Origin of the sequence: Mucilaginibacter frigoritolerans, from assembly GCF_007830615.1 — a bacterium.
Classification (GTDB): Bacteria; Bacteroidota; Bacteroidia; order Sphingobacteriales; family Sphingobacteriaceae; genus Mucilaginibacter; species Mucilaginibacter frigoritolerans.
The window spans coordinates 230686-288356 of the sequence record NZ_VLLI01000004.1 but is presented as its reverse complement, the minus strand read 5'-3'; the positions used below and the strand labels follow the sequence as shown (position 1 = coordinate 288356).

Sequence of the window (57671 nt, the reverse complement as noted above, 5' to 3'; positions counted from 1 at the left end):
TGATGAAATTTGTTCAAACAGCGTTTTCTTTTTACACGAAAACAAGCCTAATACACAAAGAACAAAAACAATGTTATAAAGATTTTTCATTAAAGATTATGGTACAATTGAGAAACAATAATTGTTATTTCTATTGATTACGATTGATAAAACAGGACTTATAATATATTCAAGTTAATACTTAAAAGCGATTAAATGAGTCTGATTGGGTTATTTAAAGTATTAATGGCAAAAAAGGCCTTCTCAATAAAGAGAAAGCCTTACTTATAAATAAATCAACTAACAACTCGCATTTTATTTAACAGATTTTAATGTTTAATAACCCGGATTCTGCTTTAAGTTTGGATTTAGCCCGATTGCCGCTTGCGGAATAGGCAATATATCATGCCCTGTCGGAAGCGACGTAAACCAAACACCATGAAGCTGACCATCGGCTGTTGGGCCGTATGGATAAGGTTCAGGCAGCAATGAGTTATCTGTATTATAATTGGCATGGATAAACGCTGCGGCTACTCCAGGGCCTGCTCTGCGCAGGTTATAAAAAAGAGAGAAATCACCTGTAAGTTCATGCCTGTATTCGCTCAATACCATTTGTAATGGATCAGTTATTGGCTGGGTAGCTTTACCATCATAAGTAAGTCCATCCTGCACAATTGGATTTCCGGCACCATCAACCGGTGATGCTGAACCACCTGCCAATCCAAGTCCCCATGCTCTGTCTCTAACTATTTTCAAATCAGCCATGGCACCCGGTATATCACCGGTACGTACCTTACATTCGGCCCTGTCCAGTATAATTTCTGCATAACGCAACAATACCTGGTTTTGGGTACCGAAAATTGCTGATGTACCATTGGCACCGGTAAGGTTTGGATCGCGCCATTTTTTTGCACAATAATATCCTGAACGGGTAAGGTCATCACCATACCATGGGTGCTTAAGTGATCCGCAAGAGTTGATGATTTTACCATCATCGCCGGTATAAGTTTGGCTACCTGAAGCAAAACCTGCCTGTACTACCGCATAACCTTTTATGCCGCCCCATTTGGCAATAATACCTTTACTTTGAATGGTATCTCCAGGGCCAATTATGGTAAGTGTTTTACGTCTGTCGCCCGCAGCATAAGAATACCAAAGACCAGGGTTACCGTAATCATAGCCAAAGCCGCTAATTTCATGTGGCCAGCTAAAGTCATCAATCCAGGCTTCTTCACCACCATTTTGCCATCCGCCGTCCCAGCTTGCTGATGCACCTGCCACCAGATCAAATTGAATTTCAAAAAGTGATTCATCATTATTTTGATGATCAAATTCATTTACTTGTTCAAAGTCCTGCAATAAATGATAGTTACTGGTTAACTCCGTATTGTTAAAGGCAGCTAAAGCAGCAGTATAGTTTTTTAACCACATTTGCGCCGCACCTTCATAACCATAGGCTGCGCCTTTGGTGGCACGGCCCAAATCAGCTGCCGGTAAGGTTGATTTTGATAACAATAAGGTTTCTGCCTGTTTCATATCAGCAACAACCTGCGCAAATACCTGATCTTGGGTGCTGCGTGGAGTTAAACCGTTGTTTCCCGGTATTTCCTGTATTTCCAGAGGCACACCACCAAAAGTTCCTGCCAGGTAATAATAGCTCATCCCTCTCAAAAAATAAGCCTCGCCTGTTAAACGGTCTGCTAGAGCAGCTGTTACAACCCCGTTGGCCTTTGCTGTAGCAATAATACCAAAAGCAGCATTAGCACGGCCTATAGCGATGTATGCATTGTTCCAGAAAACAGAAAGGGCAGCAAAATTAGAATTGATGGTATAAGAGTTCCATGCAATATCGGCACCATCATTATACCAGTCATGACTTAAGAAGTTAGCATAATACCAAATTGATTTTTTCAGCAAATCGGCATTTTGGTAACTATCGTAAATACTATTTACCAGGGCCACAACATCCTGCGAGGTAGTGAAGGTAGCTTGTGACGTAGAGTTAAATGTATTTGTCTGCGTTAAAAAGTTCTTTTTGCAGCTAAGTGGGATCACCATTGCCGCGCAAAACACAGCTATAATTGTAAACTTTATCTTGTTGATTTTCATATCCTTAATATTTTATCTTCTCTTTTATTAAAAAGTTACGTTTAAACCAATAGTGAAATACCTTGATGAAGGATAGGTGCCATTATCCACACCGTTTTGTGTAGCATAACCTCCCTGCGCTCCGATTTCCGGATCCAGGCCCTTGTAACTAGTAATAGTGAACAGGTTTTGTGATGATACGTATACCCTTACCTTGGTTAAAGTAAGTTTTCTCGCTAAATCAGTAGGTAAAGTGTAGCCAACAGTTACGCTTTTCAATTTCAGGAAGCTACCGTTTTCAATCCATGCACTTGATGGAACAGAATCACCATAAGAGTTATCGTTATAATATATTTTGGCGTATGTATTGGAGTGATTAGCAGGAGTCCAGGCATTTTGATAATATTCCTGACTGATGTTTTCGATCCCTACGAAACCACGGTTCTGATAGGTTTCCAGGTTACTTTCTTCGTAGTTTAGTATTTTGTTTCCATAAACGCCGTAAAAGTATAAGTTGAAATCCCATGCTTTGTATGATCCGTCAAGGTTAAGTCCACCAAAAAACTTTGGTTGCGGGCTGCCCAAACTTGTTTCGTCACTTGCATCTACGTGGCCATCGCCGTTAATATCTGCAAAGTAGCGGTTACCCGGCCCTGTGGCGCCCATGTAGTAATATTGCACCGCACCACCACTTTTGGCTGCAGCGTTTGCATTTAATGCATTGATTTGAGCCTGTGTTTGAATAATACCCAATGATTTATAACCATAAAACTCACCAAGTGGTTGGCCTATGTTTGTTTCGCTATAAATTGGCCAGCCGTTACCGTTCAAATTAACAGCACCTGTTGGGCTCCCCTGTGGGTTGGTAATAAACGTTGTACCTGAAAGTAAAGAGGTAAGTTTGTTTTGAATTGCCGAAACGGTTAAACCAACCCCAAAATGAAAATCGTTAAAGGCATGGTTATAATTGGCTGCAAATTCCCAACCTTTGTTATCCATTGTACCCACGTTTTTGGTTTCGGATAGATAACCTGTTTGCGCCGGTACAGCAATATTTAACAAGAAATCTTTTGATTTTCTGTTGAACCAGTCAACTGTAAAGGTCAAATCGCCATGTAAAAATGAGAAGTCGGTACCAATGTCGGTTTGGTAATCTGTTTCCCATTTTAAATAAGGATTTGAAGGTTGAATAGCTGCAATACCACCCTGATAAACACCTCCAAAAGGATAACCTAAGTTACCTGAAGTAACAGCTGCTGATCCGTATGAATATAACTGCTGATATTGGTATAGCGGGATAGAACCCTGGTTACCAACTTCACCATAGCTACCTCTTAGTTTAAAGTCAGACAACCAATCGGCATTTTTCAAAAACGACTCTTGTTTAACTTTCCAGGCTACTGCACCACTGGGGAATACGCCATATTTATGACCTTCATCAAATTTTGAAGATCCGTCTCTTCTTACGGTACCCGTAATCAGGTATTTATCATCAAACTTATAAGTTAACCTTGCAAATTGTGATGCCAAAGAATAGATATTTTCGCCATTACCTGTATTTGTACCGGCAATATTAGGATCAAGTTTAACACCGGTATCCTGGCTCAAATCCATAACGGTGTTATTTGGAGGAACACCGCTTCCACCCATGCCCGACCATGTATTTTCCTGTTCAGAAACACCACCCACAAAACTGATGGCATGTTTACCAAAAGTTTTATCGTATGATATAGTGTTTTCCCACAACCACTCAAATGTACTGTTGATGTGTTGGGTGTATAATGCATTTTGTGTTGCACCTGCCAATGATCCGTATTGGTTAACCAAACGATCATCTTCGGGTTGGAAGAAATAGCCATTAAATCCACTAACATTTACACCGGCATTAGTTTTTATTTTAAGCCCATCAATTATGGTAGCTTCTAATGATGAATTGGCTAATAAATATTGATTTATATTCTTATAACGATTAGAATTAATAGTGAATAGCGGGTTGGTATATTTAGCAACATAAGTATAAACCGGGTTATAGAAACCGTAGTTACCCTTGCCATCGCTAATCTGACTGGTTACACTGTTACCACCATCAAGCGTTGGAGGAAGCTGGGCCAATTGCCCTAAAGATCCGGTACCAAAAGGATTATTAGAATTCTGATAATCGTATTTTACGCTTGTTGAAGATTTAAGCCATTTTTTAGGCTGATAATCCAGGTTTTGGCTCAAGCTGATCCTTTGAAAAAAGGAACCCTCTACAATGCCTTTCTGATCATAATAACCCAAAGACGTTGCTGATTGCAACTGCTGATTACCACCACGTATACCTAAGTTATAGCTTTGTGTTAAGCCACTGCGGTAAACAGCGTTTTGCCAATCGGCCTCGGTAAGTGATGATGGGTTGTTCCAGTTTGGTAATACGGTAAACTGTTTTGCCGGATCGCTGGCTTGCTGGGCAAGGGCCAGTGTTGCAAATTGCTGAGCATTAAGAACTTTATACTCTTTTGGTTTGCTTTGAAAAGCATCGTAAGCATCCAGGGTAACCTGCACGCCATCTTTTTTACCTTTTTTAGTGGTTACAATTACCACACCGTTAGCCGCACGGATACCATAAATGGCGGTAGCCGATGCATCTTTCAGTACATCGATAGAAGCAATATCATTCGGGTTAACATTGTTAATGCCTGTACTTACCGGGTATCCGTCAATAACATATAACGGTCCGTTGCCGTATGGCGCTAAACTACCGGTACCCCTTATTAATACCGAAACGCTACCGCCCGGCTGGGCATCGTTATTGGTAACCTGTACACCGGCCGCACGGCCCTGTAAAGATTGATCAACCGATATAACCGGAACCTTTGCTATGGTAGCAGCGCTGATGGAACTTACCGAACCGGTAAGGTCGGTACGTTTTGCTGTACCGTAACCAATTACCACCACTTCATTAAGTGTTTTATTATCTGCACCTAGTGATACATTTAAGGTGGTATTGTTACCTGCGGCAACTTCCTGCGTTGCGAGGCCGACAAAACTGAATACCAGTATGCTGTTTTGATCAGCTTTAATAGAATAGCCCCCGTTAGCATCAGTAACTACCGCAACTTTGGTTTGCTTTACCGTAACTGTTACGCCGGGTAAAGGCAATCCGTTTGAAGCTTCGGTAACGGTACCTTTAACTATCCGGTCTTGTGCATAAGCAGACACACTTATCAGCAAAAAAGATAAGCCCAGTCCAATTAAAGCCACAAAATTTTTAATTTGTAGTTTTTTTCCCATAAAATTTGGCTTGAAGAAGATTTAATAATTGTTGGTTGAACAGTAATTACTTTATGTAACTATTGTAGAATGTGAAATTATAAGAGTTACGATTAGCATTGTAACAAAAATGTTAACGTTTATAGAACAAATGTTAATCGGTACTTTTTTAACAATTAGTGGGCACTTTGAGCACTAATTGCATTTTAAACGCCGTCTTGCCTGTATCTGTAAGCGCTTTTTTTAACCAGGACTAATATTACCGGGTTATTAATCTTATTTAATAGATGCCAGTATTTTTTTCGCTTCCTGTGGGTATATGGCAATATGGTGGGTATGGACAAGAATATCAGGAGATGCAGTTTTATTAATGGTTGGGGCTATTATTGCCTTTGATGGCAAGGCAGGCATATGACATTTTATACAGTTAACTTTAATAAACTGTGCATTTAATGCATTGGCCATTTTACAATAATTATGATTAACCGTACTATGGCAACCAGCGCATTTTTGCGCATACAAAACAATATTTCCACGCTGATTTTGGTGCGTATCATGGCAGGTGGCACAATCCATTTTGCTGTAAATAAAACATTTGCTACTTGCCAGCAGTTGCAGCTGATTTCCGTGAACATCTAAATGGGTGGTATCAACAGCAGCCATATATTCCTGCAGTTTAAATTTTGAAAGCGTATCGCCGGGCCGGAAACCAAAAGTGGATGTAAGCATTGGACTTTTATTACCAGAATGGCACACCGCGCACATATCCAGTTTTTGCGACCGCGACAGGGAGCTATAACTCTTTATAAATTTTGCAGTTTTTATTTTCGGATTAGTTGTTTGAAATGATACATGCTGCGCACCGGGGCCATGGCACCTTTCGCAATCAATGCTGTAAACCAACGAGCTTTTTTCAAATTGTTCAGCAACATTTAACTGCTGGGTAGTATTGGGATCATCACTAATATAAGAAGCATGGCATTCCAGGCAACGCCGGGTAATGGACCGGTCATAATTAATATTTCCGGGAGCATATCCTGGACTTATGAGCCATTGGTTTTGTTTTGAATAATAGGAAACGGGTAACTGAGCCAGGCCATTACCTTTCCAATAAAGGTAGCTTTCTCCTTTTACTCCTCCTAAAACAATATCAAAACGGTGACGTTGTACTTCTTTTCCATTAATGTACAGCGTTTGGAATAAGCCACTGCCGCGCTTTTCCATTACTACTTTTTGTGTCGGACTCAGCGCAAATACGTTAGGGCCCGGGGTAAAACTGCCATGTACCGTATTTTCTGTTGCCTTGCCCGATGCAATGTAATGGGCGGTATGTAAATATGATTTATAAATACTGCTATGACACTTAATACATGCTGCAGACCCTACATACAAATTACCTCTGGGATCCTGATCGGTATGGTTATCCCTGAATTGTAAATAAACAATAGCCAGCAGGGCTGCGCAAATGAGTGTTACAATTATTATTATTTTCATAGAAAAGCTATCCGCAAATTAATCGGTGATTAAGGGATATATTATTCAAATTCACTAACCGGGTGCAGCGATTCTTTTCCCTTCTTACGGATTTCATTCAGATACTCAGAAGGCAGCGTTCCATATTCTTCTTTAAACACTTTTGAAAAATAGGTGGGGTTATTGAAGCCTACCTCATAAGCAACACTGGCTATGCTCAGCTTGCTTTTTTCCAGCAATTGAACTGCCTTTTTTAAACGGATGGTACGGATACAATCAACGGGCGTTTTGCCGGTTAGGGTTAGCAATCGTTTATAAAGCGAAACTCTGCTCAAGGCCATTTGGCGGCTTAATTCTTCTACAGAGAAATTAGGGTTGGTAATATTATTCTCAATGCAGGTAAGGGTATTTTTCAAAAACTTCTGATCTTCCGAAACAATGTCCATTTCCTGTACCTGTATATCAACCTGCTTTTGGTAGGTTTTTTTGAGCGTTTGCTGCATCTGCAACAGGCCGTTAATTTTCGACAGTAAAATTTCGAAGCTAAACGGCTTGGTCATATAATCATTGGCGCCACTTTCGGTACCGGCCAGCTGATCTTCCTGCTCGGTTAGGGCGGTTAGTAAAATTATGGGGATATGTGCCGTACGGTTATCCTGTCTTATTTTTTTACATAAATCCACCCCATTCATTTCGGGCATGTTAATATCGCTTACAATTAAATCAGGATGCAGTGCCAGTGTTTTTTGCCAGCCATCCTTCCCATTGGCGGCTTCAATAATGTTAAAGGTATGTTTCAAATTATCCTTTAAATAGAAGCGCATATCGTCATTATCCTCTATTAACAATATAGCAGGCTTTTTAGCTGCATCCAGCACATAGTCTGCTTTTTTTGAATTGGCATTAATTTCTTTATCCTGCAGAGGTATTGACACATCTTTAATATGTTCCATACTTACTGGCAGACGCAAGGTAAAGCAGCTACCATCGCCAGGTATACTTTCCACAGCAATATCGCCGCCATGCATTTTCACAAACTCTTTACTGATGGATAAACCGATACCGCTTCCCTGGTTTAACAAGCTTTCGGGCAAAGTATCCTGAAAAAAGCGTTCAAATATTTTCGCCTGCTTGTCTTTGGCAATACCGATACCTGTATCTATTATTTTTATCTCCAGTAACTGTTCGTTGCTATTGGTAGTATCACCACTATTAGCCAGACTTAAGAAAACGCTTATATGGCCGCCCGAAGGGGTGAATTTAAATGCGTTTGAAAGCAGATTAAATAATACACGTTCAATTTTATCATGATCAAAACTGGTGGTTATTGAATTTACTTCGCTATCAAATACATAATCAATATGATTTTGCTCGGCCATATCGGTAAACGAGGAGCAAACATCCTGTATAAACTGGATGATATCACCTTTTTTCAGATTCAGCTTCAGTTCATTGAACTCCATTTTTCTAAAATCGAGCAGTTGGTTAACCAGGTTTAATAAACGGGCCCCGTTTCTTTTTATCATTAAAAGTTGTTGCTGCTGCGCCGGTTTGTCGTTATTTTTAATGAGCGTATCAATTGGTGATATGATTAGTGATAAAGGGGTGCGGAACTCATGACTTACATTGGTAAAAAACTTAATTTTCATCAAATCCAGCTCGTGCATGCGGCGTGCTTCTTCGCGCTCCTTGGCTATTTTGCGTTCGGCCTCCAATTGAGCCTGTTTTAGCTCAAAGCTCTTTTTCAATTTAACTATCCCTCTATGACGGATGTAGAACAGCAGACCAATAATCATCATTGCATAAAATACATAGGCAATTGTTGATTTATAAAAGGGTGGTAATACTGTAATATTTAAGGTGGTTAAACTAAAATTGCCCGGGTCATTAGCGTTATTAGCTCTCACTTTAAAAACATAATCGCCGGCATCTAAATTGGTATAGGTGGCTTTGGGTGAGTTTTTTGGAGTTACCAGCCATTCTTTGTCAAAGCCTTCCAGTTTATATTGATAGGTTATTTTATTGGGATTAAAATAATCGCATGCTGCAAATTCCAGACTAAACACATTTTCATTGTGATTGAATACCAGTGACTGAGACCCGGTGATTGATTTTTGTAAAACCACATGCCCCGCAACAGTATCGCCCACCTTAACACTTTTATTAAACAGCTGTAAATCTGTAAATATCAGTTTAGGTTTCAGCGCATAGCTGTGTATACTTTCCGGATTGAATAGATTAAACCCGTGGGCGCCACCAAATATCATATTACCATTCCTGGTTTCTAAAGCAGCATTTGCATTGTACTCATTGCCCTGCAAACCATCAAACTCATCGTATTTTTTAATGGTATATTTAAAGCTTTTATCATCTTTTATCAGGTTGATATTAACCACACCGTTGGCTGTACTTAGCCAAATGTTTCCATTTTTATCTTCCAGAATATTCCATACGTTACTGCTGGGCAATCCTTTTTTGTCATCAATATTGATAAACTTTCCGTTTTGGACATTTAAAATACTTACCCCCTCTTTTGTCCCAATCCACATCAGACCCCTGTCATCCTGAAAAATTCTGTTTACATCATTATCAATTAAACTATTGGGGTTGCCGGGATTATTAATATAATGCTTAACCCTGCCGGTATTTGCCTCAATTACATCAATCCCCTTATCCCGTCCTATCCATATATTTTTTTTCTTATCGGTATATAAAACGGCTGTATAGTCGGATAGCATGTTATAGTGCGGGTGTTTAAAGCTGTTGGTTGCAGCATCATAAACATTAAGTCCACCAGCAAATGTGCCTACCCACAAAGCGCCCGATGCATCTTCTGTAAAACTATAAACCCTATCATCTGAGATACTTGAAGGCACATTATCTTTATGACGATAATGGGTAAACTCATTGCCATCCAAACGGTCCAATCCGCCAAAATAGGTACCGATCCATAATTTATGCTGATGATCAATGTAAAGGTTAACAATTACATCATTCGACAGGCTTTTTGAGTTACGCGGATCATGACTATATTGAGTATATTTTTTTGTGGTGATGTTGTAGAATATTAAGCCGCCGCCATTGGTGCCTATCCATAAATTACCTGCTGCATCTTCAACAAAGCAGTCAACATCTTCATAAGGCAGGCTTTCGCTATTGGAATCATAATGCCTGATGAGCGGAAACTGAATAATATCCTTATGAAAATAACTAATGCCCTGTTTATACGTTCCCGCCCAAATAATACCAGCATTGTCTTTATACAGCATTACGCAGTTGCCTCTTAATGATTTGGAGTCATCATCCCTGTTCAACAGGTAGCTAACCTTATGGGTAGATTCATTAATAAGGTTAATACCACCATGATCGGTACCGAGCCATATATTATTATTATCGCCCTGAACCACGTTATTAATTACGTTAGAATTGAGACGAATTTCGGGACTATCCTTATCATAATGTTTTAATGAATTATTTTGGGTGTTATAGGTATAAACCCCAAGAAGGCTGCCGGTAGCATAAATCCACAAATTATGGTCGGTTCCTAATATGGCTGCATATAACTCGGGCTTGTTGTTATTGGCTTTATTTAAAACATTGTCTGTAAGCAGGATTTTGTTGTTCCGGGTATCCAGCTTATCAATAACACCATCCTTATAAATTAACCATACTACATTATCAGTACCTCCAACTACCTCTGTAACGTAGTTAGAGTGTAATGCTATTTTTGAGTTGTTAGCAGCATTATAAAAAATGGTTGTTTTATTTTGAGGATTATAGCAATACACCCCATCATTTTGAGTTAAAAACCAAAAACGACCCTCGTTATCTTTTTTTATAGCGGTTAGCTTAGTGGTATTTACTTTATATTTTAAAAGTTCTTTGGATACATCATTGGAAAACGCTTCGGTATTTGAATTATAAACGCTGATGCCATTATGTGCATAAACCCACATTTCGTTGCCCGGGCCTTCATAAATATTGATGATAAAATTGCCGGTTAATGAATGGACATTATCCGGATCGTGTTTAAATATTTTAAACTTATAACCATCATAACGATCGAGGCCCGTATTTGTACCAAACCACATAAAGCCATTGGCATCTTTATAAGCACAATTAACCTGGTTATTTGATAAACCATTATTAATATCCAGATATGAAAATTGATAAGCACCACTTTGTGCATACAAACATTGGTGTATAGCAAAAAGTAAAACTACTGGTATAATAATTTTCAGGCGCATAATTATAATTGGTTCAACGTATTTTCAGGACGAAATACCGTTTACTAAGATAAAAATAAATGTTAAAACAACACTAATTGATAAAAAATAAAAAATGCCCCTGCAATCTTTAAAATCGATTGCAGGGGCACTAAAGGGTGTTATTTATAACTTAACTGACAGGGCTTTGCCAGCGTATTTTATGGTTTTATCAAAATTATTTACAGTGCCGGTACCTGATCCGTGGCTGCCTTTTACCAGTACCACATTAAGTGTACGTTGTTTAAGCATGCCCGGAAAACTACCCTTAGTATCTGAAATATTTAGCTGGTGCAGTTTATCATTCCAGGTTAAGGTAAAGGTTGCCGATTGTCCTTTTTCGTAGTTATAACTGTCATTCTCATCCTCATAAATAGTAAACTGTCCGTTTGCTCCCGGGTAAATACGTACTTCAATAACCTTGTTGGTTTTTTGGGTAGCGTATTCAACCTCAGGGCCCATTGGCACTATTGAGCCTGCTTTAACGTATAAAGGTATAATGCTGATAGGCGCTGCTGCCGCGATGGTTTGACCGCCCTGGTATAACTGCCCGGTATAAAAATCATACCATTGAGCCGATGCCGGCAGGTAAACGTTACGTGTGGTTTTGCCTTCGGCTGCCTTTGGCCCTGTATAAAGCTGCTCAGTTACCGGGTTAACCAAAATAGCCGGGCCAAACATATACTGATCCTTAATATTATACACACCCGGATCATTCCTGAAATCGAAAGTAAGGGCGCGCATTATGGTATAATTTTGGCTGGTTACACGGCCTGCAAGCGAATAAACGTAAGGCAGCAAGCGGTAACGCAGTTTATCATATTTTAACAGGATGGCTTTGGTGCTATCATCCCAGTTATTGGAGAACAAAGCTCTTTCGCCCTTGCCGTGGATGCGCATAATAGGACTAAAAGTACCGAACTGGAACCAGCGGGTAAATAGCTCGCGGTAGTCTGGTTTTGACCAATCGGGAATGCCATCAGGCGATACATGCGATATGTAACCACCAATATCTGATGTCCAGTATGGAATACCAGAAACACAAGCATTAATACCTTGCGGAACCTGGTTGCGTAAAGATGAGAAGGTAGTTGTAACATCAGAAGACCATAAAGTAGCGGCATTGCGCTGCTCGCCCGCAAACGACTGCCTGATTAAAAGGAAAGCTCGTTTACCCGGAATATCTTTGCGCCATCCCTCATAAAGGCCCTTTGAATGTTCTAAAGAGTAAGTATTAAAATAATCAATCCCCTTGCCTACCGAAAAATCGGCTTTGCGGCGTTCATCCAGTAATGAGCCGTTATCGGGCTCGCATTGGTCAACCCACCAGGCATCCCATCCATAACGGGCAATTATGCTGTCTTTTGCCTGTTTCCAGTATAATGCACGTGCTTTGGGGTTGTGCGCATCGTAATAAGTATCAAAAGTATGGGTAACAAAATTATCCCAGGTAATGCTTGTTAAATAACCTTTGCTTTTGAGGTCATCAAAGTTATTGGTGCCACTGCCAAATACGGGCCATATGGATATCATGGCATGCATGTTTGCTTTGTGCAGTTCATCAACCATTGCTTTAGGATCAGGATAGCGCTCATGGTTCATGATATGTGAACCAATGGGTAGCGGCGACCACCAGTACCAATCCTGCACAATGGCATCAACCGGGATATGGTTATTGCGGTAATTATTTTTAACCGACAAAATCTCCTCCTGCGTTTTATACCTATCCTGCGATTGGAACAATCCAAATGCCCATTTCGGAAACATAGGAGCCTTACCTGTTGCAATACGGTAAAGGTTAATTATCTGATCAAAATCTGGACCGTAAAAGAAGTAATAATCAACCTGCTTACCACTTTCAGATACATATTTAAATTTAGTGTTCCCGGCTTCGCCACCATAAAAATTGGAGGCAGCATAATTATCCCACAACAGGCCATAACCTTTGGTTGATAACAGTACCGGAATAGCGCCGGTCATGTACTTAATCAGCATTTCCTGATTACGGCCCTTGTAATTTATTGACAATGAATCTTCCGGATGGCAGCCCAGCCCATAAAGTGCCTCATCTGCCGGCGATTTAAATTGTGTGCTAACGTTATAGGTATTGATACCTGCAATGGTTGCAGCCTGCATGGTTTTATTTTCAGTATTATCTTCAGCGGTAATCACCTTCCCATTCTTATCAGCATAAGTTATGGCATTGGTGGCTTTGTTTACGATAAGCTTTAAGCGCGAAGTGGTGATAATAATACTACCATTGGCTTCAGTTACCGAAAAAGTGGTTTTATTGGTCCAGGGGTTATTAACTACAAGTGATTCCTTTTTCTCAAAAGCATCAAATATGGTGTACTTAACTTCAACAATGTCGCTGCTGCATATTTTTATCCTCATCAAACCTTTATCTAATGAAAAGGTTATCCCGGCTGCGTCCTTTTTGTATGATTTAATGGCTGCTTTGGCAGAAAAATTAACTGTAAGGCCAGATAACAGCATTAACAGTGCCCAAATTTTGTTTTTGGCGATCGCTCTTCTTTTTAACATAGTATTTATTAAGTGGTGGCTTTTTAGGTAATACAATTGGTTGTAAATGTATTGATAGCGCCAGTTATCAAATGCTACGAATGTTTAAATATTGTATATGAAATGTTAAATATCCGCAGTAAACAGCAATTATTATGATGAGGATACGGTTATTAGTTATTTAAACCGTTTTTCGTTGGGTTGATGACCGGATAAGCAGTTTAGGTTTAATGCTGATTATTTTAGGTACAACTTCCGTTTCATCTTTATTTTCCATTTCCTGAAAATACAGGTTGGCAACGGTTTTACCCATGTACACACTAAACTGATCAATGGTGGTAATGGATGGGCTGGTAATTTCTGTAAAGGCCTCGTTTGAGTAGCCACAGATGCCTAATTGTGAAGGCACTTTAATGCCCATTACTGATGCTACTTCCAGCACACCGAGTGCCGAAAAATCAGATGTGGAAGCGAAAATGGCATCAGGAGGTTCGGGTAAATTCAATAATTTGCGGGTAGCGTTTGCACCCAATTCTTTTGTCCAGGCATTTTCAATAATCAGCTCGTCCAAAATGGGCATATCGTATTTCTTCAACGCATTCAGGTAACCTACTTTCCGTTGTCTGAAAATTTGCAGGTTCTGTGGTCCTTCAAGCAAAGCTATACGCTTGTAGCCTTGTTCTATCATGTGCGATACCGCTTCAAATGAGGCCTGCTCATTATCGTTTATTACTTTCAATGTTTCCAGTTCATCTGCCACACGGTCAAACTGAATCAGCTCAATACCATTATCTATTACATTTTGCAGGTGCTGATGATCAGAGCTATCAACAGAAAGCGAGATCACAATACAATCAACATGCTGATTAATGAGTGTATTAACACATTTTATCTCTTTACTCTGCAACTCGTTGGACTGGCAGATGATCAGGTTATATCCTTTTTGGTAAGAAGCTTCCTCAATACCGGCAATTACATTGGAAAAAAAGTTTTGATTAATAAAGGGAACCACCACTCCAATTGTTTTTGACTTGCCCTTGCGCAGGTTTGATGCCAGGGTATTGCGCTTGTAGTTTAGTTCGGCTGCGGTTTTAAGGACTAATTTTTTGGTGGCTTCATTAACATGGTTGCTGTTGCTCAATGCTCTTGAAACCGACGAAGCAGCAATATTCAGCTTTTCGGCAATATCATATATGGTAGTTCTTTTTTTACTTTTCATGATTTTTGTAAAAATATGAAAATAAATTTCCGCAATCGATTGCGGATTAAAAAAATAATTTAATTTCGTTGCTGTAAATCATTACCAGTTTATAAACCGTCATTATTAAATAAATTTAAATCATCACCAAAAGTAATGTTACTATTAGGTATAGATATCGGGACCTCGTCCATTAAAGTTTCTGTTGTTGAGGCCGCAACACAAACGGTTGTTGCATCGGCACAATATCCCGATGAGGAGACACCTATTATAGCCGTTAAACCGGGCTGGGCCGAGCAATCGCCTGATATGTGGTGGGAAAATGTACAGCATGCTATTAATTTGTGCCATCATTCGGGCAAATATCAACCTGCTGATATATCGGCTATTGGTATTGCTTACCAGATGCATGGGCTGGTTTTAGTAGATAAGCAGCAACGGGTATTGCGCAACAGCATTATTTGGTGCGATAGCCGCGCTGTTGAAATTGGCGATAAAGCATTTGAAACCATTGGCGAAGAAAAATGCCTTTCGCATCTACTAAACTCTCCCGGAAATTTCACTGCTTCAAAACTGGCATGGGTAAAGAAAAACGAACCAAAAATTTATGAGCAGACAGACAAAATAATGCTGCCCGGCGATTTTATTGCCATGTGTTTAACCGGCGAAATTACCACCTCTGTATCGGCCCTTTCTGAAGGCGTTTTTTATGACTTTTCCGGCAATCGATTGTCTGAAGACGTGACTAACTATTTTGGATTTTCCCTTTCGCTTTTTCCGGAGATCCGTCCGGTGTTTTCTAATCATGGCGGTTTATTGCCCGAAATTGCAAAAGCACTACGCTTAAAAGCGGGTATCCCGGTAGCATATAAGGCAGGCGATCAGCCTAATAATGCGCTTTCACTAAATGTATTAAATCCGGGTGAAGTAGCGGCTACCGCAGGGACATCGGGCGTAATTTATGGCGTGAGCGATCAGCTTGCTTATGACAAACAATCACGGGTTAATACGTTTGCCCACGTTAACTATACTGAAGAACAAAAACGACTGGGCGTATTGCTATGTATTAACGGCACTGGCAGCCTTAATCGCTGGGTAAAAAGCTTATTCGGTACATCGGTAAGTTACCAGCAGATGAATGATGAGGCGGCAGGCGCACCTGTTGGCAGCGACGGACTCCGCATTTTACCTTTTGGCAATGGTGCCGAACGGATGCTGAACAATAAGCTGGTTGGCGTACACCTGCAAAACATCGATCTTAACTTACATACCCGTGCACACCTGTTTAGGGCGGTGCAGGAAGGCATTGCATTTTCATTCCGTTACGGATTGGATATTATGCGCAGCAACGGCATGAATCCATCTGTGATAAGGGCAGGCAAAGCCAACTTGTTTTTAAGCGGCCTTTTTGCAGAAACATTTGTAAATATAACCGGCGTACCTGTTGAGCTTTACAAAAACGATGGCAGTGTTGGTGCAGCATTAGGGGCAGGCATAGGATCACAAATATTTAAATCGCCGGCCGAAGCGTTTAGCAATATGCATCCATTACAATTAATTGAGCCAAAATCACAGCAGTTGGAAACAGCTTATCAGGAATGGAAAGTATTGCTTGAAAAACAGCTGGCAGAACTATAACGATGGGTTTTAAACACAGGGCCTTCGAAAGATGAAGAGGGTGTCAGGAGGCTAAAAAAGAGGGCTGACCCTCTTTTTTGCTGGCAAAAGAGAGGGTGAACGAGCGAAGCAATGTTCGGGTGAGTCAACTCTGCAAGCTGCATTAACGTAAATACATTAGCGGTGTCGACTCATCCCGACGACGCTACGCTGGTCGACCTTCTCTCCGCTTCGCGCAAAGAAGGTAATCATGGCAATTGGAAAACTAAACTATAGAAAGAAATAACAGAAATATAAAATCAATAATCAAATAATTAATTCATACACATATGTCGAACATTACAGTAGGTGAAAAAGAATTTTTCAAGGGAATTGGCCAGGTAAAATACGAAGGGCCACAATCAGATAATCCACTTGCATTCCGCTGGTACGATGCAGATAAAATAGTTGCCGGTAAAAGCATGAAAGATCATTTGCGCTTTGCCTGTGCTTACTGGCACTCCTTCTGCGGTAACGGCGCCGATCCGTTTGGCGAACCTACCCATTTATTTCCATGGGCCACCAAACAGGATGCTGTTGAACGTGCCAAAGATAAAATGGATGCAGCATTTGAGTTTATCACCAAAATGAACCTGCCTTATTATTGTTTTCATGATGTTGATGTGGTTGACTATACCAACGACGTGAACGACAATGAAAAACGCCTGCAGGCTTTGGTTGAATATGCCAAACAAAAACAAGCGGCAAGCGGTGTAAAATTATTATGGGGAACAGCCAACCTGTTTTCGAACAGAAGATACATGAATGGTGCAGCAACCAATCCTGATTTTCATGTACTGAGCCATGCAGGTGCACAGGTTAAGGCAGCTATGGATGCTACCATTGCTTTAGGCGGCGAAAACTATGTTTTCTGGGGTGGTCGCGAAGGCTATATGTCATTGCTGAATACCAATATGAAACGTGAGCAGGAACATCTGGCCAAATTTTTACATACCGCAAAAGATTATGCCCGCAAACAAGGCTTTAAAGGAACGTTCTTTATTGAGCCCAAACCTTGCGAGCCAACCAAACATCAGTATGATTATGATGCGGCTACTGTATTAGGCTTCTTACAGAAATACGATTTGATAAACGACTTTAAACTTAACCTTGAAGTTAACCACGCTACTTTGGCTGGGCATACTTTTCAGCATGAGTTACAGGTAGCTGCTGATGCCGGTTTATTGGGCTCGATGGATGCTAACCGTGGCGATTATCAAAATGGCTGGGATACCGATCAGTTTCCGAACAATATTAATGAAGTTGCCGAAACCATGCTGATTGTATTGGAAGCTGGCGGTTTTCAGGGAGGCGGTATCAACTTTGATGCTAAGATCCGCAGAAACTCAACTGACCCGGCCGACTTATTCTACGCACACATTGGCGGCATGGATATTTTTGCAAGGGCTTTAGTTATTGCTGATCAGATTCTGCAAAAATCAGATTACAAAAAAATCAGAGCAGACAGGTATGCCTCATTTGACAGTGGTAAAGGAAAAGCTTTTGAAGAAGGAAAACTTACTTTAGAAGATTTAAGAAACTTTGCTGCCGAAAATGGTGAACCTAAAACCATCAGCGGTAAACAAGAGTATTTGGAGAACCTGATAAATCGTTACATTTAGTTCGTAATTTTCAAACCAACCAATAAAACCTAAAAATAAATTATGAACAAACAATTAACAACTGCTGATATCCTGATATTTATTGTCTATTTTTTAATAGTATCTCTTTACGGATATTGGGTATACCGGCGTAAAAAAACCGGGGATGCAACATCCAAAGAGTACTTTTTAGCCGCAGGTTCCCTTACCTGGTGGGCAATTGGCTCATCACTCATCGCCTCTAACATTTCGGCCGAACAAATGGTAGGAATGAGCGGTAACGGATTTAAAATGGGCATAGCCATTGCTACTTATGAATGGATGGCCGCTGCTACACTGGTAATAGTTGCCATATTTTTCATCCCGGTATATCTTAAAAATAAGATTTATACCATGCCTCAATTCCTTAGTCAGCGGTACAACGGAACCGTGGCTATGATTATGGCGGTATTTTGGTTATTGCTGTATGTAATTGTTAATTTAACGTCCATATTATTTTTAGGTGCATTGGCGGTTCATACCATATCAGGCATTGATACCTGGATATGTATATTGGGCCTGGCCACATTTGCCGTTTTTATTACACTGGGCGGCATGAAGGTTATTGGCTATACCGATGTTATCCAGGTTTTCTTTTTAATACTGGGTGGTTTGGTTACTACCTATATTGCCATTAACCTGGTATCAACACATTATCATACTTCGGGTATTTTTAACGGCCTTAAGCTGATGGGTAGCCAGGCCAGCGATCACTTCCACATGATTTTGCATAGGGATAATCCTAATTATTCCTCATTGCCGGGCCTTACCGTATTAATTGGCGGTATGTGGATTGTGAACCTTAACTATTGGGGTTGCAACCAATACATTACCCAACGTGCTTTAGGTGCCGATTTAAAAACTGCCCGCAGCGGTATTCTCTTTGCAGCATTCTTAAAATTATTAATGCCGGTTATTGTGGTATTGCCTGGTATTGCTGCTTACATACTTTATAAAGAAAATGTATTTCATAGCGAGTTAATGCAAAACGGTGAGTTAAATCCCGACAGATCATACCCCGTTTTGCTTAACTTATTGCCTTCGGGATTAAAGGGCTTATCGTTTGCAGCGCTTACCGCAGCAGTTGTTGCCTCACTGGCAGGCAAGGCTAATAGTATTGCCACCATTTTTACCATGGACATCTACAAAAAATTCAACCCAGCCATGACCGATAAAAAAATGGTAGTAGTTGGTAAAATTACGGTAGTAGTAGCCATGATAGTTGGTGTTTTAATATGCACCCATTTAGGGATCGACAAAAAAGGTGGTTTTGATTTTATACAGGAATATACCGGGTTTGTATCGCCGGGTATTTTTGCCATGTTTATCCTTGGTTTCTTCTGGAAAAAGAGCACCTCAAACGCGGCACTTTTTTCAACCATTGGCGGGTTTCTACTTTCGGTGATCTTTAAATGGATGCCCCAATATATCAACCTGGAGTTTCTGAAAAACTACGGTTTCTCCACACTGGTAACTCAAAAAGATGGCGTAACTAAGTTATATGAAATCCCTTTTCTTGACCGTATGGGAATAGTATTTGTAATTTGTATAGTTGGCATGTACATTATTTCGATGATTGAAAATGCCAAAGGCACCAAAGTAAATGCACTCGAAGTGGATACCAAAATGTTTCGTACATCAACCGGCTTTGCCGTTGGTGCTACTCTTATAACAGGCATACTGGTAGCACTCTACACCATTTTCTGGTAAGCTATTTTACACATAGCCCTAAAACAAAAACAGCGATGAATTTAAAACTCATCGCTGTTTTTTTATGCTTTTTAAGCTGATTTTAAAACCCTATCGAATTCCCACCATCAACAGGAATAATAACACCGGTTACATATTTAGCCCCATCTGATGCAAGATAGAGTATCGCTTCGGCAATATCCTCCGGCTCACCGAGCTTTGCCATTGGGGTACGTGAAAGTACTTTTCTTTTACGCTCCGGATCGCTATCCAGTGCCTTTGCCGACATATTGGTAGCTATAAAACCCGGCGCCACACAATTTACCCTGATGCCCTGGGGCGATAATTCAACCGCCATAGCTTTAGTCATTCCTTCAATAGCACTTTTTGCTGCGGTATATGAAATTACATAAGGGATACCATATTGCGCCGCCATTGAGCTGATATTGATGATAGTACCTGATTTTTTGCTTAGCATTGCTTTAGCCACCTCCCGGCTCAATACAAATACCGAGGTTAAGTTAGTTTGGATAATTTGCTGAAAATCTTCATCAGTAACCTCGGTAAAAGCCTTTTTTTGGTTGATACCTGCATTGTTAACTAATATATCAATCTGTCCGTGTTCAGCTATTATTTCTGTTATTAATTGGGGAATCTCTTTTAAATTACCCAAATCAAAAACCTTATAGGTACAAAGTTCGCCAAGGCTACCGGCTACTTCGGCCAGGTTCTTTTCATTACGGCCAATAATAATGGTTTTAATATTGTTCTCAACAAATTTTTTAGTAGTGGCCAATCCCAATCCGGATGCGCCGCCGGTAACAATTGCCAGCTTTATTTTTTTATCCATTTAACTGTTAACAATAAATATTTTTATGTTTTGCTGCCTTTTTTTAATGATGATTCCCTGATAATCAATTCCGACCGTAGTATGAGGCTTTGTGTTTTTTGCAGATCATCATTATTTACCAAGTGATTAATCATAATACGGGCTGCAGTTTCGCCCATTTCATATCCTTTATAATCAATGGTAGTTAAGTTAGGTTCAATTACGCACGATGTTGGGTCGTTATTAAAACCTGCAAAAGCAATATCATCAGGTATTTTTATGTCTTGCTTTTTCATTGCCTGCATACAGCTAATGGCGCAAATATCATTTGCTACAAATACACCATCGGGCCTAACCGGTAAGTTCAGCAACTGATTTGCTGCTTCATTACCAGCCCTGGCGCTTAAATCATTAATAATTAAAAGCGTATCATCAAAAGGTACATGATTATCTTTTAGCGCCTGCTGGTAGCCACGCGTACGTTCGGCATATACATTGCGCAACTGGTTACCGCTTATATGCGCTATTCTTTTGCAGCCCTGCTCTATCAGGTGGCTGGTAATATCATAAGCCGCCTTATAATTATTAATGTAGATGCTTGGGCATTTTTCATGTTCATAAATACGGTCAAAAAACACCAATGGAATACCCCTGTTTATAAATGATTCGAAATGGGCAATATCGCTGGTATCATAAGCCAATGATACCATTAAACCATCCACCCGGTTATTGAACATTGCTTTGGCATTACTCACTTCCTTTTTCATTGACTCCAGCGACTGGCTGATGAAAAGGTTATAATTAGCTTCGTTCACTACCTTTTCAATACCGGCAATAACATCGCTCATAAAGCTGCTGTTGAGGCGCGGTACTATTACGCCTATAATGTGACTGCTTTTTTTCCGCAGGTTACTGGCAAAAGAGTTAGATCTGTAACCCATTTCGGCGGCGGCAGCCAGTATTTTCTTTTTTGTATTTTTATTAATAGCCGGGTGATCTTTTAATCCCCTGCTTACTGTTGCAGCTGATATGTTTAACTTATTGGCTATATCGTAAATGGTAACTTCTTTTTCCTGGTCACTCATAAATGGATTGATAATTTTATACGTAAATATACAATCGGTTATATCAAATTATCCGCAAAGCCTGTTTTAACAGCGGCTATTTAATTGTTCAATCTCATTAAATTAAGGGAGCAATAAGCATTTAGCCCCCTCTAAATCTCCCCCAGTAGGGGAGACTTTAGCTTCAACTACATTTATTTTAAGTCCTCCCTACCGGGGAGGATTTAGGAGGGGCTTAACTCCTCACCTTAATTGAGTGAAATAAAATTAAATAACATTTTGCAATCGATTGCAAAAATATAAATTTGTATCAATCTTAATACTTAATTAATTAAAAAATATTAGGCGTCAGGATTACAGATAACCGATAAACCAATTATTAAACCGATATGTATAAACTTAAACTATTGCTGGCAGCAGGTATTTGCTTGTTTTTAAATGCAGCAAATGCACAAAGCATTTTCCTCGATCCATCCAAACCCATAGATGACCGTGTAAAGGATTTGGTATCAAAACTTACTTTAGATGAAAAGGTGCACCAGATGATGAATGCTGCGCCGGCAATTCCCCGTTTAAATATTCCGGCTTATGATTGGTGGAACGAAGCATTGCATGGTGTGGCCCGTTCGGGTGTGGCTACCGTTTTTCCACAAGCTATTGGTTTGGCTGCTACTTTTGATGATCAACTGGCCGGGCAGGAATCATCAGCTATATCTGACGAAGCACGGGCCATGTATAATGCAGCTGAGGCCGATAATTATCACCTGCGTTTTGGAGGCTTAACTTTCTGGACACCCAATATCAATATTTTCCGCGACCCAAGGTGGGGCCGTGGGCAGGAAACCTACGGTGAAGATCCGTTTTTAACCTCAAAAATGGGTGTCGCCTTTATTACCGGCTTACAGGGTACTGATCCCGATCATTTAAAAGTAGCAGCATGTGCCAAGCATTTCGCGGTACACAGCGGACCGGAAAGATTGCGCCATACCTTTAATGCACAGGCATCACCAAAAGATTTGTACGAAACTTATTTACCCGCCTTTAAAGCCCTGGTAAATGCCAACGTGGAAGCGGTAATGTGCGCCTATAACCGTACCAATAACGAGGTTTGCTGTGGCAGCAACCTTTTGCTGGATACCGTATTGCATGATCAATGGCATTTTAAAGGCCATGTGGTATCTGATTGCGGCGCCATTGCCGATTTTTACATGGGCCACCACGTGGTACCAGGACAAGCGGAAGCCGTTGCCCTGGCCGTAAAACATGGTGTTGATTTAAATTGTGGTGATGAATACCCTGCATTGGTAGATGCCGTAAAACGCGGATTGATTACCGAAAAAGAAATTGATGCCGCATTAACCACCTTATTAAAAACCCGTTTTAAACTGGGTCTGTTTGATCCTAAAGGTAGCAGTCCTTATGATAATATACAAACCAGTGTGATCAATAGCGATGCGCACAGGCAATTGGCAAAACAAGTAGCGCTTGAATCTATCGTACTAACAAAAAATAACGGGGTTTTACCTTTAAGGAACGACTTACCAAAATATTATGTAACCGGCCCTAATGCATCAAGCGTTGACGTGTTGCTGGGCAATTATTATGGTGTTAACCCGCAAATGACCACCGTTTTGGAAGGTTTGGCATCCGGTATTTCGCCAGCCAGCCAGATGCAGTATAAAGCCGGTATTTTGCTGGACAGACCCAATGCTAACCCAATAGACTGGACCACCGACGATGCCAAAGCATCGGATGTTACTTTTTTGGTGATGGGCATTAGCGGCATGCTGGAGGGCGAAGAAGGCGAAGCCATTGCCTCACCCAACTTTGGCGACAGGCTGGATTATAACCTGCCACAAAACCAGATAGATTTCCTGAAGAAACTTCGTGCAGGCAATAAACATAAAATTGTGGCCATTGTGACCGGTGGCAGTCCCATGAATTTAGCCGAGGTACAGGATTTGGCCGATGCAGTATTGTTGGTTTGGTATCCGGGTGAAGAAGGTGGACATGCCATTGCAGATATTGTTTTTGGTAAAACATCACCATCGGGCCGTATCCCGGTTACTTTCCCAAAATCGTTGGATCAGTTGCCACCATATGAAGATTACTCCATGAAGGGACGCACCTATCGTTATATGACTGCCGAGCCATTATATCCTTTTGGTTTTGGTTTGAGCTATACCACCTTCAGCTTTACGGATATGAAGTTATCGGCACAAAAAACAAATAAAAAAACACCGCTTAAGGCTGAAGTAACGGTTACCAATACCGGCAAAATGGCATCTGACGAAGTGGTGCAGCTTTACATTACCGTACCGCAAACCGGCAATAATCCACTTTACTCTTTAAAAGGATTTAAACGCATAAAGCTACAACCGGGCGACGCGCAAAAAGTTGAGTTTGACATCACTCCCGAACTATTGCAAAGCATTAAGGACAATGGACAATCAACCGAATTAAGTGGAGATTACCACATTTATATTGCCGACTCAGTACCTACCCAAAGAAGTGCAGATTTAGGGATGAGCAAAGGTGCTGAAGCCGTTTTAACAGTTAAATAAGATAGATTTTTAGAGCATATAAGGATGATTGAAAACTTAGAACAAACCTTCCGTTGGTTTGGTCCTTCGGATGAGGTTACTTTAGCGGCAATTAAGCAAACCGGGGCAACCGGTATTGTAAATGCCCTGCATCATATCCCCAGCGGCAAAATATGGAGTAGCGCCGAAATAAAAAAGCGGAATGATATTATAAAAGCAGCTGGGTTCACATGGTCAGTTGTGGAGAGTGTAAATATCCATGAAAGCATAAAAACTGCCGGGAAGGGTCGCGATCAGCATATTGAGAATTACATACAAACTCTTAAAAATCTGTCAATAGCAAACATCCATACAGTTTGTTATAATTTTATGCCGGTGCTGGACTGGACACGCACCAACCTGGACTTCCGTTTGCCAAACGGGGCATCGGCCCTGAGGTATCATGCACCGGCTGTTGCTGCCTTTGACTTGTATATCTTAGAGCGGCCGGAAGCTTACAATGAATTTACCATTGAACAGCAATTAGAGGCCAAAAAACATCTAAAAACGCTGGATGAGACTGCTAAACAAAACTTGATTAACACCATAATGGCGGGTTTGCCGGGCACTGATGAAGTTTTTACCATTGCCGAGTTTAAAGAACACCTGAAAAAATATGAAGAGGTTGATGCCGCTGTATTAAAAAGCAACCTCGCTTATTTTCTGCGTGCCATTATTCCATACGCGGAAGAGTTTGGCATAAAGATGTGTATCCATCCGGATGACCCTCCGTTCCCGATACTGGGTTTGCCACGGGTTGTATGTACAGAACAGGATCTTTTAGATTTGGTAAATGCCTGCCCCTCTCCTGCCAATGGCATTACCTTTTGTACCGGATCATTGGGCGCAAACGGGAACAATGACCTGCCGGGAATGATTGACCGCCTTGGAGAACACATCCACTTTTTGCACCTACGTAATGTACAACGTGAAGCTGATGGCAGCTTTTATGAAGCCGACCATTTAAATGGCAGCAATGACATGTATGCCGTTATGAAAAGCATCATCAACGAACAAAAAAGACGCAAAGACAAAAGCCGAACCGATATTGCCATTCCTATGCGTCCTGACCATGGGCATAAGTTATTGGATGATTTTAACTATAAAACCTACCCGGGCTATTCGGTTATAGGTCGTTTAAAAGGACTTGCCGAATTAAGAGGTCTGGAAATGGGGATAAAAAGAAGTATTTATTAATAACGTTCATTTTTGAATGCATGAACACCGTGAACACTGACAAAACAATGTCAGCGTTTCTTTTGTTATGAACATTGACAAAAGGAAAAAACAAAGGCCGCCTTTCGGGCAGCCTTTGCAAATAAATCAAATATAATAAACAACTAGTAACCGGGATTTTGAGGCATTGCCGGGCCTGTAAGGATAGCATTAAGCTCATCCTGTGGTATCGGTCTTAAAACATCAAATGACTTAATGTATTGATTAGCCTGAGGGTTATACATGGCTACCCTGCGCAGCAATGATTGGGTACGTACCAGATCATTCCACCTGCGGGGTTCATTGTAAAACTCGCGCGAATATTCATCCAAAATAAAATCAAGCGTAACCTGGCCAGGAGTAATATCCATTGCCAGGGCATCTGAAGTATTTTGCGTGCTGCTTTTGCTTGGGTCATATGCTGCTCTTTCACGTATAATATTCAGATATTTAGCGGCATTGGTATTGTCGCCCAGTTTAAAATAAGCTTCTGCAGCAATAAGGTATGCTTCAGCAAACCTGATAATACAACGCGGGCGTGTTGATGGGTCGTTTGCACCTGTACGGGTTAAGTCATCAAACTTTTTTGTAGTTGGAAACACGGTTGGGCTATACTGGCTAGGTGTAACAATTACTCCCTTAAATTTAGCCCTTTGCGCATCCGTTACTTCATATCCGGGCATCCATATAGCGGTATCTACTCCGCAAATTAAAGTACCCCTTGGCGTAGTAACACTTGGCGAGCCAATAACTGTATTCGTTCCACCGGTTGGTGTGGTATTAGCTATCCATACGGTTTGGAATGTTTTATTGTACCGCGTATCTGCTGATCTTTCAGCAAAAACCTGGGTAAATACATAAGGAGAAGGCATTGCACGACTATAAGGACGGCCATTAGCCACATCCCTGAACATCATGGAAGTGCCGCCGCCTGTATTAAGGTTAATAGGAATAGTTTCCTCATTGTCAGAAGCAGCAGAAGTCATGGTCACGTAGTTCCACCTGAAAAGGTTAGGCAATACGTTTTGCCCATTACCACCAGATGCTCCGGCAGTATAATCGCCATATATGGTGTTGTTATCATGGTCGCTTACCAAAAGCGCTTCTTTACCATAATCATTTGCCTGTGCAAATGCATCGGCATAATTCTGCCATAAATCAACCCCATAAGTGCCTTTATTGGCAATAAGGGTGCTGGCAATAGTTGCAGCCTGTGTAAAGTCATTTGCTTGTGCAACGCTTGACCACCCACGGGTAAGATAAGTTTTAGCCAGCATAAATAGGGCTGTAGATTGTGTAGCTGTTTTCCCTAAAAATGGAGAAGTAACCTGTGCGGGCAATTCTGTACTGGCGTCTGTCAAATCCTGGATGATCTGGTCATAAACGCTGGCTACAGAGGCGCGGGTATCTGAAGTAGTTGCCTGCGTAATAAAGGTGGTGTGTAATGGTACTGCACCGTAAGTAGTTACCAGGTAATAATAACAAAACGCGCGTAAAAATTTGGCCTGGCCAAGGTATTGGTTCAATGTAGCAGCAGGCAAACCTGATGATGGGCCATATTTCAAAACACCGTTCAACGTGTTAATATCCTGATACCAGGTGCCCCAAAAACCGCTGAAAGTTCCGCCATTGATGCCGTTATAGGTACTAAACATACCGTTACTTTGTGCGCTTACACCGGCAAAGTTCTCATCTGTACCCGCATATTGGGTTAATTCAAAACCTTCGGTTCCGTAACTACTGCGTAAATCATTATAAACGCCTGCAATACCCCCTTCAATACCAGCCGGAGTGCCTAAAAATGAGGGGACGATGATTGATTTTGGATTTTCATCCAGTATTTTCTTACAACTAGTTACGCTTAGCAAGCAAGCTACCGTGGTTGTGATGATCGATATTTTATTATATATTTTCATAATTGTAAATTATAATCGGTTAAAATTTCACACTTAGGCCAATATTAAAGTTACGTACCGAGGGGTCGTTAGCATTAACACTCACTTGTCTTGAAGGTGCACCCAGGTAGGATGAACCTTGTGCATTAGCGCCACCACCGTAGCCGTTTCCTTCTGGATCCGGGCCATAACCATTCTTAACAAAAGGAGAATATATGATAAATGGATTTTCGGCAGTAAGATATACCCTTAATGAACTGATGCCCGCACGCGCAAGCAGTTTTGGCTGGAACGAATAGCCCAGGTTAATACTGCGTACTTTTATAAATGAGCCATCAACGTAACCTAAAGTAGAACCATAAAGTGGGGCAGACGCACTGGCATCGGGTTTAGGAAATGCATTGGTTGGGTTGGTAGGTGTCCAGTAATCAACCTTTAGCTGGTTGTTTCTTCCTTGTTCGAAGAAAGAATAACCGCCGGTACCATTATCAGCACCAAGGTATGGCACTTCAACCAGCATACCCATACGGGCATACATGGATATGGCTAAATCAAAACGTTTGTATGAAAACCTATTGGTTAAACCGGCAGTATATTGTGGTTGAAAATTGCCGATAATCTGTTCATCAGCAGGTGTAATTTTACCATCGCCATTTACATCTTCAACTCTTATCTGACCTGGCACCTGAACCGGCGATGTTTGTTTTGCAAGAGCCGGATCACCGGTCTGCCAGATACCGATCTTTTTATAATCATAAATTACTGTTGAAGGATATCCTACAAACCACCCGTCAGGTATATCAACCAAACTTCCATTTGGTAGTGCTGTTACTTTATTTCTGTCGAAAGATATATTAAAATCAGTAGTCCAGGTAAATCCATCATGGGTTTGTATGTTGATGCTGCTTAAGGTTATTTCCAAACCTTTGTCATTCGTTTTGCCAAGGTTCGAAATCTGGCTGGTAGCGCCATTACTTGCCGGCAATATGTTTGACACCAATATATTCTTGGTATCCTGGTTATAAACATCAATGGTACCGGTTAAACGGTTCTTTAATACACCAAAATCTAAACCAAAGTTAAACTCTCCGGTTGACTGCCATGTTAAATTGGTATTAGCCAGTGTAGTTACGGTGTATGCTGCTGACTGACCTGCGGTACTTGTACCAAAATTATAGTAATTGGTAGAAAGAGCACCCAGTGTTTGATATGGCGCACTACCCTGGTTACCGGTTACACCATAGCTGGCCCTTAATTTAAGGTTATCAAAAGTGGTGGTATTTTTCATCCATTGCTCATTGATAATGTTCCAACCCAATGCTACTGCAGGGTAAGTAAGGTATTGGTGCCCTGGTGCCAATACCGATGCACCATCACGACGTACGGTAGCGGTAATCAGGTAGCGATCGTCAAAGCCGTAATTTACGCGGGCCATTTCTGATAATAAACCTCTTTCAGCAAAGTAATTGGCTGTAGGATTAACGGTGGCAGAGGTTGCGTTGATTGTACCTGCAAGGGAAAGGTTTTTATCCTGAATATAGTCGGCTGGCAAACCAATGCCGTTAAACTGAGAGTTTTGCGTATGGTCTTTCTGCGAACTGAATAAGGCAGTAACAGTAAGGTGATGTTTTTTCGCAAACACCTTATCGTAAGTCAACAAGTTTTCAATGGTGTAGGTATAAGCCTCATCATTAGTAACCTGGGCAGTGGCCTGGGCAAGGGTAGTAATATTGCTGTTGGCATAAGTATAGGCCCCGGTGTAGTTACCGCCATTTACCTGGGTAAAGTCCAAACCTACGTTAATACGATATTTTAAATCTTTCAAAATATTTACTTCGCCGTATAAACTGTTAAAAGTTCTTAGCTCTCTTGTATTTGAGTAGATGGCACTGGCATCAGTTTTAAGTGTTAACGGGTTAACTGTTGATGCATCTGTAGAGCCGGCCTGCGGTAAAAGATTTAAAGAGCCATCGGCATTGTATGGAGATGTTAAGGGACTTAATCTCATCAATCCGCTGGTAATTCCGGTACCACCGGGATTGTTGTTGTAGCTTAAGGTAGTTAAACTGTTAATACCCACTTTAACTACATCATTTATTTTGCGATCAATAGTGGTACGCAATGAATACCGGGTAAAGTTTTGGTTTGGTATAGTTGCAGTTTGATATAAATAACCAGCAGCCATGCCATATTGTGTATTATCATCACCACCAGATAAGGTGATGTTTTGATTTAAATTATGACCGGTTTGATAAATAAGTTTTTGCCAGTCAGTTGAAGTCCCGCTTTTAACACCGGCCTGTTCGGCAGGGGTTAAGGGATAACCGCTTGAACCTGGGCTTAAAGTGTTTAGTTGAGCAGAATATGCTTTAAACTGTGCGTATTCAGGACCGTTAAATACCTTTAATTCGCCTAATATATTGGAGTTACCATAGTACATATTATAGCTCACTGTGGCTTTGCCTTTAGTGCCCCTTTTGGTGGTTATTAATATAACCCCGTTAGATCCTCTTGATCCATATATGGCTGTGGCCGATGCATCTTTCAATATGTCCAGACTTTGAATATTGTCCTGATCAAGGTCGTTGATGTTTCCACCAAAGGGTATTCCGTCAACCACTATCAACGGCTGGTCAAGACTGTTCAGTGCACTTGAACTGGTTGATAATGAACGGCTGCCCCTGATGCGGATCTGATCTGGACTACCCAGTCCGGAGCCATTGCTTACAATGTCAACACCTGCAGCCTGACCCTTTAACTGGTCAACCACATTTGTTGAGGGAGCCAATGCTAAAGTGGCCCCACTAACGGTAGCAATTGCGCCGGTAACATCACGTTTTTTCTGTGTACCATAACCTACAACTATTACCTCATTAAGGTTATTGGGCGATGGAACCAGCGTTATTTTCAAATTATTGCTGTTGGGTTTAAGCAGCGTTTCCTGTGTAACATACCCCAGATATGATACTACCAAGGTTGCGTTGGCAGGAGCCTGGATACTGAATTTTCCTTCAACATCTGTTGAGGTAGCACCTTGAAGATTTTTCAGTTTTACCGTAGCGCCAATTACGGCCATTCCTTTTTCGTCAATCACGGTACCTTTTATGGCAGTGGTTTGCGCCCGAAGGGATAAAGAAAACAGGTTAAGGCTTATCAGCATCAATAATCCGCTCCAGTATTTAATTAGTCTAAGTTTTTTCATAATTCATTTTATATAAAAGGTTAGTTGATTGGTACGGTTAGCATACAGGCTTTGGATACCTGTAGGTAAATCATTTTATCCGGGGCATTTTGGACAGGTTTTATACATGGCTATCGGTTAATTAATTTTATTTAGGTTGCCTTTTATAATAGCACAGATATTAACCGTAAAACCAGCAGGTGTAATTATTGCCTTTACAAGCAATATTATAATCTACCAGCACATGGTACTCCCCCTGAAAAACTACTATTAAAGAAAAATTATAATTGGTAAATAATCTTGGAATAAATGTAGAAAAGAAAAATTAAAAATGCAATCGATTGCAATAAATTTTAAAAAAATATTTTCATTGCCAAATATTAAGTATCCAGCACATTCAATCTTTTATTATTTTGATAACTCAACTATAATTATTTAATCAAATTAATAATTTACTCATTAATTAGCTTATAATATGATACTTAAAAAGCCTTATAAGTTAATCAGCTAAAATCGTGGCCGAGTTATTTTTTTCGCAAAACGATGAAAAACCACAATTGGCTTTTTCGGTAAGATGCTTGTTACGAAGTCATTTTCAACTTTTATTCTTCGTATATTCCTATATATTTGTAATCGATTGCTTAATTTAAACAGATGAATTATTCATCTTTATGGAGCAGTAAACTTTCCGTGTACGTTTACCCGGATTGGGCCAATTTGTTTATAAACCAATAAAATTTATCATCCGCTCCGGATTAAGGTCCTCTGCTTTGCTGAGTATCTATGGAGAAAGGCAACTTTTGTTTTTATTACCATTAATAACAACACAGCGTGAAACCAAGCAACACAGGTAATTACCGATGGACAATATGTGCGCTGGTATTTTTTGCCACCACTATAAACTACCTGGACAGGGCGGTAATCAGTTTGTTAAAATCAGATTTAACCAAAACATTTAACTGGAATGATGGTGATTATGCCAATATTGAAATTGCCTTTAAAATTGCTTATTCTTTTGGGTTATTAGGTGCAGGCAGGCTCATTGATAAGTTAGGCACCAAATCGGGTTACTTTCTGTCAACCTTTTTATGGAGCATTGCTGCGGTTTGCCATGCCCTTGTTAAAAGTACTTTGGGTTTTGGTGTGGTGCGTGCAGCATTGGGCTTAAGTGAAGCAGGCAATTTCCCGGCGGCCATAAAAACTGTTGCCGAGTGGTTCCCCAAAAAAGAAAGGGCAATGGCTACGGGGATATTTAATTCAGGTGCAAACATAGGGGCCATTGTTGCACCTTTAACTGTCCCTTTTATTGTGGTAGCCTGGGGCTGGCAATGGGCCTTTATTATAACCGGGGCAATGGGCTTTTTATGGCTCGTTCTCTGGTATATTTATTACGATACTCCTTCAAAACAAAAACGCCTGTCGAAAACAGAAGCTGATTATATTAATGGCGATGGCAGCCAGCAGGCAGAATCAGATGATAAATTAGATGACCAAGAAAAAGTATCATGGTTTAAGTTATTAAGCTTTAAACAAACCTGGGCCTTCTCAACTGGCAAGTTTTTAACCGATCCTATCTGGTGGTTCTACCTGTTCTGGCTCCCCGATTTTATGGAAAGTGAATATGGCTTAAAAGGCACAGCCATTGCCTTACCTGTGGCGCTGGTTTATACCATGTCGGCAATTGGCAGTATTTTGGGCGGATATTTACCTAAATATTTAATTGATAAAAACTGGACCGCATTTAGGGCGCGCAAAACATCAATGCTTATTTATGCTATAGCGGTAATACCCATTGTATTTGCGCAGTTATTAGGAAGCATTAACTTATGGCTTGCGGTTATTATTATAGGTGTTGCAGCAGCAGCTCACCAGGCCTGGAGCGCTAATATTTTTACCACCGTTTCTGATATGTTTCCTAAAAAGGCTGTTGGCTCGGTAACGGGCATTGGCGGCATGTTTGGGTCAATTGGGAGTGTTTTGCTATCTATTATGGTCCAAAAAGGCCTTTTTGTACATTACAGATCAATTCATCAAATTGAAACCGCCTATTATATTATGTTTTTTATATGCGGCAGCGCCTACATTTTAGCGTGGCTGCTTATGCACACTATAGTACCCAAGTTTAAACCGATAAAATTTTAACTCATATGAGTATCAATCTAAAAAAAATAAAACAGCTTAGTCTTTGTATAATACTACAAGGTGGCTTGCTGCTCAACAACAGATCAACAGCCCAAACTGTTCAATCAAAAGGACTGAAAGATTATTACAAAGATTATTTCCCTATTGGTGTGGCTGTATCACCGCAGTCACTTAAAGATCCGCAGCAGGCAGCATTAATATTGAGTCAGTTTAATAGCCTTACTCCCGAAAACGCCATGAAGATGGGGCCTATCCATCCTGAAGAAAACCGGTATTACTGGAAAGATGCTGATTCCATAGTGGCCTTTGCACAAGCGCATGGCTTACGGGTTCGCGGGCATAATTTATGCTGGCACGAGCAAACGCCCGATTGGTTATTTAAAGGTGCCGACGGCAAGCAGGTTACTAAAGAAGTGCTGCTAAAACGGTTAAAAGACCATATCACCGCTGTGATAAGTCGCTACAAAGGTAAAATTTACGCCTGGGATGTAGTAAATGAGGCCATTGATGATGACAACAGCAAGTTTTTACGTAACTCACTATGGTACCAGATCTGTGGAGAAGATTTTATTGTGAAAGCATTTGAATATGCCCATGAAGCCGATCCAAATGCAGTATTATTTTATAACGATTACAATACCGAGCGTCCTGAAAAGCGCGAACGCGTTTATCAACTGTTAAAAAAACTGGTAGATGCCAAAGTGCCTATTAATGGTGTTGGATTACAGGCACACTGGTCAATTTATGAACCCGATCAGAAAGATTTGATCGAAACGATAAAGCGGTTTTCATCGCTGGGCATAAAAGTACAGATCACCGAGTTGGATATTTCTATTTACCCGTGGGAGAAGAATAAAAGAAGCCTGCGCCCGGGGGAATCGGATGCCTATACAGCCGATCTGGAGAAAAAACAGGCCGATAAATATGCGGAAGTATTTAAAGTATTCCGCGATTATAAGAATGTTATTAGCGGCGTTACTTTCTGGAATATTTCGGATAAACATACCTGGCTGGATGAGTATCCGGTTATTGGCCGTAAAAACTATCCGCTATTGTTCGATCAGAATTTTCAGCCTAAAAAAGCGTATTGGCAGGTTGTTAACTTTTAACCTTAACCTTCAGCAAAATGAAAAGTCATTTTTCTTTAATTGCACTGGCGCTGTTTATTACGGTAAGTACCGCAAAAGCACAAACGCCGGGAACAGCCTCCTACATTTCGGTTAAGGATGCGCCGGGCTATTTCCGCCTTTCGGCAGATGGGCTATCGGCACCGCTTTGCAGCAGTGAAACAGAGTATCCGGGTGTTATCAGGGCCATAAAAAGTTTGCAGACTGATATTAAATACGTTACCAATGCCGAGCCTCAGTTGATAACAGGTAATCCGACGAATGCCAAACAAGTAGTGATAATTGGTACTATCGGCAAAAGCGCCCTGATAGATAAACTGATAAAATTCAAAAAGCTAAATGTAAGCACCATTTCCGGCAAGTGGGAAGCCCATATTACCCAGGTGGTGCAAAACCCGTTGCCGGGCGTAAGCAAAGCATTGGTAATAGTGGGTAGCGATAAAAGGGGAACCATTTATGGCATTTATGACTTATCGGCACAAATTGGCGTATCGCCATGGTACTGGTGGGCCGATGTGCCTGTGAAACAGCAAAACAGCTTATACGTTTTACCGGGTGCTTATACTGATGGCGAACCGAAGGTGAAATACAGGGGCATTTTTATTAATGATGAAGCACCGGCATTTTCCGGCTGGACGAAGGAAAAATTTGGTGGGGTAAATCACCTGGTTTATGAAAAAATGTTCGAGCTTATTTTGCGTTTAAAAGGAAATTACCTGTGGCCCGCCATGTGGGGCAATGCTTTTAATGATGATGACAAGCTGGACCCTGCACTGGCTGATGAATATGGAATAGTGATGGGTACCTCGCACCATGAACCTATGGATCGTGCACAACAGGAATGGAAACGCTGTGGCACCGGTGCCTGGAATTATGATACCAATGGCCCGGTGCTACGCGATTTCTGGAAAAAAGGGATCGAGAACATGGGCACCAAAGAAACCATAGTAACCGTAGGGATGCGTGGCGATGGCGATATGCCAATGACCGAAGGCAGCAATATTAAACTGCTGGAAAAAATTGTAAGCGACCAGCGACAGATTATTGCTGATGTAACCGGGAAAGATGCCTCAAAAACGCCGCAAATGTGGGCTCTTTATAAAGAGGTGCAGGACTATTACGATAAAGGTATGCGTGTACCCGATGATGTTACCCTACTGCTTTGCGACGATAATTGGGGCAACATCCGCAAGCTTCCCAAATCAGGCGAACAGCCGCGCAAAGGTGGCTATGGTATTTATTATCACTTTGATTATGTTGGTGGTCCGCGGAATTATAAATGGCTAAATACCAACCCCATCAGCAAAACGTGGGAGCAAATGCATCTGGCCTATGAGTACGGCGCCAAACAGGTATGGGTAGTAAACGTGGGCGATTTAAAACCTATGGAGTTCCCGATCAGCTTTTTCCTTGATTACGCCTGGAATCCTGATAAATGGCCGGCCGCCAGATTGGATGAATACACCAAACTATGGGCCGCGCAGCAATTTGGGCCTCAATATAGCAGCGAAATTGCCCGCATCTTAACCCTATACACCAAATATAACAGCAGGCGCAAACCCGAATTACTGGATCAGAACACCTATAGCCTTACCGATTACCGCGAATTTGAAACCGTGGTAAACGAGTACAACAAATTACGGAATGAAGCGCAGCAACTGAATGATAAGATAGACCCGAAATACAAGGATGCTTATTACCAATTAGTACTGCACCCGGTGGAAGCTTGTTCAAACCTTAACGAGCTGTATTTTGCTGCCGCGAAGAACAAACTTTACGCCATACAAGGTAGAGCCGCCACCAATATAATGGCCGATAGCGTGAAACAATTGTATGCAAAAGATTCTGCCATATCGCACTATTATAATAAAGTAATGGCCAATGGGAAATGGGACCATATGATGGATCAAACCCATATTGGCTATACCTACTGGCAGGAACCCCGTGTAAATAAAGTACCTAATGTAACTACTATTGACCTGCCCGCCACGCCACAAATGGGTGTAGCCATAGAAGGTTCAGCTGCCTGGTGGCCGCAGGAACAGGCAAAAGCTATACTACCCGAATTTTCGGCAGGTGGAAAGAGCCACTACATAGAAATATTTAACCGTGGACAAGGTTCTTTTGATTTTACGGCTACTTCGGCAGCCCCCTTCGTAAGTATTAAACCACAAAGCGGCCATGTGAGCAACCAGCAACGGCTTTGGATAAATATTGACTGGGCAAAGGTCCCGACAGGGATACAACACATACCGCTTACCATTACCGAGGCCAACGGTGATAAAATTATTATTGAAGCAGTGATCAACAATACGATTCCTGCTAATACTCCCGGATTTCATGAAAATAATGGCTATATGTCCATCGAGGCTGAGCATTATACAAAAGCGGTAAATGGTGTTGATGTAAAATGGGTGAAGATTCCCGATTATGGCAGAACGTTATCCGGAATGATGCCATCGCCGGTAACAGCAAAAAACCAGCAGCCCGGTGGTAACAGTCCTCGGCTTGAGTATGAAATCAATCTGGTTGACACCGGTGTGGTAAAAGTGGAAACCTATATTTCGCCAACCATCGATTTTACCAATACCAGCGGCTTGCATTATGCCATATCTATTGATGACGAGCAGCCGCAACTGGTTAATATCAATGCAGACAAATCAGAAGCGGCCTGGAGTAAGGATGTGAGCAATAATATAAAAGTACTGGTAACCAGTCATCATATTGCTAAACCCGGAAGACATGTTTTAAAATACTGGATGGTGAACCCGGCAGTGGTATTGCAAAAAATAGTAGTTAATGCAGGCGGCGAGAAACCAAGTTATTTAGGTCCGCCGGAGAGTTATTGGGTACGAAGCCCCCTCTAAATCTCCCCCGGAAGGGGAGACTTTAATTTCGCCAACGTTTGTTTCTTTTAAGTCCTCCCCATCCGGGGAGGATTTAGGTGGGGCTTCTCCCAATTACTTCGCCCTATTCTCCGCCTGATAGGCACTGACCTTTTCAGCAACATCAACCATCGGGGCAATCCAGATCTCTTTTTCGTGATCTTTAAGATAATGCAACAGTTTGCTGTGTGCATCCAGACTCTCGTTAATGCTATGACCGCCGCCAACGCCGTGAAACAGAAATACGAGCAGTGTATGGGCTTGTTGTGCTTTTTTCACCAGATCAATCATATAATCGGCGGATTGTCCGCTAATGGCATAGCAATCAATATTATCCAGCTTAACCTCGGCAGCAGTTTGCAGGCCTGAACTAACGCCACGCGCGCCTGCAAAATCTTTCTTCAGTTCGTTATAAAAATAAACATCCCCAATTTTCAGGTCTCCGCAGGGATAGGCAAAAGTTCTTTTATCTTTTCCGTCGATGGCTTTCAGCAAAGTATTATTCACCCTTATTTCGCTTACTGCACGGCTTACAGTGTATTTGCTTAAATCATTATCAGCAGTCACAAAACTCCTACCAGGCAGGCTCCCATCGCAAGGATGAAACAGGGCATGATTGCCCAGTTCATGCCCGTGTTTGGCAGCTAAGCGCCATTCATCAAGGCGCTTATTTACCACCGGTGATGAACCTATTATATAAAAAGTACCTTTTAAGTTTAAGGAATCAAGTGCGGGTATCACATTGTCCAAATCAACATCTATGGCATCGTCATAAGTAAGCACAACGGCGCATTGCTTATTGTTCCAAACTTTGATGCCCGGTGTGTTTTGGGCTTTTGCAAACAAGCCTGCAATTAATAAAACAGTAGCCAGTGGTATAATTTTAATATTCATATTATTTATCATCAGTTTCAAATGGAGAAGCAGGTAAACCCTCATTATTATACAAGTTTGCACCTTCAGGATTATCGGCCCAGGCATACCTTACGTACAACGGGGCATTTACCCTATCGCTATGTACAATAACGGTATTTCCATCGATAATAGCTTTGGCCCAGAAGTATTTTTTATCAGCTCCGGCGATAGCGAAATAATAAAGATCGCCACCTCCCTTCACCATTAAACCACTGCCGATATTGGTAAACGTTAATATAATTTTATCGCCTTCAATTTTATAGGATTGATAAGACGGCCCGGAATATACAACAGATTTATCGCCGTAGGCCAAATGTTCTGCAGCAAGTGCCAGCCTGTCGCCAACATCTTTTTTATCCAGCGGGTGAATATCATTCCATTCGCCCGCATCAATGGTTACGGCCATGGCGGTATTGGCTACTGCAAGTGCTTTACGCTGACTTTCCCGCAACTCTGCCCATTGGCTTTCGGATGGCGAATAATTTACCTCCATAAAGTTGGGCAACTGTACAAATAGAAATGGTACATCGCCCTGCTGCCATTTATTGCGCCAGTCGACTATTAGTGTCGGCAACAATTTCCCATATTCTGCGGCCCGGTTCGCATTGGTTTCTCCCTGGTACCAAACCATGCCTTTAATGGTGTAGTTAATAGCAGGGGCAACCATGGTATTATATAAACCGGTTGGCGAATTCTGCATGGACAGCCCTCCGTCTCCATAGTTACCATCAGTATGAACAAATACCTGACCCACTTTATATTGCCAATCGCCACGCAGATCAATACGCTGTCCGTTGGCATTCAGGGAGTAATTTTTATCGGGCACAAAGCCGCCTTTTCCGGCAGTATTGGTTACCCTTACTACAATTATATTTTTGCCTGGTTTAAGCAATCCGGCAGGCACTTCGTATCTTCTTGGAGGATACTGGTAAGTTGTGGCCCCAACCTTTATCCCGTTAACATAGGTTTCATCAGCATCTACAATACGACCCACAAACAGTTTGGCGACTGTTCCTGCCATGGAGGCAGGCAGATCAATCTCTTTTCTGAACCATACTACCCCGTTAAGTCCTTTCACACCCTGATCTGCCCAATAACCCGGCAGCCAGAATTTATGCCAGCCTTCGGGTACGTAAGTGGTATCATACCATGGTTTGGCACCGGTTAAACCTTTATCAGGATCAGGCGTGGGTTCATTTTTACTGGCGTTTGTCAATGCCGCTTGCTTCAGAGCCAAACGGTTCATATAAGCGGTATCCTTAAAATTCTTAATCATCGTTTCATCATTCGAAAACTGTTTAAAACCATCCTCACTGATCCAGGCTTCAATAGGCGTACCGCCAACGCTTGAATTAATTATACCGATGGGGACGTGGTATTTTTGATAAAGATCTTTCGCGAAAAAATAACTTGCTGCACCAAAGCTGCCAACATTTTGAGATGTTGCAGCAAGCCACTTGCTTCCCTGTGGCAAATCATCATGCAGTTTGGTAACATCAGCCAAAGTAGGGATAAAGAAATTCCTGATTTCGGGATAGTTCGCTCCGGGTATTTCATCGGGATATTTTTCCTTTACCCGCTCAACCGGTAAAACCATGTTAGACTGACCAGAGCAAAACCAAACATCACCAATTAAAATATCAGTTAGTATTATTTCATTGCTCCCTTTAATTTTCATGGTGAATGGTCCGCCGCTTTGTATGGCTGGCAGCCATATTAACCAGTTTCCTTTGGTTCCTGTAATGGCAGCGGCTTTTTTTCCATTAAAGCTGATGCTTACCTTTTCGCCAGGAGCGGCCCAGCCCCATATTTTTAATTTGGCATCCCTTTGTAATACCATGCCGTTGCTAACCAGGGCCGGTAACTTAATAGTAGCATATGATGCCGGTATCATAAAAAATAAAATAAGCAGCAGCATTACAGGAGCGTACCTAAAATTTGATTTCATAAAAATTTTATAACAGGATTTAATAATGGTTACCGTAAAAATACAATTTACGCAATCGATTGCAAAAAATCTTCTGATATGATATGAATACGTTACAAAAGGGCAACCCAGATCTTCTTCGTAATGTCATAGAGTCATGGAAAATGCTTTTTCAATTTCTTTCTCACCTTCTTTGCGCGAAGCGGAGAGAAGGTCGACCATCCGCCTAAAGGCGGAGAACGTCGGGATGAGTCGATACAGTCAATGCATTTACGTTAATGTCGCCCGTAGAATTCACTCACCCGATCTACGCTACGCTGGATCCGCCCGATCTATTGCAAGTAATAAAGAGGGCGGGGAATTAGTTTCTTAATTATACTCTCTTACGCTATGACTAAAGTTGTTCATGAACCCATATTTCAAATTAACCTTACCTTAGCTATCATTTAATAAACAATGCTTTTTCATTTCAGAAATATATTTCCTCAACTAAATCCTTACTGGGATAAATACCTGCCCTTTCAGAAACGGCTGGAAATTCCGCCGAAAACAATTTTGCTGGATGAAGGTAAGGTATCTGAAAATTATTTCTTTATAGAAAAAGGCTGCGTACGCCTCTATTTTAACAACAATGGCAGCGATAATACGGTGCAATTCTTTTTCGAAAACGAAGGGTTAACTTCTCTCGATAGTTTTCTGAACAATACCCCCAGCGCATTCTCTATAGAAACTATTGAGCCTTCTGTTATTTATCAGTTGCCCAAAAAACATGTAAATAAATTGATGGAGGAGTTGAATAACGAGCCGGGCTTTACAAAAATGATGATGCAGGTTATGTCAACGCGGCAAACACATTATATTAATGAATTTGTTTCCATCATCCGTGATACGCCCGAACAACGTTACCAAAATTTATTAAACAACAAGCCGCACATTATTCAGCGGGTGCCACAGCATTACATTGCCTCATACCTGGGAGTGAGTACGGTGCATTTGAGTCGCATTAAAAGCAAACTGGCAAAGGGCAAACTGCATTTCTGAACTTGATAACATATGTTATCGTCCCAAAACTGCTTCGCGATCTAATTTTGTATCAACAAAAAGAAAAACAAAATGAAAGCAGCAGTAATGTATCAACAAGGAGGATTACCTCAATATACAGACTTCCCCGAGCCAATTGCTCAAAATGATGATGAACTATTAGTTACTGTAAAAGCAGTTGCTATAAAACACCTTGATAAAAGCAGGGCTTCCGGCAAACATTATTCAAGCGATGAAAAGGCGACAAGCGGACGTGTAATTGGCGGTGATGGAATTTGCGTACTGGCAGATGGAACAAGAGTTTACGGCATGGGCATTAGTGGTATGCTTGCTGAAAAAGCCACAATCCATAAAGACCGGATAGTGAAAATCCCCGAAGGACTGGATGATGTTAGTGCCGCCGCACTTCCTAATGCCGTTATCGGTGCAGCCATGGGGTTGAAATTTAAAGCAGATATTCAGCCGGGTGATGTGGTGCTGATTAATGGCGCAACAGGTTTTACCGGGCGTGTTGCTGTGCAGATAGCCAAACATTACGGTGCAAAAAAAGTGATCGTAACGGGCAGGAATCAACAATCTCTTAATGATCTTTTGTCGCTTGGCGCAGATGAAACGGTTGGTTTATTGCAGGATGATGAAAGTTTTAAAGCACAGCTTACCGGAATACATTCTCTTACGCCTATTGATGTTATTATTGATTACCTGTGGGGACACACCGCTGAAATGATACTGGCCTGTATAAAAGGTAAAGGTTCTTTTACCAATAAAATACGATATGTATCCGTAGGCAATATGGCTGGCGATTTGATTCAGCTATCGGCAGCAAATCTCAGAAGCATTGATCTGCAGTTAACCGGTTCCGGGCTGGGAGCATGGTCAAAAGCGCAGGTTGGTCAGCTTTTTAGCGAAATATTGCCAGAGATGTTTCAGTTAGCTGCAACGGGCAAACTTAAAGTTGACACTATTAAAGTAAAATTGGAGGGCATAGCCGAACTCTGGAACCTCGATGTACCTAATGGGGAACGTTTGGTGGTGACAATTAAGCCCCACCTAAATCCTCCCCGGTAGGGAGGACTTACAAATAAGTGCGTGCAAAGTTAAAGTCTCCCCTACCGGGGGAGATTTAGAGGGGGCTTACATCATATCATCGCCATTCTTACTTCGGCAATTTCGCCAAAAACACCAGGATATCGTTGCCTATTTCAACGCAATGGGTTTCGAGCGCGAAATGACCAGTGTTATAAAATTTAACTGTTGCATTGGGCAGGTCCTTTTTGTAAGCTTCGGCCCCGGCAGGCAGGAAAAACGGATCCTTATTACCCCATGCAGCCAATAAAGCTGGTTGATATTTTTTGAAATAAGCATGAAACGCTGGATATAACTTTACGTTATTCGCATAGTCTTTCATCAGATCCAACTGAATTTCCACGTTTTCCGGGCGATCCATAAAATGCTGATCAAGTGTATACGTTTCGGGGGCAATCAGGGTGGTGTCGCTTACTCCTTCTTCATACTGCCATTTATTTAGCTTTATGGTAGTAAACTCCTTCAACGCATCACGATTTTGCTGTGATGGATCTTCCCAGTATTTTTGGATAGGGTTCCATGCCGTGCTTAAACCTTCTTCATAAGCATTGCCATTTTGCGTAATAATGCCTGTTATTTTTTCGGGATTAGCCATAGCCAAACGCAAGCCTACCGGCGCGCCGTAGTCAAATATATAAACGGCAAAACGTTTCAAGCCCATTTCGTCAATAAAAGCCTGCATGGTTTTGGCCAGGTTATCAAAAGTATAAGTATACTGACTTCTGTCGGGTGCATCTGAATACCCATATCCCGGCAGATCAGGCGCTATTACATGGTATTTGCCGCTTAGCATTGGTATCAGGTTACGGAACATGTGTGATGATGTTGGGTAACCGTGCAATAATAAAACTACAGGTGCATCCTTTGGTCCGGCTTCGCGATAAAAAATATTTAAACCACCGGCCTTAATTTTCTGGTAATGAATTGCGTTTGTTTCCATTTTATTTTTTGATTGAGATTGATTTATCGATTGGGCTGTCGCAGTTTCTGCCAACAGGCAAATACCGGCTAATCCGGTCAACACTATTTGTATCAATGTTTTTATTTTCATTTTGTTATTTCTTTAAATCAAAATTAATGCAGATATTTGATTATTAAAAACGATTAATAATGATAATAAATATCATATTTAATGATTAATGAACACGCAAGATCTTAAAATATTTGAAGCAGTTGCAGCCAATGGAAGTTTCACCAAAGCAGCCGAAGCTATGTTTACCGTACAATCAAACGTTACGGCGCGGATTAAGAACCTGGAGGATGAGTTTGGCGTTGAACTTTTTACCCGTACCACCCGCAAGGTGCAGCTAACATCGGCTGGTGAAACACTGATGCAGTACCATAAAAAAATAAGCCATTTAATTGACGAAGCTAAAAGGGACATCCAAAATGCGGGGCAAATAATTGGTAGTTTAAAAGTGGGCTGCATTGATACCACCATGGCCCTTAAGGCACCTGAAATTATCAACCTGTTTGCGGAAAAATATCCGGATGTGGAGCTAGAGTTTAAATCGGCCATGCGCACAGCCCTGATCAATGATGTGCTGAATTATAAATTGGACGCCGCTTTTGTATCGGCCCCTGTTAATATGCCCGAGCTAGAACAGATCCACATTAAAGATGAGCAACTGGTTATACTTGCTCCGGCAAAATATACCAAACTAGCGGATATCCTTACCAAGCAACCGCTTACCATTATTGTATTTGACCAGGGCTGCATTTTTAGGGCGAGACTTGAAACCTGGCTGGGCTCAAAAGGAATTATCCAATACAAACCCATTGTATTGAATTCCATTGAAGGCATTATTAATTTTGTAGAATCAGGATTAGGCATCAGCATCCTGCCTGCCGAAATAATATCCCAATATTACGCAGGCCGGGCCATAAATACTTTTGCTATTAGTAAAGATCTCGGCACCATGACCACCGTATTAATTTACCGTAAAAACGTACCTGCATCAAGGCAGTTAAAGGCGTTTATTGAGTTGTATGAGAAATAAATTAGTTTCTTTTAAATAGTTAATTTTAACATTATATAACGCATTTTAGTTAGATGTAATGCATCTTTGATTTATGGATAAGCAGCTGATCAATTATTTACAATTATTCAGGCCGATAACCATTGCCGACGGGAATATTATTGCCGGATATTTTAAACCTCAGGTTTTTAAAGAGGGTGATTTTTTATTTGAGGGGGATAAAGTGGCCCGCGAAATGTTTTTTGTTTGCAAGGGCGTGGTACGGATAGGGACAGTAAATGATAAAGGAACCGAGGTTACGCATATTTTTTACAACGAAAATCATCTTTGCTCCATACTGCAAAGCTTTAATGATGAAGTACATACCGCATCATTTATACAGGCCTGCTGCGATACCGAAGTATTGAGCATCAGCAAAAGCAAACTGCTTGAATTGTATCAGCAATTACCCTATTTAAAAGAATTGATTGATCAGCTAAACCAGCTGAACCTAATTAGAAAGGTAAATACCCGCAATGCCTACCTGGGCGAGGATGCCGAAACCCAGTACCGCATATTTACCATGCAACATCCCGATATTGCCTTACGGGTTCCGTTAAAAGACATTGCATCATACCTGGGTATTACACCACAATCCTTAAGCCGCATCCGGAAAAACATCAAGTAAAGCTTTTTTACCATTTGTTAAGCAGTATTGTTGTTTACTTATGCAAGTAGATTCTATGTATTTTGCATTTAAATTCTATGTATTTTGTAAGTAAATATCATGTAAACTATAAATTGGCTGAAGTTTATTACTTATTTTTGTACCAAACATTCTATAACTATGTTTATTCCCAGGCAGATAGCACCAATTATTAAAGCACAACAGCAAAAATTCCCTATACTAGCTTTAACGGGACCGAGGCAATCTGGCAAAACTACCTTGCTTCGGGAGCTGTTCGATGACTACAGGTACGTATCACTTGAAAACCCTAATACACGTTCGTTTGCAACAGAAGATCCCATTGCGTTTTTAAATCGTTACGATAATAAAGTAATATTTGATGAGGTTCAGCGTGTGCCGGAATTGTTTTCTTATATACAGGGCCGGGTAGATGAATCGCATCTGATGGGACAATACATTTTATCCGGTTCGCAAAATTTCCATTTACTGAACAGCATTACCCAGACGCTGGCGGGCAGGGTGGCTTTATTCAAGTTGCTCCCCCTTGACTTTAGTGAACTAAAGTCAAAAAACTTACTTGGAGATTCAGCTGCGGAAGTTGCTATAAGAGGATTTTATCCGGCGATATACGACCGGGAAATAGATCCCTTTGTATTTTATTCAAACTATATTCAAACATATATTGAAAAAGATGTAACGGAGCTGATGAATATTCGAGACCTTACAGTATTCCGCACCTTTTTAGGTTTGTGTGCCGGGCGTACCGGCCAATTGCTTAACTTCAGCGCATTAGCCAACGAGTGTGATATTTCTCATAATACAGCCAAGGCGTGGCTGTCAATTTTAGAAAGCAGTTATATCGTTTTTCTTCTACAGCCTTATCATCAGAATTTTAATAAACGTCTAATCAAAAGTCCCAAGTTGTATTTCTATGACACCGGCTTATTAAACTACCTGCTTGGAAATAAAACACCCGTCGAAATGGAAGACAACCGTTTAAAAGGGAATGTTTTCGAAAATATGATTGTAGCTGAATTTCAAAAAAACAATCATCATTTATACTTGCACGAAGATTATTATTTCTGGCAGGACAGTAATGGTCATGAAGTTGATTTATTAATGAAGAAAGGCCAAGGTTTTTCCATCTTTGAAATAAAAGCGACTCAAACTGTTTCATCTTCTCTATTTAAAGAATTAGATCGCTTTGAAGATATTTCTACACCTGCTAAAGTAGAAAAAACGCTAATTTACGGCGGACTGGAAAATGAAAAAAGGACAAAATACCAGGTAAGCAGCTGGCGTAACACAGTTTAAACCCCGCAATCCTTAAGCCGCATCCGGAAAAACATCAAGTAACTGCTTTTTTACCATTTGTTAACTGATATTGTTTTTTACTTACTCACCTTTGTTATTAAAGTATAATTTAACATGGCGCGAATATTTATAACAGGTTCTGCAGATGGTTTGGGGATGATGGCCGCACGCTTATTAGTTAATGAAGGGCATAAGGTGGTACTTCATGGCCGTAATGAAAAAAGAGCCGGTGACGCCTTAAAAGCAGTACCCGGTGCAGAAGCTGCGCTGAGTGCCGATTTATCGAGCATTGAAGAAACTATCGACCTTGCAAAGAAAGTGAATGAGTTGGGGCATTTTGATGCGGTGATCCACAATGCTGGAGTAGGTTACCTGGAGGGCCGAATTACCACAAAGGATAGTTTGCCGCATGTATTTGCTATTAATAGTTTGGCGCCCTATATTCTTACCTGTTTAATTAATAAGCCCGAAAGATTAATTTACATCAGCTCAGGTCTGCACCGTGATGGTGATGCCAGCCTAAAAGATCTTGCCTGGAAAAATCGTCCATGGAATGGTTTTAGTGCTTACAGCGACTCCAAACTGCATAACGTAATTTTGGCATTTGCCGTAGCCCGTAAATTGCCTAAAGTATATTCAAATGCATTGGAGCCAGGCTGGGTTGCCACAAAAATGGGTGGGCCGCTGGCGCCTGATAATTTGGCTGAAGCTCCGGTTACGCAGGCGTGGCTGGCAGCAAGTAATGACAAAGCAGCATTAGTAAGCGGAAAATATTTTTACCATAAACAATTGCGCCCGTTTTGTGAATCGGCAAATGATGTGAGCAAGCAGGAATTGCTATTGGGAGAATATGAAAGACTGTCGGGGGTAGTAGCCTCACCCTGCCCTCTCCAGGAGAGAGGGTTCTAAAAAAGAACTTTTGCAAACAAGATATTTAATTTTGAATTATTTAACATCTACATAAAAAATAAGATCATGAGTATTACAAAAACAGGCTGGATAGGGCTGGGCAAAATGGGGATCCCCATGTCGCAGCAATTGATAAAAGCTGGTTACGCGGTAACCGTTTATAACCGCAGTACTGATAAAGAAGAAACGCTGAAAGCGATGGGCGCCGCTACAGCATCATCACCTCAAAAATTGATACAGGATACTGATGCAGTCGTGATTATGGTATCTGACGATGCGGCAATTACCTCTATTTTTAGTGGCGAAAATGGTTTACTGAGTGCCAAGGTTAGCGGAAAGATCATTATTAACATGAGTACCGTTTCGCCTGCAATTAGTAAACAAATGGCTGATTTGTGTGAGCAGCAGGGTAATTATTACCTGGATGCACCTGTATCAGGCAGTGTTAAACAGGCCGAAGAAGGCACTTTGGTTATTATGGTTGGGGGCGATGAAAAAGCTTTTGAGCAGGCCAAACCTGTTCTTGAAAAAATAGGTAAGCTTACCATACTGGTTGGCGATACCGGGGCAGGTAATAAAGCTAAACTGGTTATTAATACTTTGCTGGGCGTTTATTCACAGGGCCTGGCAGAGGCCGTTCTTTTTGCAGAAAAAAATGGCATCAAAACCGAAGATCTGATTACGCTGCTTAATAACGGCGCTATGGGTAGCCCGTATATTAAAATTAAGGGTGATGCTATTATTAAAGATAACTATACCGCAGCTTTTGCGCTGAAACATATTGCTAAGGACTTACGATTAGCAAAAGATATCGGCCTCTCAACCCCGCTGGGTAAAGTGACTTATCAAACTTTTCAGGATGCAGAAGCTAAACTGGGTAACGAGGATATAATTGCAGTGATAAAACAGGTGAGAGGATAATCTTAAAAATTAACGTCATGCCGAAACAAGTTCGGCATGATGTTAATTTTTAAATACTCAAGATTTTAAAACCATCGCTATAATGATGAAATTACTCAACAGTAATTGTGGCGTTTTCTTCAATATCTTTTGATGATTTCCCTGCAAGTATTTTATACTTACCTGGTTCAACCACCCATTTGCTGGTTTTGGTATCGTAATAAGCTAAATCTTTAACCGGGATATTTAAAGTCACACTAGCAGTTTCCCCTACCGTAATGTTTACTTTTTTAAATGCTTTAAGCTCTTTCTCCGCACGCTCAACAGCTGAGCCGGTTTTGCTCACATAAAGCTGAACCGTTTCTTTACCTGCATATTTCCCGGTGTTTTTAACTTTTAGGGTTGCAGTAATTACATCTGTTGCTTTGTAGCTTTTTTTGTTGGTAAACAGGTCCGAATATTTGTAATCAGTATATGATAAGCCGTAACCAAAGCAATACATCGGCTCAATCTTTTTGGTATCAAACCAGCGGTAGCCTACCAAAATGCCTTCTTTATAATCAACCTTTAAATTCTCACCGGGGTATGCATTCAGTGCCTCAGAAGGCGAATCTTTAAGCTCTGCCGGGAAAGTGAACGGCATTTTTCCTGATGGATTAATTTTACCGGTCAGCACATCAGCCAAAGCATTTCCGTTTTCAGAACCATTATACCATGACCATACGATGGTGCTGTTGTTCTTTTTGATTTGGCCGATATCATATGGTGCACCACCTACTACCACAACAATGGTGTTAGGGTTTGCAGCTGTAACTGCGTCAACCAAAGTTTGCTCGCCAAAAGGCAGACTTAAATCTTTACGATCACGGCTTTCACTTTCATAATCGCGGTTGCCTCCTATAAACAGGATGGCCAGATCGGTACTTTTTGCAGTTGCAACGGCCTGTGCAATTAAAGCAGAATCAGGCCCATGGCTTGGTGAATTTACCTCGCCCACAGCACTGTATTTACCGGAATAACCCTGCGCAAATTTAATGTCGATGGTTTTACCCAGCCTGTTTTGTAAACCTGCCAGTGCAGTAATTTCATAGCGGGCCTTAACACCGGCACCGAAGCCCCCCAGGTGGAATGTACGGGTTGCATTATCACCAATAACGGCTATGCTTTTTATGGTTGATGTATTTAATGGCAGCAGGTTCTTTTCATTTTTCAATAACACGATTGATTCTGATGCAATAGCATAAGCTGTTTTACCATGTTCCGGCGTACTCATTTTTCCTTCGGGCTGGTTTTTACTCATATTGGTATGCAACTGCACCCATAAAATACGGCGAACTTTTTCATCAATCAATTTAATACTCACTTTCCCGGCTTTTACAGAGTCCAGCAGTTTATCGGCAAAATAATACGTATTGTATGGCGGATTGGAGCCCATTTCCAGGTCGAGGCCATTTTTGGCGGCCGCAACTGTGCTGTGCACACCGCCCCAGTCGCTTATTACTATTCCTTTAAATCCCCATTCGCCTTTTAGTACTTTATTTAGCAGATAGTCATTTTCAGAACAATAAACACCTCTTAGTTTATTATAGGCCGACATAATGGTCCAGGCTTTACCTTCTATAATAGATGCTTTAAAAGCAGGCAGGTAAATTTCGCGCAGCGCTCGTTCGCTAACATCAACACTTACCTTGCCGCGGTTAATTTCCTGGTTATTTACTGCAAAGTGTTTCACACAGGCAGCAACATGCTGACTTTGGATACCTTTTACAGACTGTACCGCCAGTTTTGCATTTAAAAATGGATCTTCTGAGTAATACTCATAAGTACGGCCGCAAAGCGGGTTACGGCAAATATTAAATGCCGGTGCCAGCATCACCGTAATATTACGTGCGCGGGCCTCTTCGCCCATATCATGCCCGTAACGATAAGCCAGTTCCGGGTTCCAGGTAGCTGCTAAAGCAGATCCGTTTGGAAAAAAGGTGGCTGAATCGGTAGTCAGGTTGGCTGATCCCCATCCTTCCTTAACTTCCTCACGTACGCCCAGCGGACCATCATCTGTTTTCACTACCGGGATATCCAGCCTTTTACAACCTCCTGCAGTAAACACACCGCTGGCATGCAGCATGGTTATTTTTTCTTCAAGGGTTAACTTTTTTATAATGGCGCTGATCTGAGCATCTGTTGCCTGGTCGGCTTTGGTTTGTGCCGATGCATAATTTAGCGTGCCGACAGCAAAAAGGCCGCACAAAATATGCCTGTAAATTTTAGTTTTCATGATTATTGGTTCAATAGCCTGATGATAAGCTTATCAATTGGTGTAATTTGAACACAAAGTAAAACTAAATAATGATTATGGTGAAATAACAGACAATATAATACAGCCTTTTGTTAAAATAATACATCTCCATTAAGAAGCATACTGGCTTAAACCAGTACTGCCCCGCCATCAATAATTATATTTTGGCCGGTGCCAAATTGCTGTTTCATCAGATATAAGAAAGCTAACGCAATATCTTCGGCTTCGCCAACCCTTTTAGTCAATAAGGAATCACCTACTGATTTATAAAGATTTTCCCTGTCTGTTTCGCTAAAGCTGTTCCATAAGTTGGTTTTTACTACGCCGGGTACTACACTATTAACCCTTACAGGTGCCAGCTCAACGGCAGTTGCTCTTACAAATCCTTCCATGGCACCGCAAATACTGGCTGCAATAGCCCAGCCCGCTCCGGGGCGAGCACCTGCAATACCACCTGTTAAACTAATTGAACCACCTGCATTAATGTGTTTTGCACCGTATTTAACGGCTGCAAAAGCACCCCAGTAACGAATATTAAAGAAATCACGGGCTTTTTCAATTTCCGTATCAGCCAAAGCATTCAGCGTTAAGTTTTCGCCAGCGGTATAAACCAGGTGGTCGAAATTACCAATTGTATCAAAAAAGTTTTTGATATTTTCTTCTTTACTTAAGTCTACAGCGAAGCCGGTACCCTGGTTGGGTAATTCCTTTAATGCATTATCTATTCTTTGTTGGTTGCCTGATACAATCACCAGGTCAGCGCCTTCGGCAGATGCTGCTATGGCGGTTGCCAGTCCAATGCCTGAGCTTCCACCTAATATAACTATCCTTTTACCTTGTAATGAAGCGTTGTTTTTAAATTGCTTTTCCATTGTGTTAATATTTAATAGCACAAATTTCAGCAGTATAAAATGGCGGGCACTTACCATTTGGTAAATTCGGAAAAAAGCCCCCTCTAAATCTCCCCCGGTTGGGGAGACTTTAGCTTCACCGTGCTTTTTTTTCAAGTCCTCTCCGCCTATAGGCGGAGAGGATTATTCATATGTTGTTTGAATGTTTCAAGGTATTCATGAAGGCTTCGCCGTTTAGGTGGGGCTTGCTTAACATCCAGACCCTCAAAGTTAAGTCAGCATTACCCCCATTTAATGCCATTATTTACAATGTAACAATGCTGAAGCAATAGGCATTTATCCTTAAAACTTAACAATAAATGCACCTTAAACTGGTTTAGTTTCGAAAGTTTTGAGTAGCAGGGAATAGTTTGGGCGGGTTAAACGATTTGATAAAACTGAAGTCACAGGGGCATAATATCCCTGAAATAATTTTATGCTAATTAATTGCGCTTGTAGTTGAAGACACCTATTTATTTACTCATCTTAATCGCAATTTTATATTCTACACGTGCCAGCTGTCGGCAAGACCCACCCGTTTTGCTGCAACCATCTGCTCCGTACGGTTCACGCAGTGCTATTGCCGACTCCGGTGGCCAGCGGGATATGATTGACATTGTTGAAAGATTTTTTGATAAAAATTCATCGCCCAATAAAAAAGAAGCAGCACAAAAGGCTAGCTTTTCGGTAGTACCTTACGGTGGTTATACCCTATCAACAGGGCTTACTATTGATATTACCGGCAATGTGGGCTTTTATACCGGTTCAGACCATCATGAAAATTTTTCAGTTATTGCTGCCGATCTGGGCTACGATTCCGAGAGCCAAAAAACTTTTTTAACGCGTTCAGAAATATGGCTGCCGGGCAACAATTACAAATTAGTTAGCGACCTGCGTTGGGAAAAATATCCAACCGATACTTACGGCCTGGGTACTTTTACCACCTTTGCTACAGATAATCCCATTGATTTTTACTACCTGCGCGTTTATGAAACCGTACTGCGTAAGCTGGGAAATGATTATTACGCCGGCATAGGGTATAATCTGGATAACCATTATAACATTACCCAAGAGGGAAACCAAAACGGTACCGTTTCTGACTTTACTAAATACGGACAAACCCGTGAATCAACCTCTTCTGGTATTAATCTTGATTTTTTGTTTGATAGCCGAAAAAATCAGCTAAATCCGCTTGTAGGCAGTTACTTGAGCGTTATTTATCGGCAAAATTTAACCGTTTTAGGCAGCAATGCAAATTGGGAAGAGTTACAGTTGGATGCCCGGAAATACATCCGCTTGTCGCCATCATCCAACAATGTGCTGGCCCTTTGGGGTATGGCAGCATTTACTACAGGTAATGTGCCCTACCTTGATTTGCCAAGCACCGGTGGTGACATGTATAACAACAGTGGTCGTGGTTATGCGGTGGGCCGGTTCAGAGGGCGCGACATGCTTTATATGGAAGGCGAATACCGGTTTGGAATTACCCGTAATGGTTTGCTTGGCGCGGTGATTTTTGCCAATGCTGAAAGTTTTACCGAATATCCGTCAAATACCTTTCAAAAAATTGCACCTGCAACAGGTACTGGCTTGCGCTTAAAACTTAATAAGTACTCCAATACAAACATTTGTATTGATTATGGTGTTGGTGTAGGCGGGTCGCATGGGTTTTTTGTTAACCTTGGGGAATTGTTTTAATTACATACATCTGTTATTTTAGCAAATGAATGGATAACAATTTTAAATGATATCATTAAAATCTTATTACACGGCATCAAATTAGTTTTACAAATACCCCATTTTGAAAAAGTTGAAATATTTATTCTGTCTGTTTATAGTTCTAAGTTTTTATAACGGTTATGCCCAAAAGGATACTTTATTAGTAAAAACCAATACAACAGAAAAAACACAATTGCCCATTATTGATTCGTCAAAACAGCTGGATGCTATTGATATTCTTTACCGGATTTTAGGTAAAACAGCTGCTGAAACCAAACGTCAAAAATCAAGTAAGCTGAATTTTTCACTGGTACCAGCATTCGGGTATTCTTTGTCAACAGGTTTTGCAGTTGATTTAACCGGAAATGTTGCCTTTTACACCAGCAGCAGCCATAAAGAAAATTTATCGGCGATTGATGCTGAAACGATTTACGATACCAAGGGTCAGATTATATTTACCAGCCGATCGGAAATTTGGGCCCATAGTAATGATTACAAACTAGTTACCGATCTGCGCCTGGAAAGATATCCGGAAGATACTTATGGTTTAGGTGCCGGCACTAGGCAAGCCAAGGATAATCCAATTGACTTTACCTACATGAGAACCTATTTCACCGTCTTTAAAAAGATGCTTCCTGATTTTTACGGTGGCGTAGGTTATAATCTTGATTATCATTACAACATCACACAAAAAGGCAATGCTGATAATACCGTATCTGATTTTACCAAATATGGATTTGCTCCACAATCAACCTCATCGGGCTTTACTTTAAACTTGTTGTATGATAGCCGCCGCAATAAAATAAATCCGCTTGGCGGTGGTTTAGCTTCCATTACTTATCGTGATAATTATACTTTTTTAGGCAGCGATCATAATTGGCAGGAATTGAATTTAGAGTTCAAGAAGTTTTTAAAACTATCCGATAAATCAAACAACATCCTTGCTTTTTGGAGCATTGCTCAATTTACATCAGGCAACGTTCCTTATCTTGACCTTCCGGCCAATGGAGAGGACATGTATAATAATTCTGGCCGTGGTTATGAGCAGGATAGATTCAGGGGTAAAAACTTCCTTTACCTGGAAAGCGAATATCGCTTCGGCATCACTAAAAATGGTTTAATTGGCGGTGTGGTGTTTGCTAATGCCGAAAGCCTCTCGGAGTTTCAAACCAACAGGTTTCAAAAAGTTGCCCCCGCAGCTGGAACAGGCTTGCGCATAAAAGTTAACAAACACTCAGATACCAACGTTTGCCTGGATTATGCCGCCGGTTTGTATGGATCGCATGGCTTGTTTGTTAACCTGGGCGAGATGTTTTAATTGCAGCAAATCCTTTACCTGTTTTTTTGACATTTTATGCTGATTATTTGGCATAATCTTATTTCTTTGTATTAACCAATTGTATTTGAGAGATGATTGAATTAGATGGAGTGGATTATTCTGCCTACAAATTTAATCACCCTAAAAACTCTTCTGTATACCTATGAAATAAAATACCCGCATGACAAAAAAACTTACACTTATAGCATTCCTGCTTTATTGCTTAAATGCAGGTGCACAAACAACTTATACCCCCACCGCCGATAACCTGGCAGCGCGCGAAAATTTCCAGGACATGAAATTCGGCCTGTTTATTCATTGGGGTATTTACAGTATTTTGGGTGATGGAGAGTGGGTGATGCATACCGAAAAAATTCCTTATAATAGCTATAAACGCCTGGCCGATTTTTTCAACCCGCAGGCATTTGATGCTAAAGAGTGGGTTGCCTTTGCTAAACGGGCAGGTATGAAATACATTACCATTACCTCGCGCCATCATGATGGGTTCAGTATGTTCGGAACCAAGATGTCGCCCTACAATATTGTGGATGCTACGCCTTACCACCGCGATCCGCTGATGGAGCTGGCACAGGAATGCCAGAAACAAGGTATCGAACTCCACTTTTACTATTCTTTGCTGGATTGGGGCCGCCCCGACTATGCTTTTGGAAGCCCTATAGTTAATGGCAAACCTACACAGGGCGATTGGGACAGCTATATTAAATTTATGAAAGATCAGCTTACTGAACTCATTACCAAATATCCTGCAGTTAAGGGCATCTGGTTTGATGGCTACTGGGAACGTACCGATGTTAACTGGCATTTGGATGAAATTTATGGATTGATACATAAACTCAATCCTGCTATAATTGTCGGCAACAATCACCACGAAGCAGTAAAAGATGGTGAGGACTTTCAAATGTTTGAAAAAGATTTGCCAGGAAACAACACTACTGGTTTTAGTGCCAAATCAAAAATAGGCGCATTACCATTAGAAACCTGCGAAACCATTAACGGCAGCTGGGGCTTTAATATTAACGACCGAAGCTATAAATCAACCAAACAGATTATTCATTACCTGGTAAATGCAGCAGGGCGCAATGCCAACTTTTTACTGAACATTGGCCCCATGCCCAACGGAAAAATACAACCTGAATTTACCGATACACTGGCAATAGTAGGCAACTGGATGCAAAAAAATGGCGAAACTATTTATGGCACGCGCGGTAACTTTATTGCGCCGCAGCCATGGGGTGTAGTTACCTATAAAAACAAAACCCTGTATGCGCATGTATTAAACAAGCCACAACAGCCTTACATTTTTTTACCGGATGTGAAAGCTAAAATAACTAAAGTTGCTTTATTTGCAGATGGCAGCAGCCTTAAATTTAAACAGCAGCCCGAAGGTGTTTTTGTTTATATCAATAACATAAAGCCTGACGCTGTTGATACCATTATTGAACTTACAACAAACTAATATAAAAACATGAAGCTGATACGATTTGGCGAGTCCGGAAAAGAAAAAACCGGAATAATAATAAAAGACAAAAAATACGATACTTCTGCATTTGGGGAAGATTATAACGAGACCTTTTTTGAAACGGACGGACTAGCACGTTTAACCAACTTTATTGAAGATAACATGCTGGTTGAAGTTGCTGAAGATGTGAGACTGGGCAGTCCACTGGCAAGGCCATCAAAACTGATATGCATTGGGCTAAACTATGTTGATCATGCTAAAGAAACCAATGCTACGCCACCAACCGAGCCGGTAATATTTATGAAAGCAACATCGGCCATTGTTGGCCCTGATGATCATATCACCATCCCGAAAAATTCAAAAAAAACCGACTGGGAAGTGGAGCTGGCGGTAGTAATAGGCAAAAAAGCCAGTTATGTTAGCGAAGCTGATGCTATGGATTATGTGGCAGGCTATTTGCTGCACAATGATGTATCAGAGCGTGAATTTCAGATAGAGCGCGGCGGCACCTGGGATAAGGGAAAAGGTTGCGATACCTTTGCACCTCTCGGTCCGTTTTTTGCCACTAAAGATGAAATTACCGACCCGCACCAGCTACGTCTATGGCTAAAGGTAAACGGGCAAACCATGCAGGATGGCAATACCTCCAACTTTATTTTTAATATTCCTCAGGTAGTATCCTACACCAGCCAATTCATGACTTTGTTGCCCGGCGATATCATTTCAACCGGAACACCTGCAGGTGTGGGTCTGGGTATGAAACCACCCGTTTATTTAAAAGCAGGCGATGTGATAGAATTGGGTATTGATGGCCTGGGTGAAGCAAGGCAGGTGGTAGCGGATTATAAAGGGTAATAAAACAGCATAGCCTATACAAATAATAGCTGCTAAGGGATAAATAATGGCGTAAAAGCATACTATGGAACACATCTATGCTTTTACGTGTTATTCGTTGCTATAAAAGCGGACGCAGCGTGTCCGCTTTTGATACAGCTTCAGGTTTTATAAATTTATAATTTATTTATAATCAATACCTTGATTGACTGGCATCATATTTTCACAATCCATTCCTTTTCAGTCAAATAAAGGCGCAGCATTATGATTAAAAACTATTTTAAAACTACTTTAAGATACCTGGTTCATAATAAAACTTTTACGCTTATTAATATAACCGGTTTGGCAACCGGCATCTGCGTATGCTTCTTTGCGTTGTTGTATGTTCAGTTTGAGTTAAGCCGCGATAGCTATAACAAACAATCAAACCAAATTTACAGGCTGGTAACAGATGTTAAAACACCTCTAACCACCAATTATGAAAGCACCCCGGCTCCCATGGCCCCTGCCATTGAAAAAGAGTTTCCGGAGGTAAAAGCTGCTGCAAGGGTTTTTATGGATGATATGATTGTTCAAAGTACTCCCGATAATGCGGCCAAAGAAGAAATAGCTTATGCTGATGCTGATGTATTTTCAATTTTTACCTGGCCCCTGATAAGAGGAGATCAAAAACACTTATTTGATGCCCCTTATAATGTTGTGCTATCAGTAAGTGCGGCCAAAAAATATTTTGGTAATGATGATCCTATCGGTAAAACATTGTTGATTAACGGCGGTCAAAAAGCTGCGGTAACAGGGCTGATGCAGGACATACCAAGTAACTCCCATTTAAAGGTTGATATGTTATTTTCTATATCATCCTTAATAAATAACAACTGGAACCAAAACTGGAAAAGATTTGGCTTTTATACCTACCTGTTATTACAGCCAGGCGCCGACGCTACTAAGTTAAGCGCAAAGTTTCCGGCTTTTATAAAGTCACATATCAGTCCCGATCAGGCTAAATATATTTTATCTATTGAACCTTTAAAAAGGGTATATCTGTATGGCAAACCACGTGGGCATCGTACAGGCAGTTCGGCAGGTGGCAGCATTACCAATATTTATATATTTTCGGTAATTGCCATATTTGTACTTTTTATAGCCTGTTTTAATTTCATTAACCTAACTACTGCATTTTCATTAAAACGGGCCAAAGAAATTGGTGTACGCAAAGTACTTGGGGCATCCAAAAATCAATTGGTTATCCAGTTTTTTATGGATGCTGTTATATTGTGCCTTATTGCGTTTATTATAGCATTATTATTAGCAGCATTGTTACTACCACTGTTTAATAGCCTAACCGGCACGGTAGTAAGTACGGGTTTATTTAACAACTTTAATAATATACTATGGTTATTATTAATTGCTGTAAGTGTGGGCCTGCTATCGGGCATTTACCCTGCCTTGTTTTTATCGGGCTTTAAACCATTAAAAACACTGAAAGGCAATTTTAACCCTACGGGTAACGGATCAGTACTGCGCAAAGGGTTGGTGATTACTCAGTTTACCGTATCTATAATGCTTATTATAGGCACCATTGTGGTATATAACCAAATTGATTTTATGCAGAACCAGCAACTAGGTTTCAAAAAAGATCATCAACTGGTTATTGATTTTCAATTTGATAATCGTATTGGCAATAAGGTTGATTTGGTAAAACAGAAGTTAGCT

General features: G+C 41.0%; 36 protein-coding genes (2 of these 36 only partly in view). 20 read left to right on the top strand and 16 right to left on the bottom strand.

The genetic code is table 11. The annotated features are described in order from the left end of the window. The 7 genes from JN11_RS08815 to JN11_RS08785 form a co-directional block, all read right to left on the bottom strand. Window positions 1-90 carry the 5' end (the start) of a VCBS repeat-containing protein gene (locus JN11_RS08815; RefSeq protein WP_144911746.1) on the bottom strand. Its footprint begins 3486 nt before the window's first position, so the window shows 90 of its 3576 coding nt (coding positions 1-90); its start codon is at window positions 88-90; its stop codon lies beyond the left edge, outside the window. Between the two features lie 225 nt (window positions 91-315). After that, window positions 316-2088: a RagB/SusD family nutrient uptake outer membrane protein gene (locus JN11_RS08810; protein ID WP_144911744.1), complete on the bottom strand. Its 1773-nt coding sequence runs from the start codon at window positions 2086-2088 to the stop codon at window positions 316-318. Between the two features lie 27 nt (window positions 2089-2115). Continuing rightward, window positions 2116-5340, bottom strand: coding sequence for a SusC/RagA family TonB-linked outer membrane protein (locus tag JN11_RS08805; RefSeq protein WP_144911742.1), 3225 nt, complete (start codon window positions 5338-5340; stop codon window positions 2116-2118). 255 nt (window positions 5341-5595) lie between these two features. Next, on the bottom strand, window positions 5596-6813 hold the full coding sequence (locus tag JN11_RS08800; RefSeq protein WP_144911740.1) for a multiheme c-type cytochrome: 1218 nt from the start codon (window positions 6811-6813) through the stop codon (window positions 5596-5598). Window positions 6814-6854: 41 nt separating this feature from the next. Further along, on the bottom strand, window positions 6855-11039 hold the full coding sequence (locus JN11_RS08795; RefSeq protein WP_144911738.1) for a hybrid sensor histidine kinase/response regulator transcription factor: 4185 nt from the start codon (window positions 11037-11039) through the stop codon (window positions 6855-6857). Between the two features lie 144 nt (window positions 11040-11183). Next, window positions 11184-13601, bottom strand: a complete 2418-nt coding sequence (locus tag JN11_RS08790) for a glycoside hydrolase family 31 protein (RefSeq protein WP_144911736.1) — start codon at window positions 13599-13601, stop codon at window positions 11184-11186. Between the two features lie 160 nt (window positions 13602-13761). Beyond that, window positions 13762-14799 carry a LacI family DNA-binding transcriptional regulator gene (locus tag JN11_RS08785; RefSeq protein ID WP_144911734.1) on the bottom strand — a complete coding sequence of 346 codons (1038 nt, stop codon included), beginning with the start codon at window positions 14797-14799 and terminating at the stop codon, window positions 13762-13764. A gap of 135 nt (window positions 14800-14934) precedes the next feature. Between JN11_RS08785 and JN11_RS08780 the strand changes: the two genes are divergently transcribed. The 3 genes from JN11_RS08780 (at window position 14935) to JN11_RS08770 (ending at window position 19784) form a co-directional block, all read left to right on the top strand. Then, window positions 14935-16416 (top strand): xylulokinase, encoded by a 1482-nt coding sequence (locus tag JN11_RS08780; RefSeq protein WP_144911732.1) that lies wholly within the window; start codon window positions 14935-14937, stop codon window positions 16414-16416. Window positions 16417-16724: 308 nt separating this feature from the next. Then, entirely contained in the window at window positions 16725-18056 is a 1332-nt protein-coding gene (gene xylA, locus JN11_RS08775; RefSeq protein WP_144911730.1) for a xylose isomerase, read from the top strand. A gap of 42 nt (window positions 18057-18098) precedes the next feature. After that, a complete protein-coding gene (locus tag JN11_RS08770) occupies window positions 18099-19784 on the top strand; it encodes a sodium/sugar symporter (protein ID WP_144911728.1) in 1686 nt (561 codons plus the stop codon). An 82-nt stretch (window positions 19785-19866) separates the two neighbouring features. Here JN11_RS08770 and JN11_RS08765 read toward each other — a convergent pair whose 3' ends face one another. After that, window positions 19867-20613, bottom strand: coding sequence for an SDR family NAD(P)-dependent oxidoreductase (locus JN11_RS08765; RefSeq protein ID WP_144911727.1), 747 nt, complete (start codon window positions 20611-20613; stop codon window positions 19867-19869). A gap of 23 nt (window positions 20614-20636) precedes the next feature. Next, window positions 20637-21677, bottom strand: a complete 1041-nt coding sequence (locus JN11_RS08760; protein WP_144911725.1) for a LacI family DNA-binding transcriptional regulator — start codon at window positions 21675-21677, stop codon at window positions 20637-20639. A 368-nt stretch (window positions 21678-22045) separates the two neighbouring features. Between JN11_RS08760 and JN11_RS08755 the strand changes: the two genes are divergently transcribed. Then, on the top strand, window positions 22046-24220 hold the full coding sequence (locus JN11_RS08755; RefSeq protein WP_144911723.1) for a glycoside hydrolase family 3 N-terminal domain-containing protein: 2175 nt from the start codon (window positions 22046-22048) through the stop codon (window positions 24218-24220). Window positions 24221-24244: 24 nt separating this feature from the next. Beyond that, window positions 24245-25435, top strand: coding sequence for a mannonate dehydratase (uxuA, locus tag JN11_RS08750; RefSeq protein WP_144911721.1), 1191 nt, complete (start codon window positions 24245-24247; stop codon window positions 25433-25435). 143 nt (window positions 25436-25578) lie between these two features. Here the strand turns inward: uxuA and JN11_RS08745 are convergent, their stop codons facing one another. Together JN11_RS08745 and JN11_RS08740 are read right to left on the bottom strand one after the other, a co-directional pair. Then, window positions 25579-27369, bottom strand: a complete 1791-nt coding sequence (locus JN11_RS08745) for a RagB/SusD family nutrient uptake outer membrane protein (protein WP_144911719.1) — start codon at window positions 27367-27369, stop codon at window positions 25579-25581. Window positions 27370-27388: 19 nt separating this feature from the next. After that, a complete protein-coding gene (locus JN11_RS08740) occupies window positions 27389-30550 on the bottom strand; it encodes a SusC/RagA family TonB-linked outer membrane protein (protein ID WP_144911717.1) in 3162 nt (1053 codons plus the stop codon). A gap of 810 nt (window positions 30551-31360) precedes the next feature. Between JN11_RS08740 and JN11_RS08735 the strand changes: the two genes are divergently transcribed. Genes JN11_RS08735 through JN11_RS08725 form a run of 3 tightly spaced genes read left to right on the top strand, consistent with a single transcriptional unit; the run spans window position 31361 to window position 36665 of the window. Then, complete coding sequence (locus JN11_RS08735; RefSeq protein ID WP_144911715.1) at window positions 31361-32671, top strand: MFS transporter; 1311 nt, start codon at window positions 31361-31363, stop codon at window positions 32669-32671. 5 nt (window positions 32672-32676) lie between these two features. After that, a complete protein-coding gene (locus JN11_RS08730) occupies window positions 32677-33780 on the top strand; it encodes an endo-1,4-beta-xylanase (protein ID WP_144911714.1) in 1104 nt (367 codons plus the stop codon). A 17-nt stretch (window positions 33781-33797) separates the two neighbouring features. Then, entirely contained in the window at window positions 33798-36665 is a 2868-nt protein-coding gene (locus JN11_RS08725; protein WP_144911712.1) for a glycosyl hydrolase 115 family protein, read from the top strand. Between the two features lie 93 nt (window positions 36666-36758). Here the strand turns inward: JN11_RS08725 and JN11_RS08720 are convergent, their stop codons facing one another. Continuing rightward, window positions 36759-37577: a polysaccharide deacetylase family protein gene (locus JN11_RS08720; protein ID WP_144911710.1), complete on the bottom strand. Its 819-nt coding sequence runs from the start codon at window positions 37575-37577 to the stop codon at window positions 36759-36761. Window position 37578: 1 nt separating this feature from the next. After that, window positions 37579-39546 carry a sialate O-acetylesterase gene (locus JN11_RS08715; protein WP_144911709.1) on the bottom strand — a complete coding sequence of 656 codons (1968 nt, stop codon included), beginning with the start codon at window positions 39544-39546 and terminating at the stop codon, window positions 37579-37581. 435 nt (window positions 39547-39981) lie between these two features. Here JN11_RS08715 and JN11_RS08710 point away from each other — a divergent pair, with 435 nt between their 5' ends. Both JN11_RS08710 and JN11_RS08705 read left to right on the top strand, forming a co-directional pair. Continuing rightward, complete coding sequence (locus JN11_RS08710) at window positions 39982-40566, top strand: Crp/Fnr family transcriptional regulator (RefSeq protein ID WP_144911707.1); 585 nt, start codon at window positions 39982-39984, stop codon at window positions 40564-40566. 72 nt (window positions 40567-40638) lie between these two features. Beyond that, window positions 40639-41634, top strand: coding sequence for a quinone oxidoreductase family protein (locus JN11_RS08705; RefSeq protein WP_144911705.1), 996 nt, complete (start codon window positions 40639-40641; stop codon window positions 41632-41634). Between the two features lie 88 nt (window positions 41635-41722). Here JN11_RS08705 and JN11_RS08700 read toward each other — a convergent pair whose 3' ends face one another. Next, window positions 41723-42703 carry an alpha/beta fold hydrolase gene (locus JN11_RS08700; protein WP_246138969.1) on the bottom strand — a complete coding sequence of 327 codons (981 nt, stop codon included), beginning with the start codon at window positions 42701-42703 and terminating at the stop codon, window positions 41723-41725. Window positions 42704-42791: 88 nt separating this feature from the next. On the opposite strand from JN11_RS08700, the gene JN11_RS08695 reads away from it, so the two are divergent. The 5 genes from JN11_RS08695 (at window position 42792) to JN11_RS08675 (ending at window position 47442) form a co-directional block, all read left to right on the top strand. After that, window positions 42792-43652 carry a LysR family transcriptional regulator gene (locus JN11_RS08695; RefSeq protein WP_144911704.1) on the top strand — a complete coding sequence of 287 codons (861 nt, stop codon included), beginning with the start codon at window positions 42792-42794 and terminating at the stop codon, window positions 43650-43652. A gap of 73 nt (window positions 43653-43725) precedes the next feature. Next, window positions 43726-44298: a Crp/Fnr family transcriptional regulator gene (locus tag JN11_RS08690; protein WP_144911702.1), complete on the top strand. Its 573-nt coding sequence runs from the start codon at window positions 43726-43728 to the stop codon at window positions 44296-44298. Between the two features lie 159 nt (window positions 44299-44457). Further along, on the top strand, window positions 44458-45612 hold the full coding sequence (locus JN11_RS08685; protein ID WP_246138968.1) for an ATP-binding protein: 1155 nt from the start codon (window positions 44458-44460) through the stop codon (window positions 45610-45612). 114 nt (window positions 45613-45726) lie between these two features. Beyond that, entirely contained in the window at window positions 45727-46521 is a 795-nt protein-coding gene (locus JN11_RS08680) for an SDR family NAD(P)-dependent oxidoreductase (RefSeq protein ID WP_144911698.1), read from the top strand. 66 nt (window positions 46522-46587) lie between these two features. Further along, window positions 46588-47442 (top strand): NAD(P)-dependent oxidoreductase, encoded by an 855-nt coding sequence (locus tag JN11_RS08675; RefSeq protein WP_144911696.1) that lies wholly within the window; start codon window positions 46588-46590, stop codon window positions 47440-47442. 91 nt (window positions 47443-47533) lie between these two features. Here the strand turns inward: JN11_RS08675 and JN11_RS08670 are convergent, their stop codons facing one another. Both JN11_RS08670 and JN11_RS08665 read right to left on the bottom strand, forming a co-directional pair. After that, a complete protein-coding gene (locus JN11_RS08670; RefSeq protein ID WP_144911694.1) occupies window positions 47534-49696 on the bottom strand; it encodes a glycoside hydrolase family 3 C-terminal domain-containing protein in 2163 nt (720 codons plus the stop codon). A gap of 149 nt (window positions 49697-49845) precedes the next feature. Beyond that, complete coding sequence (locus JN11_RS08665; protein WP_144911692.1) at window positions 49846-50589, bottom strand: SDR family oxidoreductase; 744 nt, start codon at window positions 50587-50589, stop codon at window positions 49846-49848. Window positions 50590-51066: 477 nt separating this feature from the next. On the opposite strand from JN11_RS08665, the gene JN11_RS08660 reads away from it, so the two are divergent. The 5 genes from JN11_RS08660 to JN11_RS08640 form a co-directional block, all read left to right on the top strand. After that, complete coding sequence (locus JN11_RS08660) at window positions 51067-52305, top strand: BamA/TamA family outer membrane protein (protein WP_144911690.1); 1239 nt, start codon at window positions 51067-51069, stop codon at window positions 52303-52305. A gap of 103 nt (window positions 52306-52408) precedes the next feature. Then, window positions 52409-53644 carry a BamA/TamA family outer membrane protein gene (locus JN11_RS08655; protein ID WP_170227722.1) on the top strand — a complete coding sequence of 412 codons (1236 nt, stop codon included), beginning with the start codon at window positions 52409-52411 and terminating at the stop codon, window positions 53642-53644. Between the two features lie 181 nt (window positions 53645-53825). Beyond that, window positions 53826-55121 carry an alpha-L-fucosidase gene (locus JN11_RS08650; protein ID WP_144911686.1) on the top strand — a complete coding sequence of 432 codons (1296 nt, stop codon included), beginning with the start codon at window positions 53826-53828 and terminating at the stop codon, window positions 55119-55121. Window positions 55122-55130: 9 nt separating this feature from the next. Further along, window positions 55131-55979, top strand: a complete 849-nt coding sequence (locus JN11_RS08645) for a fumarylacetoacetate hydrolase family protein (RefSeq protein WP_144911684.1) — start codon at window positions 55131-55133, stop codon at window positions 55977-55979. 243 nt (window positions 55980-56222) lie between these two features. Next, on the top strand, window positions 56223-57671 hold the 5' portion of the coding sequence (locus JN11_RS08640; protein ID WP_144911682.1) for an ABC transporter permease. It continues 582 nt past the right edge of the window; the window shows 1449 of its 2031 coding nt (coding positions 1-1449); its start codon is at window positions 56223-56225; its stop codon lies off the right edge, out of view.

Excerpts from the sequence above, each read along its gene's own strand:
- JN11_RS08650 (WP_144911686.1), top strand. The coding sequence starts at position 53,826 with ATGACAAAAAAACTTACACTTATAGCATTCCTGCTTTATTGCTTAAAT.
- JN11_RS08755 (WP_144911723.1), top strand. The coding sequence starts at position 22,046 with ATGTATAAACTTAAACTATTGCTGGCAGCAGGTATTTGCTTGTTTTTA.
- JN11_RS08740 (WP_144911717.1), bottom strand. The coding sequence starts at position 30,550 with ATGAAAAAACTTAGACTAATTAAATACTGGAGCGGATTATTGATGCTG.
- JN11_RS08800 (WP_144911740.1), bottom strand. The coding sequence starts at position 6,813 with ATGAAAATAATAATAATTGTAACACTCATTTGCGCAGCCCTGCTGGCT.
- JN11_RS08705 (WP_144911705.1), top strand. The coding sequence starts at position 40,639 with ATGAAAGCAGCAGTAATGTATCAACAAGGAGGATTACCTCAATATACA.
- JN11_RS08790 (WP_144911736.1), bottom strand. The coding sequence starts at position 13,601 with ATGTTAAAAAGAAGAGCGATCGCCAAAAACAAAATTTGGGCACTGTTA.
- JN11_RS08760 (WP_144911725.1), bottom strand. The coding sequence starts at position 21,677 with ATGAGTGACCAGGAAAAAGAAGTTACCATTTACGATATAGCCAATAAG.
- JN11_RS08725 (WP_144911712.1), top strand. The coding sequence starts at position 33,798 with ATGAAAAGTCATTTTTCTTTAATTGCACTGGCGCTGTTTATTACGGTA.
- JN11_RS08685 (WP_246138968.1), top strand. The coding sequence starts at position 44,458 with ATGTTTATTCCCAGGCAGATAGCACCAATTATTAAAGCACAACAGCAA.
- JN11_RS08675 (WP_144911696.1), top strand. The coding sequence starts at position 46,588 with ATGAGTATTACAAAAACAGGCTGGATAGGGCTGGGCAAAATGGGGATC.
- xylA (WP_144911730.1), top strand. The coding sequence starts at position 16,725 with ATGTCGAACATTACAGTAGGTGAAAAAGAATTTTTCAAGGGAATTGGC.
- JN11_RS08690 (WP_144911702.1), top strand. The coding sequence starts at position 43,726 with ATGGATAAGCAGCTGATCAATTATTTACAATTATTCAGGCCGATAACC.
- JN11_RS08695 (WP_144911704.1), top strand. The coding sequence starts at position 42,792 with ATGAACACGCAAGATCTTAAAATATTTGAAGCAGTTGCAGCCAATGGA.
- JN11_RS08710 (WP_144911707.1), top strand. The coding sequence starts at position 39,982 with ATGCTTTTTCATTTCAGAAATATATTTCCTCAACTAAATCCTTACTGG.
- JN11_RS08770 (WP_144911728.1), top strand. The coding sequence starts at position 18,099 with ATGAACAAACAATTAACAACTGCTGATATCCTGATATTTATTGTCTAT.
- JN11_RS08670 (WP_144911694.1), bottom strand. The coding sequence starts at position 49,696 with ATGAAAACTAAAATTTACAGGCATATTTTGTGCGGCCTTTTTGCTGTC.
- JN11_RS08745 (WP_144911719.1), bottom strand. The coding sequence starts at position 27,369 with ATGAAAATATATAATAAAATATCGATCATCACAACCACGGTAGCTTGC.
- JN11_RS08780 (WP_144911732.1), top strand. The coding sequence starts at position 14,935 with ATGTTACTATTAGGTATAGATATCGGGACCTCGTCCATTAAAGTTTCT.
- JN11_RS08805 (WP_144911742.1), bottom strand. The coding sequence starts at position 5,340 with ATGGGAAAAAAACTACAAATTAAAAATTTTGTGGCTTTAATTGGACTG.
- JN11_RS08785 (WP_144911734.1), bottom strand. The coding sequence starts at position 14,799 with ATGAAAAGTAAAAAAAGAACTACCATATATGATATTGCCGAAAAGCTG.
- JN11_RS08795 (WP_144911738.1), bottom strand. The coding sequence starts at position 11,039 with ATGCGCCTGAAAATTATTATACCAGTAGTTTTACTTTTTGCTATACAC.
- JN11_RS08765 (WP_144911727.1), bottom strand. The coding sequence starts at position 20,613 with ATGGATAAAAAAATAAAGCTGGCAATTGTTACCGGCGGCGCATCCGGA.
- JN11_RS08680 (WP_144911698.1), top strand. The coding sequence starts at position 45,727 with ATGGCGCGAATATTTATAACAGGTTCTGCAGATGGTTTGGGGATGATG.
- JN11_RS08715 (WP_144911709.1), bottom strand. The coding sequence starts at position 39,546 with ATGAAATCAAATTTTAGGTACGCTCCTGTAATGCTGCTGCTTATTTTA.
- JN11_RS08720 (WP_144911710.1), bottom strand. The coding sequence starts at position 37,577 with ATGAATATTAAAATTATACCACTGGCTACTGTTTTATTAATTGCAGGC.
- JN11_RS08730 (WP_144911714.1), top strand. The coding sequence starts at position 32,677 with ATGAGTATCAATCTAAAAAAAATAAAACAGCTTAGTCTTTGTATAATA.
- JN11_RS08700 (WP_246138969.1), bottom strand. The coding sequence starts at position 42,703 with ATGAAAATAAAAACATTGATACAAATAGTGTTGACCGGATTAGCCGGT.
- uxuA (WP_144911721.1), top strand. The coding sequence starts at position 24,245 with ATGATTGAAAACTTAGAACAAACCTTCCGTTGGTTTGGTCCTTCGGAT.
- JN11_RS08810 (WP_144911744.1), bottom strand. The coding sequence starts at position 2,088 with ATGAAAATCAACAAGATAAAGTTTACAATTATAGCTGTGTTTTGCGCG.
- JN11_RS08645 (WP_144911684.1), top strand. The coding sequence starts at position 55,131 with ATGAAGCTGATACGATTTGGCGAGTCCGGAAAAGAAAAAACCGGAATA.
- JN11_RS08665 (WP_144911692.1), bottom strand. The coding sequence starts at position 50,589 with ATGGAAAAGCAATTTAAAAACAACGCTTCATTACAAGGTAAAAGGATA.